The sequence below is a fragment of the Rivularia sp. UHCC 0363 genome, assembly GCF_034931125.1.
In the GTDB taxonomy this organism is placed as follows: Bacteria; Cyanobacteriota; Cyanobacteriia; order Cyanobacteriales; family Nostocaceae; genus Rivularia.
In genome coordinates, this window is sequence record NZ_JAYGHM010000057.1 from 1 (window position 1) to 48,722 (window position 48,722).

The 48,722-nt window shown below is 38.7% G+C and carries 44 protein-coding genes and 1 pseudogene; 14 read left to right on the forward strand and 31 right to left on the reverse strand.

Annotation, left to right across the window (positions count from 1 at the left end; genetic code table 11):
* Positions 1-218 precede the first annotated feature (218 nt).
* From VB797_RS25775 to VB797_RS25795, 5 genes are all read right to left on the reverse strand, one after another.
* A complete protein-coding gene (locus tag VB797_RS25775; RefSeq protein WP_323240610.1) occupies positions 219-605 on the reverse strand; it encodes a type II toxin-antitoxin system VapC family toxin in 387 nt (128 codons plus the stop codon).
* A complete protein-coding gene (locus VB797_RS25780; protein ID WP_323240611.1) occupies positions 602-844 on the reverse strand; it encodes a DUF2281 domain-containing protein in 243 nt (80 codons plus the stop codon). Before VB797_RS25780 ends, VB797_RS25775 begins: the two co-directional genes overlap by 4 nt.
* A 637-nt stretch (positions 845-1,481) precedes the next feature.
* Complete coding sequence (locus VB797_RS25785; protein ID WP_323240612.1) at positions 1,482-2,372, reverse strand: flagellar assembly protein H; 891 nt, start codon at positions 2,370-2,372, stop codon at positions 1,482-1,484.
* A 138-nt stretch (positions 2,373-2,510) separates the two neighbouring features.
* Positions 2,511-2,729 (reverse strand): hypothetical protein, encoded by a 219-nt coding sequence (locus VB797_RS25790; RefSeq protein ID WP_323240613.1) that lies wholly within the window; start codon positions 2,727-2,729, stop codon positions 2,511-2,513.
* A gap of 128 nt (positions 2,730-2,857) precedes the next feature.
* Positions 2,858-3,097: a DUF2281 domain-containing protein gene (locus VB797_RS25795; RefSeq protein WP_323240614.1), complete on the reverse strand. Its 240-nt coding sequence runs from the start codon at positions 3,095-3,097 to the stop codon at positions 2,858-2,860.
* A gap of 290 nt (positions 3,098-3,387) precedes the next feature.
* On the opposite strand from VB797_RS25795, the gene VB797_RS25800 reads away from it, so the two are divergent.
* From VB797_RS25800 to VB797_RS25810, 3 genes are read left to right on the forward strand one after another with little or no spacing between them, the layout of a single operon-like run.
* On the forward strand, positions 3,388-3,645 hold the full coding sequence (locus VB797_RS25800) for a BrnT family toxin (protein WP_323240615.1): 258 nt from the start codon (positions 3,388-3,390) through the stop codon (positions 3,643-3,645).
* A complete protein-coding gene (gene brnA / locus VB797_RS25805) occupies positions 3,635-3,862 on the forward strand; it encodes a type II toxin-antitoxin system BrnA family antitoxin (RefSeq protein ID WP_323240616.1) in 228 nt (75 codons plus the stop codon). Before VB797_RS25800 ends, brnA begins: the two co-directional genes overlap by 11 nt.
* Before the next feature lie 17 nt (positions 3,863-3,879).
* Complete coding sequence (locus VB797_RS25810; RefSeq protein ID WP_323240617.1) at positions 3,880-4,023, forward strand: hypothetical protein; 144 nt, start codon at positions 3,880-3,882, stop codon at positions 4,021-4,023.
* Positions 4,024-4,517: 494 nt separating this feature from the next.
* Here VB797_RS25810 and VB797_RS25815 read toward each other — a convergent pair whose 3' ends face one another.
* The 3 genes from VB797_RS25815 to VB797_RS25825 are packed head-to-tail and all read right to left on the reverse strand — an operon-like array spanning position 4,518 to position 5,990.
* A complete protein-coding gene (locus VB797_RS25815) occupies positions 4,518-5,375 on the reverse strand; it encodes an Rpn family recombination-promoting nuclease/putative transposase (protein ID WP_416350934.1) in 858 nt (285 codons plus the stop codon).
* A gap of 53 nt (positions 5,376-5,428) precedes the next feature.
* On the reverse strand, positions 5,429-5,656 hold the full coding sequence (locus VB797_RS25820) for a hypothetical protein (protein ID WP_323240619.1): 228 nt from the start codon (positions 5,654-5,656) through the stop codon (positions 5,429-5,431).
* Complete coding sequence (locus VB797_RS25825) at positions 5,625-5,990, reverse strand: hypothetical protein (RefSeq protein ID WP_323240620.1); 366 nt, start codon at positions 5,988-5,990, stop codon at positions 5,625-5,627. Before VB797_RS25825 ends, VB797_RS25820 begins: the two co-directional genes overlap by 32 nt.
* 563 nt (positions 5,991-6,553) lie before the next feature.
* Here VB797_RS25825 and VB797_RS25830 point away from each other — a divergent pair.
* Positions 6,554-6,757, forward strand: coding sequence for a type II toxin-antitoxin system HicB family antitoxin (locus VB797_RS25830; protein ID WP_323240621.1), 204 nt, complete (start codon positions 6,554-6,556; stop codon positions 6,755-6,757).
* 298 nt (positions 6,758-7,055) lie between these two features.
* Here VB797_RS25830 and VB797_RS25835 read toward each other — a convergent pair whose 3' ends face one another.
* Both VB797_RS25835 and VB797_RS25840 read right to left on the reverse strand, forming a co-directional pair.
* Entirely contained in the window at positions 7,056-7,838 is a 783-nt protein-coding gene (locus VB797_RS25835; protein WP_323240622.1) for a DUF4058 family protein, read from the reverse strand.
* 103 nt (positions 7,839-7,941) lie between these two features.
* Positions 7,942-9,450 (reverse strand): UbiD family decarboxylase, encoded by a 1,509-nt coding sequence (locus tag VB797_RS25840; protein ID WP_323240623.1) that lies wholly within the window; start codon positions 9,448-9,450, stop codon positions 7,942-7,944.
* 253 nt (positions 9,451-9,703) lie between these two features.
* Here VB797_RS25840 and VB797_RS25845 point away from each other — a divergent pair, with 253 nt between their 5' ends.
* Positions 9,704-10,069, forward strand: coding sequence for a four helix bundle protein (locus VB797_RS25845; RefSeq protein WP_323240624.1), 366 nt, complete (start codon positions 9,704-9,706; stop codon positions 10,067-10,069).
* Positions 10,070-10,080: 11 nt separating this feature from the next.
* On the opposite strand, the gene VB797_RS25850 is transcribed toward VB797_RS25845, so the two are convergent.
* Positions 10,081-10,209 carry a hypothetical protein gene (locus VB797_RS25850; protein ID WP_323240625.1) on the reverse strand — a complete coding sequence of 43 codons (129 nt, stop codon included), beginning with the start codon at positions 10,207-10,209 and terminating at the stop codon, positions 10,081-10,083.
* Between the two features lie 43 nt (positions 10,210-10,252).
* Positions 10,253-12,265 (reverse strand): tetratricopeptide repeat protein, encoded by a 2,013-nt coding sequence (locus VB797_RS25855; protein ID WP_323240626.1) that lies wholly within the window; start codon positions 12,263-12,265, stop codon positions 10,253-10,255.
* 419 nt (positions 12,266-12,684) lie between these two features.
* Here VB797_RS25855 and pruA point away from each other — a divergent pair, with 419 nt between their 5' ends.
* Positions 12,685-15,672 (forward strand): L-glutamate gamma-semialdehyde dehydrogenase, encoded by a 2,988-nt coding sequence (gene pruA / locus VB797_RS25860; RefSeq protein ID WP_323240627.1) that lies wholly within the window; start codon positions 12,685-12,687, stop codon positions 15,670-15,672.
* Positions 15,673-15,797: 125 nt separating this feature from the next.
* Here pruA and VB797_RS25865 read toward each other — a convergent pair whose 3' ends face one another.
* Positions 15,798-16,370: a Uma2 family endonuclease gene (locus VB797_RS25865; RefSeq protein ID WP_323240628.1), complete on the reverse strand. Its 573-nt coding sequence runs from the start codon at positions 16,368-16,370 to the stop codon at positions 15,798-15,800.
* Between the two features lie 110 nt (positions 16,371-16,480).
* On the opposite strand from VB797_RS25865, the gene VB797_RS25870 reads away from it, so the two are divergent.
* Positions 16,481-16,918: a GNAT family N-acetyltransferase gene (locus VB797_RS25870; protein ID WP_323240629.1), complete on the forward strand. Its 438-nt coding sequence runs from the start codon at positions 16,481-16,483 to the stop codon at positions 16,916-16,918.
* A gap of 178 nt (positions 16,919-17,096) precedes the next feature.
* Positions 17,097-19,595, forward strand: a complete 2,499-nt coding sequence (locus tag VB797_RS25875) for a phospholipid carrier-dependent glycosyltransferase (RefSeq protein WP_323240630.1) — start codon at positions 17,097-17,099, stop codon at positions 19,593-19,595.
* 206 nt (positions 19,596-19,801) lie between these two features.
* Here the strand turns inward: VB797_RS25875 and VB797_RS25880 are convergent, their stop codons facing one another.
* From VB797_RS25880 to VB797_RS25890, 3 genes are all read right to left on the reverse strand, one after another.
* Positions 19,802-20,176 (reverse strand): PH domain-containing protein, encoded by a 375-nt coding sequence (locus tag VB797_RS25880; RefSeq protein ID WP_323240631.1) that lies wholly within the window; start codon positions 20,174-20,176, stop codon positions 19,802-19,804.
* A 249-nt stretch (positions 20,177-20,425) separates the two neighbouring features.
* Positions 20,426-21,397 (reverse strand): aldo/keto reductase, encoded by a 972-nt coding sequence (locus VB797_RS25885; RefSeq protein WP_323240632.1) that lies wholly within the window; start codon positions 21,395-21,397, stop codon positions 20,426-20,428.
* Positions 21,398-21,452: 55 nt separating this feature from the next.
* The gene (locus tag VB797_RS25890; protein WP_323240633.1) at positions 21,453-21,677 is read right to left on the reverse strand and encodes a type II toxin-antitoxin system HicB family antitoxin; all 225 of its coding nucleotides are present in this window, start codon (positions 21,675-21,677) and stop codon (positions 21,453-21,455) included.
* Positions 21,678-22,204: 527 nt separating this feature from the next.
* Here VB797_RS25890 and VB797_RS25895 point away from each other — a divergent pair.
* Positions 22,205-23,521 (forward strand): glycoside hydrolase family 10 protein, encoded by a 1,317-nt coding sequence (locus VB797_RS25895; RefSeq protein ID WP_323240634.1) that lies wholly within the window; start codon positions 22,205-22,207, stop codon positions 23,519-23,521.
* Between the two features lie 202 nt (positions 23,522-23,723).
* Here the strand turns inward: VB797_RS25895 and VB797_RS25900 are convergent, their stop codons facing one another.
* The 6 genes from VB797_RS25900 to VB797_RS25925 all read right to left on the reverse strand — a co-directional run bounded on the left by VB797_RS25900 (position 23,724) and on the right by VB797_RS25925 (position 30,884).
* The gene (locus VB797_RS25900; protein ID WP_323240635.1) at positions 23,724-24,023 is read right to left on the reverse strand and encodes a hypothetical protein; all 300 of its coding nucleotides are present in this window, start codon (positions 24,021-24,023) and stop codon (positions 23,724-23,726) included.
* An 89-nt stretch (positions 24,024-24,112) separates the two neighbouring features.
* Complete coding sequence (locus tag VB797_RS25905) at positions 24,113-24,655, reverse strand: DoxX family protein (RefSeq protein ID WP_323240636.1); 543 nt, start codon at positions 24,653-24,655, stop codon at positions 24,113-24,115.
* 945 nt (positions 24,656-25,600) lie between these two features.
* A complete protein-coding gene (locus tag VB797_RS25910) occupies positions 25,601-26,224 on the reverse strand; it encodes a Uma2 family endonuclease (protein WP_323240637.1) in 624 nt (207 codons plus the stop codon).
* Positions 26,225-26,637: 413 nt separating this feature from the next.
* The gene (locus VB797_RS25915; protein WP_323240638.1) at positions 26,638-27,858 is read right to left on the reverse strand and encodes a VCBS repeat-containing protein; all 1,221 of its coding nucleotides are present in this window, start codon (positions 27,856-27,858) and stop codon (positions 26,638-26,640) included.
* A 297-nt stretch (positions 27,859-28,155) separates the two neighbouring features.
* Entirely contained in the window at positions 28,156-29,331 is a 1,176-nt protein-coding gene (locus VB797_RS25920) for a VCBS repeat-containing protein (RefSeq protein ID WP_323240639.1), read from the reverse strand.
* A 338-nt stretch (positions 29,332-29,669) separates the two neighbouring features.
* Positions 29,670-30,884, reverse strand: a complete 1,215-nt coding sequence (locus tag VB797_RS25925; RefSeq protein WP_323240640.1) for an acyltransferase — start codon at positions 30,882-30,884, stop codon at positions 29,670-29,672.
* Between the two features lie 228 nt (positions 30,885-31,112).
* On the opposite strand from VB797_RS25925, the gene VB797_RS25930 reads away from it, so the two are divergent.
* Positions 31,113-32,423, forward strand: coding sequence for an aminopeptidase P N-terminal domain-containing protein (locus VB797_RS25930; RefSeq protein WP_323240641.1), 1,311 nt, complete (start codon positions 31,113-31,115; stop codon positions 32,421-32,423).
* A gap of 264 nt (positions 32,424-32,687) precedes the next feature.
* Here VB797_RS25930 and VB797_RS25935 read toward each other — a convergent pair whose 3' ends face one another.
* From VB797_RS25935 to VB797_RS25945, 3 genes are all read right to left on the reverse strand, one after another.
* The gene (locus VB797_RS25935; RefSeq protein WP_323240642.1) at positions 32,688-33,149 is read right to left on the reverse strand and encodes a cupin domain-containing protein; all 462 of its coding nucleotides are present in this window, start codon (positions 33,147-33,149) and stop codon (positions 32,688-32,690) included.
* Positions 33,150-33,347: 198 nt separating this feature from the next.
* Positions 33,348-33,923 (reverse strand): Uma2 family endonuclease, encoded by a 576-nt coding sequence (locus VB797_RS25940; protein ID WP_323240643.1) that lies wholly within the window; start codon positions 33,921-33,923, stop codon positions 33,348-33,350.
* A 395-nt stretch (positions 33,924-34,318) separates the two neighbouring features.
* Positions 34,319-34,864 carry an NADPH-dependent FMN reductase gene (locus tag VB797_RS25945; protein WP_323240644.1) on the reverse strand — a complete coding sequence of 182 codons (546 nt, stop codon included), beginning with the start codon at positions 34,862-34,864 and terminating at the stop codon, positions 34,319-34,321.
* 371 nt (positions 34,865-35,235) lie between these two features.
* Between VB797_RS25945 and ftsH the strand changes: the two genes are divergently transcribed.
* Positions 35,236-37,131 (forward strand): ATP-dependent zinc metalloprotease FtsH, encoded by a 1,896-nt coding sequence (gene ftsH / locus VB797_RS25950; protein WP_323240645.1) that lies wholly within the window; start codon positions 35,236-35,238, stop codon positions 37,129-37,131.
* Positions 37,132-37,318: 187 nt separating this feature from the next.
* On the opposite strand, the gene VB797_RS25955 is transcribed toward ftsH, so the two are convergent.
* Positions 37,319-37,951, reverse strand: a complete 633-nt coding sequence (locus tag VB797_RS25955) for a M23 family metallopeptidase (RefSeq protein WP_323240646.1) — start codon at positions 37,949-37,951, stop codon at positions 37,319-37,321.
* 184 nt (positions 37,952-38,135) lie between these two features.
* Positions 38,136-38,777, reverse strand: coding sequence for a M23 family metallopeptidase (locus tag VB797_RS25960; RefSeq protein WP_323240647.1), 642 nt, complete (start codon positions 38,775-38,777; stop codon positions 38,136-38,138).
* Positions 38,778-39,355: 578 nt separating this feature from the next.
* Here VB797_RS25960 and VB797_RS25965 point away from each other — a divergent pair.
* Together VB797_RS25965 and VB797_RS25970 are read left to right on the forward strand one after the other, a co-directional pair.
* A complete protein-coding gene (locus VB797_RS25965) occupies positions 39,356-39,739 on the forward strand; it encodes a hypothetical protein (protein WP_323240648.1) in 384 nt (127 codons plus the stop codon).
* A gap of 187 nt (positions 39,740-39,926) precedes the next feature.
* Entirely contained in the window at positions 39,927-40,715 is a 789-nt protein-coding gene (locus tag VB797_RS25970; protein ID WP_323240649.1) for an inositol monophosphatase family protein, read from the forward strand.
* A gap of 610 nt (positions 40,716-41,325) precedes the next feature.
* Here VB797_RS25970 and VB797_RS25975 read toward each other — a convergent pair.
* The 4 genes and pseudogenes from VB797_RS25975 to VB797_RS25990 all read right to left on the reverse strand — a co-directional run bounded on the left by VB797_RS25975 (position 41,326) and on the right by VB797_RS25990 (position 47,722).
* Complete coding sequence (locus VB797_RS25975) at positions 41,326-43,494, reverse strand: hypothetical protein (RefSeq protein ID WP_323240650.1); 2,169 nt, start codon at positions 43,492-43,494, stop codon at positions 41,326-41,328.
* Between the two features lie 614 nt (positions 43,495-44,108).
* Positions 44,109-44,643 (reverse strand): annotated as a pseudogene (locus VB797_RS25980) (transposase); the annotation flags it as partial.
* Between the two features lie 197 nt (positions 44,644-44,840).
* Positions 44,841-45,947, reverse strand: a complete 1,107-nt coding sequence (locus VB797_RS25985; RefSeq protein WP_323240651.1) for a hypothetical protein — start codon at positions 45,945-45,947, stop codon at positions 44,841-44,843.
* A gap of 473 nt (positions 45,948-46,420) precedes the next feature.
* On the reverse strand, positions 46,421-47,722 hold the full coding sequence (locus tag VB797_RS25990) for a lipid-A-disaccharide synthase (protein ID WP_323240652.1): 1,302 nt from the start codon (positions 47,720-47,722) through the stop codon (positions 46,421-46,423).
* 365 nt (positions 47,723-48,087) lie between these two features.
* Here VB797_RS25990 and VB797_RS25995 point away from each other — a divergent pair, with 365 nt between their 5' ends.
* Positions 48,088-48,690 carry a hypothetical protein gene (locus tag VB797_RS25995; RefSeq protein WP_323240654.1) on the forward strand — a complete coding sequence of 201 codons (603 nt, stop codon included), beginning with the start codon at positions 48,088-48,090 and terminating at the stop codon, positions 48,688-48,690.
* The last annotated feature ends 32 nt before the right edge of the window (positions 48,691-48,722 follow it).

Consider the following 48,722-nt stretch of genomic DNA (forward strand, 5'->3'; position numbering starts at 1 on the left):
GATATCAATAAATTTCGGTTCTCCGGGAACTTCAAAATTAGTCTTTACCTCACCCAAAGGACTCAAAAAAGTTTCAAAAAACTGCTTAGCGAATTGGTCAAAAAGAGTTCTGCTCATGGAAATCCACTTACCTGTATAGTCGAAATGTACTATAAAAGGTAATCGGCAGACAAGGGGATAAGCGCGATCGCTTCCCTAACACCTTTGATTTTTAAGAACTACCACAACCTCTGAATGGGATAATTATCAAATACTTCATCGATACTGACAATTGGTATTTGCTCTACAATCGTTTGAGCAATTAAAAGTCTATCAAAAGGGTCTTTATGATGTAGTGGTAAATTATTTAAAGCGTAAATATGACCTAATTCAATAGGTAAAAGTTGTAGATTATTAACACGCTGTTGATTTTGAATCAAAGTAGGGAGTGTTGAATTCAAGTTGAGCTTACCCAATTGAAATTTGATTTGCATTTCCCAAACACTAGCAATACTAAACAACAACGTGTTATTTGTATCGTTAATTAGGTCATAAACCTTTTTAGAGAGCTTTTCCGAACTGCTTGACCACCAAATAAGAACGTGTGAATCCAATAATAGTTTCATTGTTCACCCATCCAAAATTCATCTGGTAAAGGTTCATTAAAGTCTTCACTCATCCAAATTTCCCCTCGGTTCAAGTCTGGTACCCGTTGTTGTACTGCTTGGCTTGGAGTTGCTTGGGGTTGAGAATGTCTTTGTACCAAAAATTCTGCAAAATCTAGCAGCGTCTGTTGTTGCTCTGGTGCTAAGGATTGCAATTTGGCAACCAAAGACTTAGTTATATCCAGTGTTTGAGAAGTCATATTTCCCTCCAAGTTACGCTCTACGATTAATATTACTATTTTATAAAGGTAAAGTTAGTCGGTTTATGGTATTACACAATTATTTTCCAATACTGCTCGGTTAAGAGTCGATCCCCCCAACCCCCCTTGAAAAAGGGGGGCTAAAAAATGCCTTATTTTTCCCCCAATTTATCAGGGGACTAAAAAATGACTTATTTTCCCCCAATTTATCGGGGGACTAAAGGGGATCTCAAATCTTAACTGAGGATTTCGGCTCATTGCGAAAGGGTTCGATTAAACATAGGAGAGTCGCAATTGATGCCAAAATCACTAATGTTTCCGTATTTATACCCGGTTGATTCGATGGAGAAAACCATTTAGGTCAATAAAACGCGGTTTTCCGGGAACTTCAAAATTAGTTTTTACCTCACCCAAAGGACTTAAAAAAGCTGCTCCAAGGGAGAAGACGCACTCCGTGCATCTACAAAAAACTGTTTAGCAAATTGGTCAAAAGTCTTTCTGCTCATGGAAATGCACTTACCTGTATAGTCAAAAGGTAATCAGCAGACAAGGGGACAAGCGCGATCGCATCGGCAAAAGTTTTGGTTCTGGGTTGAAACTGTACTGCGCTCAACCTAGAACCACTATAACTACCAACTTAACTAAACCGTCTCAACAACTCCTGACGTTGCAAAGAAGACAGCTGCAACAACAAAGCAGCATATTCTTGAGGAGGTAACTGCAATATCGGTTCAATAATCTCCACCAACTGCTGATCCAACTCCCCAAACCGCGCTTTGAGTAAATTTTCCACAACTTGCCGCTGTCCTTGCTCAATTCCTCGACGCTGAGTTTCTTGTTCCCATTCCAAATAAGCTTGTGATAATGTCATTATTAACTCCCGATCTTCTTGCTCAACTAAGTTACTTGCTTCTATACTAATCTTCCAAGTTGCCAATAGTTTTAAAATTGTGGAACGCCTTGGGTCATCTACATCAAACCCAATCACTTCATTAATTGCTTGTTTTTGAATCACTCCTTTACCAAATATTCTCAACCATAGAGTTTCTGGTGTCCGAGGTAACTGATTTACAGCTATAATTGCTGTTCTTAAAACTTTTGGTAAAAAATAAATACCCGTTAACCAGTCTTCACTTTGAACAGCACAAGCTTTTGCAAGCAAATCATCGGATGCGGAAGGAGTAATAATCCACAATCTGGGAAGTTCGTCTTCTGAAACAGTTTCCTCTTCACGCTTGGCTTGACGTTGAAAGTCAGCGATTACATGAAACAATTTATATAGACAACTACGAACTTCCGAGGAGTTCGGCTGATTGCGAAAGGGTTCAAACAAACATGGGAGAGTCGCAATTGATGCCAAAACCCCCAACTCTTCCGTATTTACACTCGGTTGATTCGATGGAGAAAACCAAATATCTATAAAACGCGGTTCTCCGGGAACTTCAAAATTAGTCTTTACCTCACCCAAAGGACTCAAAAAAGCTTCAAAAAACTGCTTGGCAAATTGGTCAAAAAGAGTTCTGCTCATAGAAATGCACTTACCTGTATAGTCAAAATGTACTATAAAAGGTAATCGGCAGACAAGGGGATAAAGGCGATCGCTTCCCTAATACCTTTGATTTTTAAGAACTACCACAACCTCTGAATAGGATAATTATCAAATACTTCATCGATACTGACAATTGGTATTTGCTCTACAATCGCTCTTTGCAATTAAAAGTCTATCAAAAGGGTCTTTATGATGTAGTGGTAAATTATTTAAAGCATAAATTTGAGAAGTTTCAATAGATAACAGTTGCAATCCATTAGTTTGACATTGGTCTTCTATTAATTCAGGTAAAGGTACATTTAGGGTTAATTTAACAATTTGCAATTTAATTTGCATTTCCCAGATACTAGGAAGACTGAGAAATAAATTATTACTTTGGTTATCCAGTAATTGATATACCGTTTCTGATAACTTGCCAGGGCTGATTGATCACCAAATTAATACATGAGTGTCTAACAAAACATTCATTCTTCACCTATCCAAAATTCATCAGGTAAAGGATCATTAAAATCTTCGCTTATCCAGCCTTTACCTTCATGCAAACCAAATATACGGCGTTTTGGTTTTTCTTGATTAGATAACTGTTGAATGTATTTCTGTTCTAAGAACTCAATGAAATCTGCTACCTGCTGTTGTTGCTCTAGTGGTAAGTTTTGCAGTTTGGTAACTAATGCTTCTGTTGTATTAACTGTTTGAGAAGTCATGTTTCCTCTATTCACCAGTTTTACTAGATTAATATTACTATTTTATTGGGAATTGGGCATGGAAATGGGGAGACAAGAGGACTTTTGAGACAAAAGAGAGAAAGCGATCGCCATGTTTGTTGGAACATATCGCGCAAAAAAGCCGGATGGTAGAATCCGACGTGAAATATAGTAGCTTGAACCAGCTAACTACTAAACTTTTAAATTCATTGTTGCCAAAAAATAGTTAAAATAGTATATTAAATATACCTTTTTTATATCAAAAACTGAATGCTTAATGCTTTACTTCTATGGAATTCGAGTTCGATGAGCAAAAAAGCGCTTCTAATAAAGTAAAACACGGCATTGATTTCATGGAAGCGCAACTATGGCTCGATGCAGAACGGGTTGAAATAGCTGCTCGTACCGTTCAAGAGCCAAGGTTGCTTGTAATTGGTCAGATCAACCAAAAATATTGGGCTGCTGTCATTACCTATAGAGAAGAGCGGGTGCGAATCATATCAATACGACGAGCAAGAGACGAAGAGAGGAAATTATATGAAGGCTGAAGATTTCGATCAAAAATTCGATTCAGGGGATGAAGATATAACCGCTTATTTAGATATGAATACAATTCGTCGTCCGGGTTATGAGCAACGAAGGGTAAACGTTGATTTTCCTACATGGATAATAGAAGCACTCGATAGAGAAGCTGCACGAATCGGTGTAACTCGACAATCAATTATCAAAGTCTGGATTGCCGAGCGGCTCGAACAGCATAGTTAAATTTGTGGGATGGGGAGATGGGGGGATGGGGAGATGTGGGGATGGGGAGATGGGGAGATGTGGGGATGGGGGGATGGGGGGATGGGGAGATGTGGGGATGGGGAGTCCTCTTAAGAGGACTTTTGCTATCAGACGGGGAATTCCATTCCTCATCGGGCTGAGATAAAAACCCGTCAAAATTAATCATCCCTAATCAAAAAATAATTAACTACGCCATAGCTAAATACTTCTACGGAGAAGCCAGCTACAGCACGACAAATTAAGATTTTGCCGAATTTATAAATAGCCTTTAAGCAGATAAGCTATAAAATAGAATTGGCAAAGGTTTGGGATTACTTAGGAGTAGAAGAACCTAGGCAAATCTCTCCTTGCCAAAGAGATATTAACAGACTGATAAAAATAAAAATGTCTTGTAGTTTATACTTCAGGGAAAAATATTAGTTGTCAGTATCCGGCGGTTTAAACCGCTACTACACAGGCAAAGTCCACCTGCGTGGACTAATTAATTTAGAACCCGCGCAGGTGGGTTTTGTTTGTGTAGCCGCGACTTCTAGTCGCCAGGTAAAGTATTAAATTAGACTGCTTACCAAATTGGCGATGGGGGGATGGGGAGATGGGGAGATGGGGAGATGGGGGGACAAGGCGATCGCCATTTTTATGGTTGCTGCTTTAAAAAAGACGATGATTTTGGTAAAATTTGTCCAAATTCTTCAAGAGAATTAATAGTCACAGCTTGCTTGTGTAATTGTTTTAGCCCAGACATATCCTCAATATCACCTAACTCATTAATTTGAGCGATTAAATCGGCAGGAACTTCACCAAACCTTACTTCCAGAACTTCGATGATATTTTCCCGTTGATTTTCTAGCATTCCAAAGCGTTCAAAAGTGGTAATATATGGCATTGGCTGTTCCTCGTATTGACGAATTTCTTTATTGCAGGCGATTTCCAATTCTTTGGGTAAAGTCATCATCCAATCAAGCAGTTGAATTAACTTGATTATTTTGTCTCTAGTATATCCTTTTTGATAAAGCCTCCTTATTAAACCTAGTTTCCATTGCAGCCTAGCTTCTGGGTTTTGGCTACTGGCTTGGGTGCGTAAATGCGCCATTACAATTACAGCAAATGGATTCTCGCTTGCTTCTAACTGATTCCAATTTGCTTCGTAGTCTAATAACTTGATAACTGGGAATTGCAGAGAAGCGCGACTTCCCCAAAGTTCATAGCTGTATTCTTTTGGTCGCCATGATTCTTGGGTATCTCCTAATACCGCAAAGCTGGCAACTTGCTTACCATAGCGGTCAAAGATACGGTAATTATAGGTATACATCCGCTTGGCAAATTCCTTGTCTACCTGACTCTGTATCTCAATGTGAATTAAAACCCAAGTTTCTTCACCGTTTTGTTTCCAAACTTTGACGAGTTTATCTACAAAGCGCTTTCCGATTTCGGCTTCTCCAACTATTTGCAGTAATTCTTGTTCTAAAAATTCATAACCGCGCCCCCAATCAATTTCCCGGTGTGCTGTGGGAAAGAAGAAGGCTAAAAATGCTTCAAAATATTCTTCTAAAGCTTCCTTCCAAGGGGAATCATAATTGCTTGTTTTTGAATCACTCCTTTACCAAATATTCTCAACCACAGAGTTTCTGGTGTTCTAGGTAACTTATTTATAGCAATGATGGCTGCTTTAAGACCTATTGGTAAAAAATAAATACCCTGCAACCAATCAGAGCGAGGAGAAGCACCAAACCTTGAAAGCAAGTCATCGGATGCAGAATGAGTAATAATCCACAATTGTGGAAGTTCCTATAGCAGGAACAGTTTCTTCTTCCCGCTTAGCTTTGCGTTCAAAATCACTTTGAACATGAAATAGCTTATACAAAGAGCTACGAACTTCTGAGGATTTCGGTTGATTGCGAAAGGGTTCGATTAAACATGGGAGAGTCGCAATTTTATCCAGAATCCCTAAGTTTTGTGCTTCTACGTTTAGTTGATTCGATGGAGAAAACCAAATATCAATAAATTTCGGTTCTCCGGGAATCTCAAAATTTGTCTTTACCTCACCCAATGGAGTTAAAAAAGCTTCAAAAAACTGCTTGGCAAATTGGTCAAAAAGAGTTCTGCTCATAGAAATGCACTTACCTGTATAGTTTTAATGTACTATAAATGGCGGATCGAGAGACAAAGGGACAAGAGGACAACTAAACTTTTAAATTCATTTTTGCCAAAAAGTAGTTGAAATAGTATAAGTACTCAAGCAAAATTAATTGTATATTGTCATTGCTCACGAGAGGCGTTACCGTTACTAAGCTGATGTGCAGCTAAATTGTATAATGTGTTAGCGAAGCGTGTCCGTAAGGACATAAACGCGAAAATATTGTAGTGCGGTAGCGCAGCGTGTCCGTAAGGACATGCATCTTGCTCGCTAGTGTTATACAAATTAAATGCGTAACAACTTATCCCTAACGGGTCAGCAAGCTGAACGCGCAGCGTGTCCCCTTGGGACTCATCAATCTCAAACCCCTGTGATTGCTACCCTTCGGGAACACTTTCAGTGAACGCTGTCGCTCGCAATGACACAAATAATTTTGCACACCCACTTAAAACACGGTATTGATTTTATTAAAATTGATCGCATACTGCTGATATAACAAAATTAAGACAATTCTTAAATAACACAAATAATTAAGCATGAAATTCAAAGCAGTTGTTCACGAAGCGGAAGAAGGCGGATACTGGGCAGAAGTTCCTGCATTGCCTGGTTGTATTACTGAGGGCGATACTTGGGAAGAGTTGATGGCTAATATAGAAGATGCAATTACTGGATGGCTAGAAGTTGCCAATCAAAGTTTTACGAGTGCTGGTAAAACTCAGATAGTTGAAATTTCATTATGAAGTCTATATCTGGAAAAAAACTATGTTCCATAGTCGAAAAACAAGGATGGTTGTTAAAGTGAATCGTATTTGGACTTCGCCCCACGCTGTCTAGGTAATGCAGGTATTTTTGAATTGGCTCGATATATTTATCGTTATTTAAGGTCATCATTATGCTCAGAACTCTGGGCATAACAATGTCAAAAAAGATTCAGAATAATTGTATTTATACGGACGTATAGCCAAAAAAGCGCTGAGGTTGTTTACCCAAACGCTTTATATGAATACGATCGCAAATAGAATATTACTTACTTTGTATTTATCTCAATCCCTTCTCTTTCAAAACCCCATCCACCCAAACCTTATTTTCTTCACTCAAAGCTGGTACTGCTTCTTGACTGTAATCGACTACCAAATCATAATCATATATCTCATATACTTGATTCAATAATTCCTGTAAATTAATAATGGGTTCACTATCACCACTACGTAAAGGTAAAGGGAAAGAAGGAATTACATTTTGTAGATTAAAAGCATATAAATCGGCGAAAGGACGTGTCTCACCGCGATAAACTAAAATCCGATAGTGACTTTGAATATTATTATCAACTATAGGCATTGGTTCGCCTTTTCGCAACAAATCAATTTCTACTAAATTGGTGCGAGTTTCTAACACCTGTTCGCGTTTTTTTAAATACTTCTGTCTTCCTTTTCCCGCACGTTTATTACTAGGTGAAAGAATCTCAATTGTAGTTATTAACGCCTCTGTACCTACTTCTCTAACTTCTAAATAACCTTCTTTAATTGTCCAAGGTATTGGAACTCTAACTCTCACGGGTTCGGTAGTTGGTTCGGCTACTGCTACATTAGTTGTTGTAGAATCATTTGCAGTCTGCCGACTTCTGATAGTTACATCAGGAATGCCAACTTGTAATGAGTTTTCATCCATATCATATGTTCTAACTTCAACTGCAACCCGGTATTTAGGGCGTAGTTGAGGGGATAAAAATCTCGCAATTTCGCTAATTAACAAGTGATGTAATCCTGGAAATAGTTCGGGATGTTCTAAATATGGGTTCATTCCGGGAAATGGAGAAGACATTTTTTTAAGCTCTTTTAATATTTTTATTTGATGTAAGGTTTGTTATGCTACCAAAATCCTGGAAAGACGTAGCACTGCTACGTCTCTACATTATTAATTGGTTCTATTTCATATCGTAACCAAATAAGTTAACGTCAACTTCCCCTAATTCCAATTTATCTAAACCATATTCAGCCCATCTCCTCTCAACCATTGCCGCTACTTCTGCATCCGATTCCAACGGCGCACCCCATTCGTGTTCGGTTTCTGGAGGCATTTTGGTGGTTGCGTCAATTCCCATTCTTCCACCCAACCCTATTTTTTCGCTGGCAAAGTCTAAGGTATCAAAGGGGGTATCTGGCAAAATAAATACGTCTCGCGTTGGATCTACTTTGGAACTTATCGCCCATACAACTTGACGCGGATCGCGAATATTTATATCTTTATCTACGACTATGACAAATTTGGTGTAGGTAAACTGTGGTAACGCGCTCCAAAACGCCAAAGCTGCCCTTCGCGCTTGTCCGGGATATGCTTTATCTATGGATATTATCGCCGCTTTATAACTTAAGGCTTCCATTGGGAGGAAGAAATCGACGATTTCGGAAACCTGCTGTCGTAAAATCGGGGTGTATATGCGGTTTAATGCGATCGCCATCATGGCTTCTTCTTTGGGTGGACGACCGCTAAATGTAGTCAAATACACCGGGTTTTTGCGGTGGGTCATGCATTGAAAGCGGACTAATGGGGAATCTTCAACGCCGCCGTAGTAGCCCATATGGTCGCCAAAGGGCCCATCTGGCAGTACTTCCCCTGGGGTAATTGTTCCTTCTAAAACAAATTCTGAATCTGCGGGGACTTCTAAATCAACTGTTTTACATTTAGCTAAACTTACCCCGGAACCACCGTATAAACCCGCAAACAACCATTCGGATAAGTCTACCGGAATTGGTGTTGCTGCCGCCATAATTATCAACGGGTCAACACCTAACGCAATTGCTACTTCTAGTTTTTTGCCATTCTCAGCAGCTTTGCGTAGATGTCTGGCTCCACCGCGCACCGAGAGCCAGTGTACGGTCATGGTATTGTTAGATTGCAGTTGTAAGCGATACACGCCGACGTTTGGCGTTCCGGTTTCGCAATCTTTAGTAATTACCAAACCTAAAGTAATAATCTTGCCTGCATCACCGGGATAAGGGCGAATTAGCGGTAACTTATTTAAATCTAAATTATCACCTTGCACCACAACTTGTTGACAAGCAGGGAAAAAATCTCTTCCCGGTTTCGCTTTCACAACATCAAACAAAACCTTACCAAAATCGATCGCTTGAGAAATCTTTTTCGGTGGCTTTGGCTGTTGCAACATTGCCAACTTTTTCCCCAAACCTTCCAACTCCTGGGGATGTTCCATATTCATAGCCCAGCATATCCTTTCCACGGTTCCCATTAAGTTCACCGCTACTGGAAAATCAGCACCTTTGACATTTTCAAAAATCAAACCGGGACCACCGAGTTGCAGCATCCGATTAGAAATTTCGGCAATTTCCATGTCTGGGTCAACTTTAGCCGTAATTCGCTTTAATTGTCCCCTTTCTTCCAGAATTTTGATAAATCCCCGTAAGTCTCTTGCCATTGTGTATATAAAGATATTTGAAGCGTTATTTATATTATCAGCTAAGAGTGGGGAATTGGTAATTGGTAATTGGTAATGGGGAATTGGTAATGGGGAATTGGTAATGGGGAATTGGTAATGGGGAATGGGAAATTGGTAATTGGGAATGGGGAATTGGTAATGGGGGTGGTATATGGAAATTATTTGAGGTATTGTAATTTTTTAGTTTATTTTGGGAAGTATATAAATGTTGTTGCAATTGTAAGAAAATAGTTTGACAAGACCTGATTTTGAAGAGTTAAAAGTCTATCAGTTAGCTGAGAAGTTGGCTAATGAAATTTGGGATATTGTTCAAGCATGGAATCAATTTGAAAAAGATACAATGGGTAAACAAATAGTTCGTTCGGCTGATAGTGTCTGCGCGAATATCGCAGAAGGAAGAGGACGCTTTAATTACCAAGATAATCGCCGATTTATTAGAATAGCTAGAGGTTCTTTATATGAAACTATATGTTTTTTAAGGTTAGCTTATATAAGAAAGCTTATAAGCAAAGAACAAGCAACTAAACTAAAACCAATAATTGACGAACTATCACCCAAACTCAATGCGTACCTTAAATCAATAGGCAATAGCAAATAGTTTACTCCCCATTACCCATCCCCCATCCCCCATCCCCCATTACCAATTCCCCATTCCCCATTCCCCATTCCCATTCCCATTCCCATTCCCATTCCCCATCCCCCATTCCCCATTCCCAATTCCCAATTACCAATTACCAATTACCAATTCCCAATTACCAATTCCCAATTACCCATTACCAATTTACGGTGTCAATTCCTTAATTCTTGATAGCGCATCATTATAATTATCCTTTTCACCTGTTTCTAGAAAAATATCTGCTGCTGCTTGAAAATCTTCGATCGCTTCGGGTACTTTTGCTAAATCTGTACGCAGTAAACCTCGATTGTAATAAGCTTGAGCATATTCTGGATTGAGTTCAATTGCTTTGGAATAATCTTCCATTGCTTGCTTTAAGTTACCTAATTCTAAATGAGCGTTACCGCGATTGTTATATGCTGTTGGTTGAGTGGAATCTAGTTTAATTGCTTGATCGTAATTTTCCATTGCTCCTGCTATGTCTTTCATTTTGAAGCGATATAAACCCCGGTGAATGTAAGCTTTAGCATTATCGGTATTCATTTCTATAGCCTTTTCATAGTCTTCATAAGCCTGTTTGGGATATCCTAAATCGTCGTAAACGTCTGCACGGGCAATATAAGCTTCAATGTATTTAGAATCTAGTTCAATTACTTTGGTAAAATCTTTTTTAGCGGCATTTTTTTGGTTGAGTGTGTCGTAAGTTTTGCCACGTTCGTAATAGGCTTCTGCATATTTGGGATTAATTTTTATTGCTTTATCAAAATCCTTAATTGCTTCGAGTTTCTCTGCTGTTTCGCGGTTAATTATTCCTCTTTGAAGGTAAGCTGGCGCAAATTTGGGATTAATGGCGATCGCTTGATTTAAATCGGCGATCGCGTTACGGTTTTCTTTGATTTCGTAACGAGCAAGTCCTCTACCATAATAAGCGTTTGCGAATTCAGGATTGAGTTTAATTGCTTGATTGTAATCTATTATTGCACCGTTAAATTCTCCGGTAAAATAAAGGCTAAATGCTCTATCATAATAAGCGTTAGCATCTTTGGGATTGTTCCTAATTGCAGCACTGGAATCTTGCTGGGATTTTTCGTAGTCTCCTAAACGATAATAAGCGTCTCCCCGCGAGTTATAAGCTGATGAATATTCTGGATTTATACTAATTGCTTGAGAAAATTTTTGGATAGCCGATTTATATTCTGCTTTCTCGTAATATCCGATTCCTTGTTTGTATAGTTGTGCAGCGTAATTTAAGTTTCTTGGTAGGAAGAAAAACAAACCTATTCCACTCAGTAATACAAGGCTACCTATTCCGAGGGTTAATTTAGGATTTTTGGATAATTGCTGTTTTAATTGTTGAGATACTGGATTTAACTGCGCTTGACCAATTACTTTTAAATCATTCAATACTTCTTTCGCTGATTGATAGCGATTTTGGTAATTTAAATGCACCATTTTATCAATAATCTTGACCAAATTTGGGTTGATTTTATAGCGCCGAGGATGCCAAATTATTTTTTCTACGGCGGCATTTTTCTGATTTTTTTGTGCAGTTATTTGACTGGCTGCTAAACCTGTTAACGCTTCGATGGCAATTATTCCCAAAGCGTAAATATCGCTGTTAAATTGGGGATTAGTATATATTTGTTCTATAGGCATATATTCCGAGGAACCAACGACGTTAGAAACGGCTTCTTGTGGCGCACCAAAGTCGGTTAAAACTATTTTTCCGTCCGATCGACGAATAATATTTGCTGGCTTAATATTGCGATGAATTATACCACGACTATGTATTAATAGTAAAATTTCTAATACTTCTAATAATAGATTAATTACTTGTTCAGAATTTAGGGTTTGTCCTGGAAGTATTTCTTTATTTAAAGGATTACCTGTAATATATTTTCTAACTAAATAAAAGTTTTTATTCTCTTCAAAAAAACTGATTAATGTATGAATTCTATCGTCTTGTTTCGATAGATTTTCTAAGGGTTCTACTTCCGTCTCTAATACGTTATAAGATATTTTTAACAGCTTGGGGTCTTTGCTCGGTGGTAGAAATTGCTTGACTACATATCGCTCACCACTAGATTCGCAGGTATCTTCACCTAGATAACTTCTTGTTCCCAAGCTACCGCTAAGTAACTCAATTATTCGATAGCGTTCAACCGTAATATTATTCATGATAGATGACCAAAGTTGTATCAACAGCTTTGCCATATTAAAGTAAGCAACTTAATTAAAGAAAGCAAACTGCACTTCATTCTTAAACATATAATTACAAAGCTACTGTATATAAAAAATAATTATACATAGTAATTTACTGACAATTATATTGATGATTATTGAAAAATATTGCGAACGATTAATCTTAGCTAAACTTGAATAAAAGCGTTAATTGACTTATTTAATGTAAAAGTATTAATACACATTATTTGCAGTTTCCATAGATGATAAAAAAAGCAAATTTTTGTATATTTACTGACTTGGTGATGTAAAATTCCTAAATTTTTTTTTCCTAGATGTGGTGGTAGCAGAATTAAAAAGCCAAAATAGAATATGGGGACTTTGTTAAATGACATCTTACACGGAGCGTGCGATCGGTGGTATTACAGACTGAAAAGGACATCTACGAAGCGAAGACTCAGGAAATTGCCAAGCAGTTGTTGAGCGCAACCGGGGAAAATCGTTCTTTATTCTCGGCTTTGCGCGACCAGATGCGTCCCGATGATAAGTTATTAGCATGGGCGATGAGCAATCCTGGTTTACGGGTACAGTTATTCCGGTTTATCGATACTCTCCCAGCTTTGAGGAGTAATGCGGAAATTGCCGCGCATTTACAAGAATATCTCGGTGATGAGTCGGTAGAGTTACCTGCGGCGTTGAAGGGGATGCTAAACTTTGCAAATCCCGATTCTGTACCGGGGAAAGTTGCTGCTACAACGGTTTCTAAAAGTGTGGAAACTTTAGCTCATCGATATATTGCTGGGGAAAGTATCAAGCAAGCTTTAAAAAGTATTGAAAGACTGCGTAAAGAGAAGATGGCTTTCACCGTGGATTTATTGGGTGAAGCGGTGATTACGGAAGTGGAAGCGGAGTCTTATTTACAAAGATATACGGATTTGATGGCAGAATTAGCGACAGCTTCCAAAAGTTGGAAGAATGTAGCGTTAATCGATCAAGCTGACGGGGAAGCGTTACCAAAGGTTCAAGTTTCGGTAAAGTTGACGGCTTTTTATTCGCAGTTTGATCCGTTAGACGATAAAGGTAGTGAAGCTAAGGTAACTTCTCACATTCGGACTTTGTTGCGTCGTGCTGCTGAGTTGGGTGTTGCTATCCACTTCGACATGGAGCAGTATATTTACAAAGATCTTACCTTGAATATCTTGAAAAAGCTGTTGATGGAAGAAGAGTTTAAACAGCGTACAGATATTGGGATGACGATTCAAGCTTATTTGCGAGATAGTCAAGAAGACGCGAAAAATTTGATTGAATGGGCGAAACAGCGTGGTAATCCCATTACAATTCGGTTAGTAAAAGGTGCTTATTGGGATCAAGAAACCATTACAGCAGAACAAAAACATTGGCAGCAACCAGTTTACAACGATAAAGCCGCGACAGATATTAACTTTGAGAAAATCACTCAATTATTGTTAGAAAATCATCAATATATATATGCTGCCATAGGAAGTCATAATGTACGATCGCAAGCAAGAGCGATCGCCATTGCTCAAAGTTTGAATGTACCTCAGCGCAATTTTGAAATGCAAGTCCTTTACGGTATGGGGGATAAAATTGCTAGAGCTTTGGTTGAGCAAGGTTACAGAGTCCGCGTTTATTGTCCCTACGGCGAGTTATTACCGGGAATGTCCTATTTAATCCGCCGTTTGTTGGAGAATACTGCCAATTCTTCGTTTATTCGGCAGGATATGGAAAATCGTCCCGTTGAAGAATTAATTTCCCCCCCAACTGTTAAAGATAAAGTCGAAAATTCTTCCCCCACTCCCCCACTCCCCCCCTCCTCTTTCCATCCATCTGCTGACAGCGATTATGCGATGGAAGAATTAAGGCTCAAATCTCAAACTGCTTTTGAAAGCGTTAAAACACAGCTTGGGAAAACTTATTTACCTTTAATTAATGGGGAATACGTAGAAACTGAGGAAAAAGTTGATTCGGTTAACCCTTCTAATTTTTCTCAGGTAGTTGGGAAAGTTGGTTTAATTAACGTCGAACAAGCTGAAACCGCGATGCAAGCGGCGAAAACAGCTTTTAAAACTTGGCGTAAAACCTCCGCAAAACAACGCGCTGACATCATCCGTAAAGCCGGAGATATCATGGAACAGCGTCGCGCTGAACTATCAGCTTGGATTGTTTTAGAAGTTGGTAAACCCGTGCGGGAAGCGGATGCAGAGGTGAGTGAAGCGATAGATTTCTGTCACTACTACGCTGCGGAAATGGAACGGTTAGACCAAGGTTACAATTATGACGTAGCTGGGGAAAATAATCGTTATATTTACCAACCACGGGGGATTGCGGTAGTAATTTCACCTTGGAACTTCCCATTTGCGATCGCAACGGGTATGACTGTCGCAGCTTTGGTAACTGGTAACTGCACTTTGCTCAAACCAGCGGAAACTTCTGCGGTAATTGCGGCGAAAATCACGGAAGTTTTGATCGAAGCGGGAATACCAAAGGGTGTGTTTCAATATGTCCCCGGTAAGGGTTCGGTTGTCGGCTCTTATTTAGTAGACCACATCGAAACTCACGTCATCGCTTTTACAGGTTCTCAAGAAGTTGGCTGTAAAATTTACGCAGATGCAGCAGTTCTAAAACCCGGTCAAAAGCATATGAAGCGGGTAATTGCCGAGATGGGAGGCAAGAATGGAATAATCGTTGACGAAAGTGCAGATTTAGACCAAGCGGTTGTCGGTGCCGTACAGTCAGCATTCGGTTACAGCGGACAAAAATGTTCTGCTTGTTCGCGGGTAATAGTTGTAGAAACCGTTTACGATACTTTTATTAACAGGTTTGTAGAAGCCACCAAATCCCTGAATATTGGAGAAACCGAATTACCACAGACTCAAGTAGGGCCTGTAATTGATGAGAAATCTCAATCTAGAATCCGCGAGTATATCGAAAAAGGTAAAGCAGAAGCCGAAGTTGCACTAGAAATGTCTGCACCCGAAAACGGTTATTTTATCGGCCCCGTAATATTTGGTAACGTACCGGCAAATGGGATAATAGCTCAACAGGAAATTTTTGGTCCGGTAGTAGCAGTAATTAAGGTAAAAGATTTTCAGGAAGCCTTAAAAGTTGCCAACGGTACCAACTACGCTTTAACCGGGGGACTTTATTCTCGAACACCTTCCCATATCCAACAAGCTCAAGAAGAATTTGAAGTGGGTAACTTATATATAAATCGTACCATCACCGGCGCGATCGTATCCCGTCAACCCTTCGGTGGATTCAAACTTTCCGGAGTCGGTTCAAAAGCCGGAGGTCCCGATTATCTCCTACAATTTTTAGAACCCCGTACCATAACCGAAAACATTCAGCGTCAAGGTTTTGCTCCGATTGAGGGAGCGGAATAAAAAGTTAGGAGTTAGGAGTTAGGAGTTAAGAATGGGTAATGGGGGATTGGTAATAGGTAATAGGGATAGGGAAAATAGAATTCCTAACTTTTAACTCCTCACTCCTCACTCCTCACTCCTCACTCCTAACTCATAACTCCTAACTCTAAAATAAATCCCGGTAATACCTCTTCTCCAAATAAACTTGGAGGAGAGTTTAATATTTCTACAGCTTGTTCTTGACGATAAATTTCTACCTGACGATTTCGTTTAAGCAGCCAGCCTAATTTTACACCCGCAGCCATATACTCTTGCATTTTTTCTTGAATATCGCTCAAGCTATCGGATGGTGACATCAACTCTAATACAAAATCTGGAGCAATCGGAGGAAACTTTTCTTGCTGTTGTTCGCTAAGTGAATTCCACCGTTCTAACTGTATCCAAGATACATCCGGAGAGCGATCGCAACCGTTGGGAAGTTTAAAGCAGGTAGAAGAATCAAATACTTTACCGAGTTTAGTTTTGCGGTTCCAAATTACAAATTCTGCATTTATTTCTGAATTACAGCTTCCGGTTTCTCCTCCCGTTGGTGACATTACAATTAATTCTCCCCATTGATTGCGTTCTAATTTAATATCGGGATTATCCCGGCATAATTGATAAAATTGGTCGTCTGTAAGGTTCACGACGTTGTTAAAATTGATGGTGATAGCAGTCATCACTGCGGGTACCTCATAAATTAATAGGTTTCTAATTTTTGCAAAGACAAGAAACGATTGCGCTACTACTAAACATGATATAAGACACAAAGAGGTATGAAGATAATTTAATGAGTGAAATAACTATAAAAGTTGTTGATTGGGAAGAGTATCCGGTAATTGAGATTATTAGAAGAAGGGTTTTTCAAGACGAACAGAAAGTAGAGGTAGAATTAGATTTTGACGGTAAAGATAAATTTTGTCCGCAGTTGATTGCTTATTTAGATAATGCTGTAGTTGGTACTGCGAGAATTCGATATTTAGATCATAAAACGGCGAAAATTGAAAGATTAGCGGTTTTATCTTATGCGAGAGGGAATGGTATTGGTAAGAAAATTATGCAAAAAGCTTTGGAAGTAATAGCGAGTGAAAATATATCCGAAGTTACAATCAACGCTCAAGAATATATTAAAGGATTACATCAGCAATTAGGCTTTGAACAAGTTGGAGACGTTTTTCAAGAAGCCGGAATTCCTCATGTAAAAATGGTGAAGAGAGTTAGGAGTTAGGAGTTAGGAGTTAGGAGTTAGGAGTTAGGAGTTATAAGATTTTAATAACGGATGGTTTTATTTTAATAAGGGATGCTTTTTTAGATTGAGAATTGAGAAGAAAAAACTTAGAGAAGTTAAGAATTATCTTCCTCTTATCTTCCCATACCCAACGCCCAATGCCCAATGCCCATTTCCTATGAATTTGCTGATTCTTACAACAATCTGGTTACTCAGTGCAATTTGCGATCGCGTTTGGTTTTTCTTGGATAAATCTGTTCCGTCTTGGGACCAAGCGGATTATCTAACTGGTAGTTTAAATTATTTACAGGCTTTACAAACTCCTGATTTATTCAATGGGGAATGGTGGCAAAGTTTATGGTTGTTGTCTTCAAAAATACCGCCTTTTACTTACATCCTTACGGCTCTTGTTCAAAATGTTTACGGCAAGGGCTATGATGAAACAACGTTAGTAATGCTAGCTTTTAGCGCTGTTTTAATCTTATCAGTATACGGTTTAGGCAAAATATTATTTAATAATACTGTGGGATTGTGGGCAGCAGCGCTGTGTCAAGTAATGCCGGGATTATATATATATCGTCTGGAATTTCTCTTAGATTATCCCCTTGCAGCAGTCGTTACTTTAAGCTTTTTTTGTCTCACCAGATGGTTTTTCGCTGGATACAAACACGCAACCTTTAGAAAACATAAAAGTAATCAAAATACTTCACCCCCTCTTCTCTACGCGATAACTTTCGGTTTATCCTTCGGATTAGCGTTAATGGTAAAGCAAACAGCGCTATTTTTTCTGATCATACCAATAATTTGGGTTGTAATTGCAACAATACGTCAAGGTTTATGGGGAAGATTGTTACAACTAATAGGTGCTTTTTGCTTATCTACATTAGTATTTGGTTGGTGGTATCGTACCAATTGGTTACTGATTTTAACTTCCGGAAAACGAGCTACAATAGATTCTGCCATTGCTGAAGGTGAAGCACCTCTAAATACCTTAAAAGCTTGGACTTTTTACTGGCAACAATTACCTTTTCAAGTATCTTTACCTTTATTACTAATTCCCATCTTTGCATTATTTCTTTATTGGGGTAAAGCAGAAGCAATTAACAGTACTTTAGATAAACGTAATTTAATAATTTCCGCACCCAATTCTTTGAAATGGTTAGCAATCTTCTTAATTGGGGGTTATTTCTTTTCGAGTCTAAACCCTAATAAAGATTCTCGTTATGTGTTGCCGTATTTACCAGTTTTATCGATATTTTTAGCCTACGGTTTAACTCGTTTTCAGGGAATTATCGGTAAAAGAATTCGTTGGGGTACTTTTGGTTTGTCCATATTTTTAATGTTACTTAATCTATTCCCAATCGGTGGAATTCCGGGAAATTGGCTGACAAAAGCTCTCAGTGAACGAGCGCAACATCATCCTTACCTCGGACAGAAATTTCCTCATTCCCAAGTAATTAATCAAATTATTAAAACCGAACCATATTTGTATTCAACATTAGGAGTATTACCTTCAACCTCGGAAATTAACCAGCATAATTTAAACTATTACGGAGCGTTGAAAAATTTCCAAGTATACGGACGACAGGTAGGAACTCGAAAAAGTTTTGTAGAGAAAGATGCACGTTCAATATCTTGGTTTTTAACTAAAACTGAAAATCAAGGTTCTGTACCAGAGACACAAGCTAAAATTACAAATATTGTCGAACAAAGTGGTAATTTCAAGTTAAATAAATCTTGGAATTTACCCGATCGCAGTATTCTTAAACTTTATCATCAACAAAATCCGCCCGTTGTTGTGGAGATAAAGGGAGATGGGGGGACAAAGAGAAATAATATTAGTTTAGAAAAAGTTGAGGTACCGGAAATTGCACCACCGGGAATTCCGGTTCCAGTAACTTATATTTGGAAGGGTGATTGGGAAGAATTAAAGAATGGTTTGCTGTTATTAACTTGGAAAAATTCCCAAAATTCAAAATGGATACACGACCACGGAATTGCTTTAGGAAAATTAGATCCTAATGGTATTAAACCTATTGGTGAATACCAGATTACAGAAAGAATGGCAATGTTACCACCCGCTGATATTCAGAATGGAAATTACACCTTAGAAGCAACCTATCTGAATAAATTAACCGGAGAAACTTATGCGATCAAACTTCCTAAAGTAACCTTACAAATCGATTCTCAAGCAACACCAATCACCGCACCAGAATTAGATTTACCTACACAATTACGTACCTTAGCAGCAAATTTACCCCAAGGAATCAAAGCATTAAATAAAGTCTTTGATGAAATCGGACGCATCAATCAATACGACCCAAAACAAGATTATCTAGTACATATACGCAAAACATTAGAATACCGCTTACAGCAAGAACAAAACCTCAATTACGCTTATAGCATCGCACTGACAAACATATTGCAGCGAAAAACCGAAATGGCGATCGCATCTTTGCAAAAAGTAACTCAATTAGACCCAAACAACCCCTACGCTTGGGCTTACCTAGCGTTCGTACAACTTTACGACTTCCAAGGTGCAGCAGCCGAAAAATCCCTACAGCCAGCCTTAGCAAAGTTACCAGATGTTACAGAAATTCAAGCCTTATCGGCAGTAGCTGCACTACAGCAAGGTAAATTAATTAAAGTCTGGCAAGTTGTGAATAGATTATTGTAGGGTGTGTTACGGCACGAGCAAATACTAAGCTGCTACGCATTTAATTTGTATAGTACTAGCGAGCAAGATGCATGTCCTTACGGACACGCTGCGCTACCGCACTACAACCTTTTCAAATTTTCGCATTATCCAATTTAGCTGCACATCAGCTTACTTGAGGTGATTGATTAAATAATGCCGTAACGCACCATCCGAATATTGCTAAATTATAAAGTATAGTAACTCAAAATCTGATAAACCTCATCTACCGCATTATCTCTACTAAATTGAAATTCCCTCGGTAAATCATCCCCGGAAATCCAAACTTTAATTTCAGCATCTAAATCTATCGTACCAGCACTTTCCTTACTAAAATATTTAATCGACTTATAAGGAATCGTTAAATACTCAGTTTTCTTACCCGTCATTCCTTGTTTATCAATTAAAATAATTCTTTTATTTGTAAAAACTACCAAATCTCTGATTAATTTGAAGGCTTTATGTACTTTTTCTCCTTCAATCATCATTAAAGCAAGTTCCCTTTCTAATTTATCAGGATTTATCTCCGATGCATTACCCATCATTCCGCTAAAAATTCCCATATTGTTACCTGTATTAGACAATAAATTTGATTGATTCTAACTTATAAAATAGTAAACCCGGCGATTGGAAATCGCGGCTACACAAGCAAAACCTGCCTCCGCAGGTTTCAAAAATATTAATTTAATTAGTCCACGCAGGTGGTGAGTCTAGTTGGGGGTATCGGTTTCCGTCCCCCAAACTAGCAAACCCGGAGGGACTTCGCCTGTATAGCAACGGTGACAAAGCGCCAGATTTTTATACATAACAATTCACTTCGTCTGAAAAATATTCTGTACCATCTTTTTATCCGTATTTGCTGCGGCTTTATCCAATTCTGCAATCTCTCCAGCATCCAATTCCCAACCCAAAGCCCCAATATTCTGCCGTGCTTGTTCCGCATTCTTAGCGCCAGGAATCGGAATTGTACCTTTACAAATACACCAATTAATAGCAACCTGGGACATAGTTTTATTCCTAAATTCCGCTACTTCTCGTAAGCATTCCAATAGCGATTTTGTCCCAGGAATTAATTGTTTAAATAGAAAATTTCTAATACCCTTGGGATAATTACTTTTATCTGTATATTTGCCCGTCAAAATTCCCAAACATAAAGGACTATAAGCAATTAACTTGATTCCTAATTCATCGCAAACTTCTTTAACTCCCAACTCAGTAACGGGATAAGTTGATAATAATGAATACTGTACCTGTAAAGTTGCGATCGCTATACCTCTTTCTGCAAACTTTTTATGTACCTTCCTCAATCTTTTAGAGCCATAATTCGATAAACCCACCCCCTTCACCAAACCTTGCTCGTATAAATCTCCCAGCCCATCTAATAAAGCCCATTCTTGCCAAGGAAAATAGTTAGCCGTTGACCAGTGCATCTGTACTAAATCAATATTTCTACCCAAACGTTTTGCAGAAGCTTTACCAGCAGACACCATCGCACCCCGAGTTAATCTCCAAGGATAAGCAGCAAGTTTAGTTGCAATGCAGATATCGTCTTTATTTACACCGTCATATTCCTGAGTAAAACGTCCTAAAAGCTTCTCACTTTGTCCATTTAACTTTCCCGTACCGTAGGAATCCCCAGTATCAAATAAAGTTACACCGTTGTTTACACAAAGGTTAAATACCTGCTGCAAATCATCATCCATGCTGCGATCGTATCCCCAAAGTAGCTTATTACCCCATGCCCAAGTTCCGCAACCCATTTGAGGAAAGATTTGGTTATGCATCTTTTAATTAATTGTAGATGTCCTAACCTTATTATTGATTAAAAGAGTAACTTACTCATACTATTACAACTTCAATTTTATCCTCTGGAACAAATTCACCTCTATCTTGTAAAACTTCAATATAAAGCGATATTGCTTCTTCAATATTCGTTAAAGCTTCTTCACGAGTTTTACCTTGACTAATACAGCCAGGTAAACTCGGAACTTCAACAACAAAATAACCATCTTCACCACGATAAAGTAATACTTTACGTTTTGATTTTATTTGAGATTTTGTCATATTGATTCTTTTATATTTTGCATCACAGAATTATAACTCAAATAAAATTGCTATTTAGTAATTTTAAGTTACTATAACTATTAATAAAACGAATCAAATATCTGTCTATCAGCAACTTCACTATTTGGTAAAATTACCTGTTGCAAAGTATTGCCAGCCAAATCCTTAGTCCGGCTTCCCTCTCCTTAATAAGGCCACTGCGTTGCGCGGGTTTCCCGCGTTGTAGCAAGTGGCGTGGTGAGGTCTTATCTTATATTTAATTACGCCTATCTACTTAAATAAAATTTCATTAATACTTTATATTTCTCTTCAAACTCCTTTTATCATTATTTTGCCAAATAAAATCAAGCTGATTGATTAAATTAACCAATCAAAAACATTTAATTGTCATGATTAATACATACAGGACTTATACTAAACACGGCACTATAAACGATTAAATACGTCAATCATCCTAACGTGATATTTTGCTTCATCTAATGGAGTAAATTAACTCTTGTAGAGTAAGCAGACATACCTGTAGACTAATGAAAAATCAATTTGAAACTCAAAGTTTACAAGTCCGCGCCAGACTAGTTAACTTATTCAGAAAGCTAAATTCGCTAAATCTCGCAACTTATCGGCTACTCAAGCGTTGTCTTCCACTTGTATTTGTAATATCATTTTCCACGGTGTTGCTGCTTGATAATTTACAATCGGCGATCGCGCAATTTCCCCCAGCAGCGACAATAATTCAACCCGATATAGTTGAACCGGAAATATTGCAGCCCCGACAGCTACCCCGTCAAGAAATTCGCGGGGTATGGATGAGTACCAATGATTTTAATGTTCTCAAAACTCACTCTGGAACAAAAGATGCTGTTACTCAACTGCGACGTTTGAATTTCAACACTATTTATCCTGTTGTATGGAATTCTGGATATACTAAGTTTCCTAGTATTACAGCAAAACGTGCTGGTATTCCCTTTTTCTTCAAAGGTGCAGACGGACAGGATATGCTTGCAGACTTGACTAGTCAAGCTCACCGTCAGGGTTTGTTAGTAATTCCCTGGTTTGAATTCGGGTTTATGGTTCCCGAAACTTCGGAATTAGCTTTAAATTACCCCCAATGGTTGACCCAGAAACTTGACGGAAGTCAAACTTCTAATAGTGCTGCTGGTGAAGTTGCATGGTTAAATCCTTTTCATCCTCAAGTACAGCAATTTATTCAAAATTTGGTTTTAGAAGTCGTCAGTCAATATGATGTTGATGGCATTCAGTTCGACGACCACATGAGTTTACCACGGGAATTCGGTTTCGACCCGTACACCATTAGTTTGTATACTCAAGAAACCCAAAAGCCAGCCCCAAACAATCCCGCAGACCAAGCATGGATAAAATGGCGTGCGGATAAAATTACCGCGTTTATGGTACAACTTAATCAAGCGGTAAAAGCCAGAAAACCCTATGCAATTTTTTCCGTATCTCCCAATTATTACGACCACGCTTATAAATTTCATCTCCAAGATTGGCTCAACTGGGTGCGTTTAAGTATTGTAGACGAATTAGTGATGCAAGTTTATGATACCAATTTAGCAAATTTTACTAACAAAATTAACCGCCCAGAAATTCTTGAAACCAAACAATATATACCTACAGCTATTGGTATCATGGCAGGTTTGCGAAACCGTCCGGTTTCAATACAGCAAATTAAATCTCAAGTGCGATCGGCACAGCAAAACGATTTAGGTGTAACTTTCTTCTATTACGAAAGTCTATGGAATAATGCTCAAGAAAACGTCGAATTGCGACAAGCTGGCTTCCAAACTTTATTTCCCCGTTTTGCCCGTCGTTCCCGAATCTAACCAATATTAATAATGTAGTCTTTATTTTTATTGATTATTGATTACTAAGTAAGTGGGTCAAATTAAATATAAAACCTTACCCTTAGTCCGGCTTCCCTCTCCTTAATAAGGAGAGGGATTGAGAAGCCACTGCGTTGCGCGGGTTTCCCGCGTTGTAGCAAGTGGCGTGGTGAGGTCTTATCTTATATTTAATTACGTCTATCTACTTAATCATTGATTTATTTTCTTCCCTAAACAGTTCTACCAAACCAATAGTGCCAACAAAAAAAGTATAAACACCATATTTATACCAAATCCTATCTTTAGAACCGGCTGTAAAAGCTGCAACGATCGCTTCAATTAAATGTACAGCAACAGCAACACGTTCAACCCAAAAAATGGGGCTAATAATATTAGGAATTTGCAATTGATTTTTTAAAGCATAAATATGACCTAATTCTAATCCTATAGCTCCGATCATCAGAACTGTAGATATAATTTTAATTGCAAATAATTTCTTCATCAGCTTCCATCAATTGAGTACCGAACTATTTATAATAAAACCTCGGAGTTCCCCCCAAGGCTTTAGCTAATCAAAAATACTAATATCTACTACTTAACCATAGCATTCACTTCTTTCTCTATACTGGTAGCTTGATAAGCTTTCTCCAATCGCATAATTTGCTTGGCTTGGGCTGAAAATGCGTTTTTATCCAGCCAGTTAGCAATCAATGCATCGGTTGAAAATAAACCCGCACCATTAATAGCGAAAAACACAAAACAAGCTGCGTAAATTGCTGATAATTCTAGGTAAGGAATATTCAAGCCAGCAACTAATACGTGATGATACATAGCAACGCACATCGTTGAAAATAAACCTACAGCCGCAGGACGAGTCAATAAACCAAGTATCAACAACGACGAACCGATTAACTCTGTAAAAGCTGCTACATAGCTAAAAAATATCGGGAAAGGTAAACCAATCACCTGAACGTAAGCTTCGGCAAAGCTTTCGATATTTCCCAGCTTATCTAAACCATTGTGAATCATCATGACTCCAACAACAGCCCGCAACACAGCCCATCCTGTCTGCGATAAAAAATTAGGACTAACGTTAGGTGTAAAAACCCCTGTTACTAACGCTTTATTATTCATATGTCAATTCTTGAGAGAAACAAATTTACTATGTTTATATTAACAATCTTAACAAATCAGTTAAGTTATGTAAATATATCTCATTCTCAAGGATTGCTAGATAGAAACAAGCAGCATTTAAACCTATATCTACAGGCTTAGACGAGTTGACCCGATTAGGCACAAAATGAGAAAAAATGAAGTGAGTTTAAGTAAAAATTCATATCTTGCTGTGATTGTTGTTTATATAGAGTAAGAGAGTTTGATTTGCGATCGCGAACTCTGCATTATATTTTCTTGATTTGACTTCATCTCAATTTGAAGTAATATTACTGAAATAAATTACTTTTTTATTGTATAAAATAAAGCGGCGCTTGTTAAAATTAATTTTCAAAATAGATCGGCAAGGATGTAATACCACAAAGAAATCTTAAATATAAATACTTGTGGAATATATGGTTAGCAAATTATTGAAACTGTGTACTAAAAGCTTTTACGCGAAAAAAAATCTATTATTAATCTTTTTACTATCGCTAATTGCTACATTGCTCTTAAGTAATTTAACTCCCATAAACGCGCAATTACCCCGTCAGGAAATTCGCGGGGTTTGGATGACTACTAATGATTTTGATATTCTTAAGATCTTTCCCAACCCCTTGGGATTGCTTCGTTTCGCTATGTCGCTCCGGGACACGCTACGAAGAACGCTGCCCTATTCTCATCAACCATTATTATCGGCTTCGTTAATACTGAATAATTATTAAAGCTATATTATCAGAAACAAGCCTGTATCGTTAATAAAACAAGTTGTGAAAATGATTCGCTATTATTTTTAGCTGCTTTAAATTACTTGAAATTCAAATAGGATGAGCTATAAACCCATCCTAAATAGTTGGTAGGTTGGGTAGAGCGATCGCCAAACCCAACATCATGCTGGTTTTGTTGAGTTTCGTTCCTCAACACAACCTACACACCAAGCACCTCTTTCGCAGTTAGCTTCAATTCTGGGAATAATTTTGATTCAATTATTTCATCCCCCCTGTAAGCTTTTTTGATATATTCCGACTCATCATCTAACAAACAAACAGTTACGGTAGGCTGCTTGGGATTGCCAGTAAACTCCTTCCCCCCTAATCCTAAATAATCAAGTATCCAATATTCAGGTATCCCAATACCCGAATATTCGCCGTATTTTTTATAATAATCATCTCTCCAGTTTGTACTGACTACTTCTATAACTAAAGGTATGGATTTTGCGAGAGTAACTGTTGAATAATCATCCCAATAGGGTTCGTTGTCTAAATTATCTAAATTTAGCAGTAGTACATCTGGCAAATAAGCAGCTTCGCTAAACGCGGATTTTACTAAAGCTTTTGATGGAATGCCGTAAGGTAAATTAAGTCTTTTAAATTCTATTGTCAGGTTGCCACTAACTAGCGAAACAACGATTTCATGCTTTCCCCTCGGCTGTGCCATTTCTACTAACACCCCATCATGTAATTCCCATAGTCCTTCCGAGGGCTTTTGTTTGATAAACTCTTCAAATGTTAAATATCCAGCGATTGACTGAATGATTTTTGTTTGAGCCATTCAACTTTAAATTTTAGATTTTAGATTAGGACTTACGCCTTTCCTTACAATACATGAAATTCAAAATTGTAGGGTGCTGTGACGGTTACGAAAATTTATCAAGGTAACAAACAAATTTGAAATTACCGTCACGCACCTTCTTAGTTGGTAATGGTGCGTGACGGCATTATGTAAATTTCCTGTTGTACTCGATAATTTATTTTAGCCGTCACAGCACCCTACAAGAAGGGTTTGCTGAAAAAGTTTTTTTTTTGCAAAAGACTCATCTTAAAGGTAACAAACAAATTTGAAATTACCGTCACGCACCTTCTTAGTTGGTAATGGTGCGTGACGGCATTATGTAAATTTCCTGTTGTACTCGATAATTTATTTTAGCCGTGACAGCACCCTACAAGAAGGGTTTGCGGATAATGTTAAAACGCATACCAACCTGGCTCAAAGGATGTTAAATAACTACCTTCAGCAATAGTACCGTCCATCTTCCAAAGAGCATTTCCTCCAGTTGTATTATTGCGCCAGAAAATATCAGTTTTACCATCACCCGTATAATCTCCTAGGATAGGTTCCCAAGCTAAATCATTGGAAGGTAAAAATGCTTTAGTTGATATTTCTCCGCCATTCATTAACCAAGCTGTATTTTCACCAGTTTGATTGTTATGCCAGAAAATATCAGTTTTACCATCACCGTTGAAATCACCAATATTAGCTTTCCAAGCAGGAGTTAATTGGTCTAAAGCTGCTTCACTGAAAATAATATCGTTAAACAAAGTACCATTCATTTGCCAAACAGAATTTTCACCGCTATCTTGATTGCTCCAAAGAATATCGGTTCGAGAATCACCATTGAAATCACCAAAAGTAGGATTCCAAGAAGTCTCTAATGCCTGCATAGCATAACCGTTAGCCTTAGTACCATCCATCAACCAAGCAGCGTTTTCACCCGTTATTCGATTCCGCCAAAAGATATCGCTTTTACCATCATTATTAAAATCGGTAACGCTGTAGTCCCAAGTTAACTCGGTTGTAGGTAGAAAAGCCGCACTAGTAACATTTTTGCCATCCATTATCCAAGTGGCATTTTCACCAGTTTGGGTATTGCGCCAAAAAATATCACTTTTATTATCGCCGTTAAAATCGGCAATACTAAAAGCCCAACTGGAATCAATTTTTTGTACTGACTCTTCAGAAGATATATTGGCACCATCCATTTGCCAAATGACACTTTCTCCGGTACTTTTATTTCTCCAGAAAATATCAGTTTTGCTATCGTTATTAAAATCGGCGTAAGCAAAATCCCAAGATGTATCAACATCTTTGAGAAAAGTTGAATTTTCATTCACGCCATCCATTAACCAAATAGCCGTTTCACCAGTTTCAGGATTGCGCCAAAATTTATCTGTTTTACCGTCACCGTTAAAATCGACAACAACTGCTGGATCGCTAAATATAGAATTAGGATTGGGGTTTCTGGCAGCAGTTATATTGTCTGAATCGTTTTGCAGCGACTGCGAGGAACTCCCAGAATTCAAATTGAGACCGGAAGAGATACCGTCATCAAAAGTATTGTTTGAAATTAGAGTATGTTCTGTCGTTACGCTTGCGGATACACCGTCTAGATTTTTATTTGAAAACATAGTGTTTATTTATCACTAATATTTATCAGTTTTAACTGATTTTGATATTTTTTTATGTTAAGGACTAACATATAATTTTTTCCAAACTGTTGTTTATGATGGACATTTTTATTATCCTTTTATAAACAGTTATTTAAGATAAAAACAACTATCTATTAATCTAAATCTATCTAAATCTATCTAAATTATTTTATCTATATTTCCTTAGATAGAGGTGAGAATAGATTATTTAATTAAATAAAAAAGGAGCCGAACGGCTCCGATTACAAACTTAAAGTTTTACCTAAATTTCAACTTCTAGCTAACAACCCATTCACCAGGTAGTGTAGGTAAAGGTTCTTGAGTTACATCTGCACCGTTTACCCGCAAAATAGTGTTTTCACCAGTTTGGGTATTGCGTCCGAAAACGTCTGTATCGCCATCACCGTCATAATCGCCGATACTCAAATCCCACTCAGTGCCAAGTGATGGTAAGTTAATACCAGTAGCTTGAGCGCCATTCATGATCCAAGCGGCGTTTTGTCCGGTTGACTTATTGCGCCATAAAATGTCCATTTTCCCGTCAGCGTTGAAATCGCCGATATTTGATTCCCAACCAGAACCCAAAGTCGGTAAATCGGACTCTGTAGCATTCGAGCCATTCATCAACCAAATCTTAGTTTCACCAGTACTCTTGTTTTGCCACAGAATATCAGTGGTAAAGTTACCGTCGAAATCGGCTCTGGTATAATCCCAACCCGCGCCAAATGTCTGTAATGCAGCGGGTTCTGCACTCAAACCATTCATAAACCAAATGGCATTTTCACCTGTTTGCTCGTTGTGCCAGAACACATCGGTACTCAAATTGGGGTTGAACTCACCAACCTTAGAAGTCCAAGATGAATCTAGCTGCGGCAGAAAATCTGCACTAGTAACGTTGATACCATCCATTAACCAACCAGCATTTTCACCAGTACTTTTATTCCGCCATAATAAATCGGTTTTATTATCGCCATTGAAATCACCAATGCTGTAATCCCATCCAGTACCGAGGGTAGTTAAGGAAGATTCAGATACAACTTGAGCGCCATCCATCAACCACATGAGGTTTTCGCCGGAACTTTGATTGCGCCACATTAAATCGGTTTTACCATCACCATTGAAATCAGCGATTTTGTAATCCCATTCTGTACCCAAAGTTTGGACAGCAGCACCAGTAGGATTAGAACCATCCATCAACCAAATAGCATTTTCGCCTGTTTGGGTGTTACGCCAAAATTTGTCTTGTTTACCATCCCCATTAAAGTCGGCAATAACTGCTGGACTGCTAATATAAGGACTGGGGTTAGGGTTTTGTTGAGCATCAACCGATGATTGTGAAGAACCCGTCAAATTTAAGGTATTTAAATCAGTCTCTGGGGCAAAACTATTATTTTGGATTGTCGCAGATTGTAATGTACTTTTATCTTGTAAGGGATTTGTAGATTCCAGCATTGTTTTTATTTATTACCAGCTTTCATCTATCTTTTATCTTTGTTTTTACAAAGATTCTGTTAATTTAGAACATCTCCTATTTTTTTTAAATGTTGAATAAATGTTTTTTTCTGATAATTAGAAGTGCTAATTATTTTTTATAAAATTACAAGTGCTATTAGTAATGTTTAAAAAAGTTTTTCATAAACAATATTTCTTGCCCCTTTTCTCGTTTTTCTCGTTACAAGGCTCTGCCTTGTAATGCATTTGAAGAGGCTCTGCCTCTCGTCTGCTTTGAAGGCGGAGCCTTCTGTTAGGGGTTCCCAGCCGGAGGCTAGGAACCAGTAGTTATCAACCAGTTATGTTTTACTACTTTGATAAATTTTCCATTTTGAGAAAGGTATTTCAACTAAGTAGTAAGTAACCGTTGCTAATACAGTTGATAAAATCACGGTTGCTGTTAATCTGATATAAAACGCTTCTATGGGGATTTCTGAGGTGAAAATATCGTAAGTTCTGGCAATAATTGGCATATGCCAAATATAAATACCGTATGATAAATTACCAATTACTTCTAAGATTCTGATCGGATTGTTTAAAATAGTGCTGAATGATAACTTTTCATGATTGGTGAAATCATCATAAATATCCTTTTCAAACACAAATATAAAAAATGAAGTGATAACTGCTGTTAATGGTTGTAAAATTACAATTGTTGTTAATGTTCTCCAGCCACCGCTACGATTTGGTAAATTCCATAATTCTTGATGATACAAATGATATGCAGTAAAAAAATACAGTAGAAATAGCAGTATTACCGCAAAATATTTAGTTATTAGTGATTTTGTTCTCTGCAAATATGATTGGCGATCGCTTAAATGTTCATTTACTAAAAATCCGCAAATAAATAAATCGAGATTCCCAATCAAAGGGGTATACCAATATTTAAATGCATAGCCCATTTGTTGATTAATTTCTGTTTTGAAAGTTATCCAAATTAAGCTTCTCCAAATTAAGTTAGCGCAAATTATTACTAAGCCGATAATAAATACTTTTTTGCGTTTATTTAAAATATTTTGCATCAAACTATAAATAAACGGTACGAATAAATAAAACTGTACCTCCGTTGATAAAGACCAAAAAACATCGTTGAACTTTACAGCTTGTGAGCTAATATATGGATGATAAGTAAACGTACATATTCTTAATAGATAACCCCAATTAGAAAACTTGAGGACTTCTGGATAAACGAATATAGATAAAATTAGTACGGCAAAATAATAAAGCGGAAAAATCCTCAAGATCCGATTGCGCCAAAATCTGATAATTCCTGCTATATCGACTGTGTAGCGTTTCGTGTAAAAAGCTTTCCCCATCAAATAACCAGATAAAACAAAGAAAATCCACACCGCGATCGCACCGTGACTAAACATCAACCAGCTTAAATCAAACCCTTTGTAAATAATTGATTCTCTGGGGGGAGCGCAATGAATCGTGACTACCATTAAACAGGCAAAACCCCGTAAAGCCAGCAGTGCATCTAAACGATTAGAACTTTTGATATTTCGCTGCATTTATATTGTATAATTACTATTTAAATCATCATTTTCTATCTCTTGCTCGCAATGGTAGATATCAATCGCCCTTTACCCTTTTTGACTCGGATATTTCACCCAGATGAAATACCAAATATTTAAGTTCATTTCATAGTAAAACTGTTGCCATATTGGCAATAATATAGAAACGGGATATTTTGCAATGTCTCCATATCCCAATAATTTTTATTGAGAATTAAGTTAAGTATGCAAGCAGAATATCGGCAGCGACGGGAAGCATTAATGTCAAAGATTGGTAGCGCTACGGCAATTTTTCGCAGTGCGCCTATGGCTGTGATGCACAATGATGTAGAATATGCTTACCGTCAGGATAGCGATTTTTTCTATCTAACTGGGCTTGACGAAGCTGAAGCTGTAGCGGTTTTAGCTCCTCACCACGAAGAACACAAGTTTATCTTGTTCGTGCAGCCCAAGGATATTACTAAGGAAGTTTGGAGTGGTTATGTAACTGGGGTGGATGCAGCAAAAGAAATGTACGGGGCTGACGAAGCTTACCCCATCAATGAATTAAATGAAAAATTACCCCAATATTTACTAAACGCTGACAAAATTTATTATCGTTTAGGACAGGATAAATCTTTTAACGAAACCGTCCTTACCCATTATCAAAGTTTATTACGAACTTATCCTAAACGCGGTACAGGCCCCACAGCAATTCAAGATACCTGTACGATTTTACATGGAATGCGCTTAGTTAAAAGCGAGTCCGAATTGGAATTAATGCGAAAAGCTGCCGATATTGCCGTCGAAGCGCATAACTTAGCGTTAGAAATGGCTAAACCGGGAGTTTACGAATACGAAATCCAAGCAGAGATGGAGCGGATTTTTAGAAAACGTGGTGGGTTGGGGCCAGCATATCCTTCGATTGTGGCATCTGGTGCTAATTCCTGTATACTCCACTACATCGAAAATAACCGTCAAATGCAAGACGGAGATTTACTTTTAATTGACGCAGGCTGTTCCTATAATTATTACAACTCCGATATTACCCGCACGTTTCCCGTGGGTGGTAAATTTACCGCAGAGCAAAAAATATTATATGAATTAGTTTTGTCAGCACAAAAACAGGCGATCGCACAAATAAAGCCAGGAAATGCCTACAATTTAATTCACGATACCGCTTTACGAGTACTTGTAGAAGGAATGGTGGAATTAGGTATTCTCAAGGGTGAAGTTGATAAGTTAATCGAAGAAGAGAAATACAAACCTTATTATATGCATCGCACCGGACATTGGTTAGGCTTGGATGTTCACGATGTCGGAGTTTACCAGCATGGTAAAGATAATCCGTTAATTCTACAACCGGGACAAGTTTTGACTGTGGAACCCGGAATTTACATTGTACCTGGAGCTAAACCCGCAGAAGATCAACCGCAAGTCGATCAAAAATGGATGGGAATTGGCATTCGTATCGAAGATGATGTTTTAGTCACAGCTACAGGATGTGAGGTGTTAACGAAGGGAGTCAATAAGGAAATTGAGGATATGGAAAGATAATTAGAACAGTTAGTAACTTAGAATCCCGTTGGCTTTCAACCACGGGAGTACTCAAACACTGACCAACCGCTTTAAAATTTGTGCAACTGTATACAACCGACTTTATACTTTTGTATAAAGACAAGAAATATACAAGTAATACTGAACCGTTCCGGTGCAGCGGACTTGTTAGGCAACGCTTTAGTAGCGTACCTAGCGCAAGCATTGTCGGACGTTTCTATACAATCGCAAGCTACGTGTACAAAAAGCATCTTGCAATCATTCTTAGTAGGGACTCGCGGCAGGTTCTCCCGCACGGTTTGTCCAGATGTCATCTGGCAGCGATCGATCGCGGTGACAAACCCGATCAATGTCAGGATACGTAATTGTATCTACTGCCGCTCGGGTGCCGACTACCAAGCATCGTGTTGCGTTGGCGCTACGATTCTCTAGAAAGTGGCCTACCGGCACTCCTGCTTGAAACGTTGCGGCATCGCCAGGACGTAGTAAAGTTTCCCCATCTCCTTCGATGAGCGTGATCTCGCCTTCGAGGACATAGACCATTTCATCCTCAGCGCTATGCCAATGCTTGATGGACGAACGAGAACCGGGTTGCAAGACTTCGATGAACGCACCGAACTGGGTCAGCCCTCCTGCTTCGCTGATCCAGAGTGTAAGATTGGGTTCGTGCATGGCGCGAGAAGGGCTTTCCTCCACGACGAACCGATCAGGAGTGATAATAGTCATGTTGGCACCTCCAGGAATTTTGGGTTGATAGCTTTTCCATTTTGTATGGAACACGAATCGACGCAAGACTACTTATCTATGGTCATCCCCCTAGATCCAGAAGAGCCAAGACGATTGAAAATCTCACAACTTATCAAGCAAAAAATAACGGGGATATTCTTTTATTTTAGGGAATGGTTAGGAGTGAAGAGTTAAAAATTACCAAATTTCTGCCATATCCAAAGTAAACCCAAGTAAAACATCTTCCCCCGAAACGGTTTGAGGAGATTCAAGAATTTCAACTTCTTGATCGGGACGATAAATCTCCACCTGCTTCTGTTTGCGGTTAATTAACCACCCCAAACAAGCACCATTTTCCATATATTCCTTCATTTTGGCTCTGGTTTTTTCCAAGGTGTCGCTGGGGGACATTAACTCAACTACAAAATCGGGACATAGAGGAGCAAATCTTTCCTTTTCTTCCTCCGTTAAAGCATCCCATCGTTCCATTTTCACCCAAGAAGCATCCGGAGAACGTTCTGCACCATTAGGAAGTTTGAAACCACCAGAAGAATCGAAGGTTTTCCCCAGTTTATTCTTGCGACTCCAACCTCTTAACTGATAATTCAAATCGGAATTGCGATCGCTAGTAATACTTCCTGTTGGTGACATAATAATCAATTCTCCCGAAGCCGTGCGCTCAAATCTTAAATCTGGGTTGTTCTGACAAAGTTGGAAAAATTGTTCGTCAGTCAAGTTGATGTTATCAAGGTCTAATTCAAAGGCAGTATTCATATTATCAAATTAGGGATAGCGGATTCTTTTATTTTAAAGAATTGGGAATTGGGAATTGGGAATTGGGAATTGGGAATTGGGAATTGGTAATCGGTAATGGGTAAGTAGGTCGGCAGAAATAAACAAAACTATGTAACAGAATGTAAATTAGGTCTAAACTCTTACCCCTACTGCCTTGTCCTAATTACAATTTTCAAGGCGAACCTACTTAATTGGTAATCGGTAATTGGGGATTGGGAATTGGAGATTGGTAATACTTAAGAATTAGGAATGAGCAATGATAAGTAAAAAGTAGTGAGTTAAGAATTATTAATTCTTCTCCCCATCACCCATTACCCATCACCAATTACCCATCACCCATCACCCATCACCCATTACCAATTACCAATTACCCATTACCAATTACTTCGCAACTTACGAGTATTTTCAACTAAACTTACCGCAAATTTATCTAGACGCACGGATAGTTCTTCGTCTAAAAGTTTACCTTCCTTATCAAATACTTTCCAAGCTTGCCCGATCGCAATTTGTTCGGGAATTACCCAAGCGTGTACCCAACGCATGATGACGCGCAACTGGTTGAGGGAGTTATTATTGGACTGTCCTCCTAATATGCTTATGGCTCCGGTAACTTTATCGGACAATTCTTCAAAGCTCATCAGATCTAAGGCGTTTTTCAATACCCCACTTATTCCACCGTGGTATTCTGGTGTTGCTAAAATCAACCCGTCGGCTTGCTTGACGGTTTCTTGCAATCGCTTTACGTCTGGATATTCTGGATATTCGTCTCCTCCATCACAAAATGGTAAGTTCATCTTTCTCAAATCTAGTATTTCTACTTCTGCTCCCAAGGCTTCTACTCTTTGTACTGCTAAAGCTAAAGCTTGATGAGTATAGGACTCTGCCCTCAAGCTACCCGCAATTCCAACTATCTTGACCATAATTATTCTCTACCCTGTTAATACTGCTTGAATATAATTTTTGCTATAATTAACTTGAAGTCATAATGACTACGATTATTGTAGCGATTAATGACTTATTGTGTCAAATATTCCCCCGATTCAACGTAGTGAGATGTGAGGCAGTGGCTATATTAAAAAAATATGTAAAAATAGTGACTATTAATGGTGTTAATTGCCAAAGTTTGAAGTATGCATCCTGAAAAGTTAATAATGAGATGAAAAAAGGAGGAATGTATTTTTTGTAGAAGCTACACTTTTATTATTGAGAATAAAATTATTTGCATTCTTGAAAACTATAGCTATTGAAATTATTTGAGCCGTATGGGACAACAGATAAAGGGTAACTATGTATGATTAATTTTGAGAAAAAAGCGTTAACAAAATCAACCATCAAGTCAAAAGCCTTTGGTGGGTTGTTAGGAGCCAGTTTGATGTTGTCAGGTACTTTAGGAGGAATACCTGTTTTAGCTCAGCAAAAAGAAAAAGTTGAGCCTTTTAGCTATGGCAATTTGATTGAGAAAATTGACCAGGGTGAAGTGAAGCGAGTAGAGCTTGATGAAACCGAGCAGGTAGCTAGGGTATATTTGGCGGAGAAAGATGGTGATAAGCCAATAGAAGTCAAGCTACTAAAGGATAACCCGGAGTTAATTAAGAAACTTAAAGATAATAAAGTTGCTTTTGAGGAAGTTTCTTCGGAAAACAGCAGAGTGGCTGTAGGGTTATTGATGAACTTGATCTGGATTGTACCTTTAGTTGCTTTGATGCTGCTGTTTTTGCGTCGTACAACCAATGCTTCTTCTCAAGCGATGAATTTTGGTAAGTCTAAAGCTCGTTTTCAGGTAGAAGCAAAAACTGGAATTAAATTCGACGATGTAGCGGGGATTGAGGAAGCCAAAGAAGAACTTGGTGAAGTTGTAACTTTCCTCAAGCTACCAGAAAAATTTACGGCGATCGGTGCGCGTATTCCCAAAGGTGTATTATTGGTGGGACCTCCGGGTACGGGTAAAACCTTACTAGCAAAAGCAATTGCTGGGGAAGCGGGAGTTCCTTTCTTTAGTATTTCCGGTTCCGAGTTTGTGGAAATGTTTGTGGGTGTGGGTGCTTCTCGCGTCCGCGATTTATTCAAGAAAGCCAAAGAAAACGCTCCTTGTTTGATATTTATCGATGAAATCGATGCTGTAGGAAGACAACGTGGTGCGGGTATTGGTGGTGGTAATGACGAACGAGAGCAAACCTTGAACCAGCTACTTACGGAGATGGATGGTTTTGAAGGTAACAACGGCATCATTATTATTGCGGCAACAAACCGACCAGATGTACTGGATGCAGCGCTTTTACGTCCCGGACGATTTGACAGACAGGTGATTGTTGATGCACCAGACCGTAAAGGTCGTTTGGCGATTTTAACAGTTCACGCTCGCAATAAGAAAATAGATCCCTCAGTTTCTTTAGAAGTTGTAGCTCGTCGGACTCCTGGTTTTACGGGAGCAGATTTAGCGAACTTACTCAACGAAGCGGCAATTTTGACTGCTAGAAGACGTAAAGAAGCGATTACCCAGATAGAAGTTGATGATGCGATCGACAGGTTAACTATTGGCTTAACTCTTAATCCGCTGTTGGATAGTAAGAAGAAGCGGTTAATTGCTTATCACGAAGTCGGACACGCTTTACTTGCGACAGTTTTGAAATATGCAGACCCCTTGAATAAAGTGACGATTATTCCTCGTTCTGGTGGAGTTGGGGGATTTTCCCAGCAAACACCGAATGAAGAGATCATTGATAGCGGTCTTTATAGTAAAGCTTGGATGAAAGATAATATTACGATGACTTTGGGAGGAAGAGCATCGGAAGCCGAGGTCTTTGGAGAAAAAGAAATTACAGGTGGTGCTAGTAACGATTTGAAGATGGTAACGAGTTTAGCTCGCAAAATGGTCACGATGTACGGGATGTCCGATTTGGGATTAGTCGCGTTAGAAAGTCAGAATCGAGACGTATTTTTGGGTGGAGATTGGGGGAATCGTAACGAGTATTCCGAAGATATGGCGATCGCGATTGATAAGAAGGTACGAGAAATTGCTCTTTCCTGTTATCAAGAAGCGCGTAAAATCATGAGAGAAAACCGAGCGTTATTAGATCGATTGGTTGATATATTAATCGAACAAGAAACAATCGAAGGGGAACAGTTTCGTAAAATTGTGGCTGAATATACCCAGTTACCCGAAAGTCAAATGGCGTTAACTACATAGTACACAACTCAAATTAAACCTTAGTATCGGGTGCGTTATGGCTTTAGTCTAACGCACCTTTATTTATAGGAATTGGCTAAATTCGATCACTTGTGTGTACACCGTAGCCTTATCAAGGAGAGGGAAGCCGGAGGCAAGGTGAGGTTTTACATTTAATTTGATCCACTTACTTACTACCAAATAATTATTAAGTTCTAGGAATATTATCACTTTGGGCTGCGTACATTTGACGTAATACTAAACCAGGGTCTACGTATTCTCCTTTGTATCGAAGCACCCAATGTAAATGAGGTCCTGTAGTTCTTCCGGTCATTCCGATTCTACCGATTCTGCTTCCGGATGGTATTTGTTGACCTTTAGCAATTTTGATTCCACCCTCACGGTCAATCATGTAAAAATCGCCGTCGAGCTTAGCAACACTTCCCTGCATATGACAATAACTGTGTTGCCAATCACCAGATTCAATAATCATATACGTACCGCAGGCACCGCGATCGCCAATTTGAATTACTGTACCCGTAAACCAGTTGCGGATGTAACTACCTTTGGGAGCAGCAATATCCAAACCGTTATGAAATTGAACGCTCCGAGGATTATTAGGAGAACGACGATAACCAAAACCAGATGTATAAGCTTGAAAATTCTCTACGGGAAAAGAAGTTTCAGTCCAGGTATTAACACTAGTTGCACTTGTATTTCGATTAACACTTTGAGCTTTAACAATATCGATTCCGGGAAATAAGGCAATCAAGCAGACAACAAGCAATCCAGTCAAAAAAAGGACTGCTGGGAAAGTTATTCTTATTTGACGATTACTCATATTAATTAATGCAATTTTGCTCTACGGATGTACCCGTACTCATTCGTTGCAATTAACGGAATCTCTTACTTCTAGCAGTTGTTTTTACATGATATTTACGCTATATAAATCTCTTCAATCTTAAAAGCGAGTTAACAGTATAAACTTTGAGAAAATAGAAAAAGAGTTAATGATAACTGTTTCCTTATTGCTCATTGATAATTGATTGTTCGATTTGAGATTGCTGAGAACTCCAGTTAGTTGATGTATTGGTGAGTGGTTGTTGGGAAAACATTGCTTTGAGAACTTGTGCTGGGTCAACATAATTGTCACCATATCTAAGTACCCAATGGAGATGAGGACCCGTAGTGCGTCCCGTCATTCCGATACGTCCAATTCTGGCTCCTGCGGGTATTTGCTGACCTTGAACGATTTGAATCCCACCCGCACGGTCAATCATGTAAAGACGACCGTTTGATTGTTCAATTTTCCCTTGCATATGACAATAACTGTGTTTCCAGCTACCAGATTGAACAACAATATGTGTACCGCAAGCACCGCGATCGCCAACTTTAATCACCGTCCCTTCCCACCAATTACGAATGTAGCTTCCTTGGGGTGCGGCAATATCTAAACCATTGTGAAATTCCCAGCCACTACTATTTGAAGAACGACGATATCCAAAGGGTGATGTATAAGCTTGGAAACGTTCTACGGGGAAAGAAGCTGAAGACCAAACGTTATTTGCAGTTGAAGCTTTAACTATATTTGGAGCGGGTAATATAGTGATTAAATTTACAATTATAAATCCGAATAATAAAAATAAAATTTTTTTGCGTTGGTTCATTTTATGATACTTTGTAAAATTATTTAGATTGTAGTCTTGTCTAAAATTTAAAGCGACGATAAGTTAGTTTATAAACTGTATAATCTTGATAATTCCCAGTTGATTTGCATTATTCCACTTCCGTATATGCTGGTGTCAAGCATCTTTTTTTCTCTTTATTTGAATACTTTTTAGATAAAATCGACCTCAGTAAAAATCCTCATATTTTAGTTGAAAATCATTGGTGAGAAAAAAGATTATATCGAGATCGTACTTACACAAAAGCGGGTTAATAATTGTTTTGCTCGGTAATTGAGGATTTGTGCGTGTTTACATCCAAAAATGCGTACAATATATAAAAATACACAATGTCTCCGAATGTTATCTACACTTCCGTACAAACATAAGTATGAAATATTAGTAGTAATGTTCCCTAATAGTGCAGAAACGCACTTTTAACCCATTCCCACGAGTGCTGGAACGTAAGTTGTTGTGTTGCGATCGCTGCAAATGCTGTAAAATCTAAACTAAAAATTGATAGATAGTTCAGATAATATAAGTTTGAGGGTTAATTTAATCAAAAAACCGTATCGCCAACCATGTTAAATGACATTTTGCCTTTCAGGTTCGATTTCGATACAGTAGCTATTGCTGGAGCAACTTTATGGTCGCTAGCACTTTATCTGGGTTTTTCCCCATTTGGTGAGTGGATCACCAAACAGCTAAACCGCTGGTTCAATTTTGCCGAACAGTTTATGTATACCAGTAAATCGGAATTTGAAAAAACCCGTCAAGCAAGAGAATCGCAAAATGCTTTCTATGCATCTGTTTTTAGTATCATCCCGTTTTTAATAATTGGTACTTTATGCAATTGGGGTATAGAAGTCAGTTTGGGAGAAAGTTGGGGTATCAGTACCGGAATTCTTGCCTGTATGAGTTGCGGAGTTTATGAATTAGGCAGAAGAGATGGGGAAAACAGTTAACAGTTAGGAGTTAGAAGTTAGGAGTTGGGAGTGAAATAATTTTAGATTTTGAATACTTCGGCAAGTCTTACAGTGAGCTACGTCGAACTGCTCAGCACAAGTTTTGAATTTTGAATTGAAAGTGAAAAATTAGTAGTTGATAATTCATCGTGATAAATTATTAACCTTTAACCTTTGACCTATAATTATGTCATCTCCCCAAATTATTTTAGAAACTTTACTTCCACATTTAAAAGCAGCAGCAGGTTACGCTCGTTTTCTACAGCCAAAAATTGCTGCACTTCCGGATAAAGATGGAGGAGAAAGCTTTTTTTATGCTGCTTTGACTGAAGCCGATTTGGCAATTCAGAATTTTGTAGAAGTTGCATTATTAGGGAATTTCCCAAACATTCGTTTTTATGGAGAAGAATATAAAAGTTCTCCTAATACAAAGTATTTTCATGCTATTGATTTTGGCGGAAAAGATGATTATTTAATTACTCTTGACCCAATCGATGGCACAAAGTTCTATATGGATGGACATTCTAACTATCAAATTATTCTCAGTATTTTGAATACAGATGATTATGAAGCGGTAATCGCTATTTCTCCAAGTGGAAATGCTTATTTCTACGCTCTGAAGGGTCAAGGTACTTTTAAAGGTACTCTCGAAATGAGTTTGTCGGAATGCACTCCATTGAAAGTAGATTCTACAGCGAAGCCTACTATATTATTAGGTACGGCAATGACTTCCTTAACTGCTGCATTAAAAGATAAATATAAAGTTATTAATGCGGTAAATGATTACTCTAGTTCCGTTCAAATGCCTAATCTCAACGCTATTTTGAGCGGTGAATTAAGTGGGGCTGTAAAAAGATTTGGTCAGTTTATTGATGGTGGAGCTTTAGCTTTTCTCGCAAAAGAAGCTGGCTGCATTGTTACAAGTTTAGATGGTTCGGCTTTACCTCCACTCAATAGCCAGGGCAAACGCATCTAAAATTAATAAAACTAAATGGACAAAAAAGGTAACTTATGTGTGCGACGCAAAAATAAGATTTATCGCCAATCTTATTTTTTTATCAGTACATGAAAGGTAAAAAATACTATCTTAGCGATTCTCAACAAATTGAGTTTAATGCAATATTTTGGGGTTTTATTGAGAATTAGGCATTTTTATTGACAAGATGCGTTCGCCCTGCCCCTGGGTACAGATGTAAAACATCACTTCTCTACAATATTCTATCTGTCGTCTTATTTTCCAAATTAGTATCATAATAGAATACTCGTATATTAAATTAAACAATTTATTCATCATGTATTGGAAGATAAACCAACAGTATGCCGTGAGACGATCTATTCTAATTTAATTATAAATATTTCCTACTTTAATCAAGTGATGATGTATCAAAAGTTTATATAGCAATCCGGAATTATTCGTGAAATTGCTAGTAGAGGTAGAGAACAGAGAACGGGAAACGCGGATTTATCCACATAATAAAACCTAGTAATGCGTTTAATTAATTCCGACCAGTTGTAGAGACGTAGCACTGCTACGTCTCCCAACAGTATAGGAAAAACAAACCCGTCAAAACTCATGCAGTAGACCACTAGCTACAGGGCGGACAAGGAGGACATTTTTCAATTGCGATCGCAATCTGTTTCTGCTTGTAATGAATGCCCCCGAAACCGTTCCTGACCAACGGCCATGCATACAGCGTCAGCGAAAACCCGCAGGTACCCGTCAAGCCGGTGGTCATAGGCGCAGCTGGTATGGATAAGTTCACGGGTAACGGTGCGATACCAGAATTGTTAGTTGCTGCACCCAGGGTACCAGAGCCGCCGGAAATGCCTTTGACATAATAGAGTCCCCACTGCTGTAGGCGACCGTGTGCCTGGTTCGCGTTGATATCGACAGTAAGTCCCGGTACTGCACTGAACGGAACCACCCCGCAGATGTCACTTGCACCCGGTACTGAAAGTGCCAGATCGGGACGCTTGTTGTCGATCAGAATTACCATGTCGCAGCGGTTAGGCATCGCAGGAAGCGGTCCAGGAGGTGCATCGGTTCCATCTCGATAATCGACATCGGTAGATGTCAGTTTTACGCCGAGTTCGTTAAAGACTTCTAGTCTTAGGGTGTAGATACCTGTGTCTGGTTCCACTGTATCGTTATCCGTATACCACCAGCCAATTTTGTCCATGTTGTACCAGTAGTAGTCATCCGTGTTGCGGATTTCATAAAGATTGGGTACTCCGTTCACTGGCGATTGCGGACCAATTTGGATGATTTGCGAATCGAAGGTCACTTTGTCAACCCGCGTATCGGAGAACGCAGACGTTATTGGAATAAAACCAGTGTTATCGTTGGGATCTGAGTTGGTTAATCCTTTTTTGTAGGAGAGCCTATAGTAGCGTTTGGGGGTACCTTTGCTTAGCACTTCGCCGAACAAAGCGCAAATCAGCAAGTTGTTTCCATAAGCCCAGTTATCGAGGGAACCTCCGTAAACAACGTTACTGAATTTTCCACTCACCTGGTCAATTTTGTAAACGTCATCGAGGCCTACTAGTGTAAAGAATGTTGCCGTTCCCGATGGGGTTGGCGTACAGCCGCTTCCGCACTGCACCTCTTCGTTGTCCAAGTACAGGTCGATATGAGCATTGGTAACGTTCCAGCGAGTGCTGGTATATGGGTCCATATAAATTACAGTGGATACCCCATTAATCACCTGAGTTACCTTAATAATGATATCTGGACGTGAGTCGAATCGTAGTCTTCCGCGCCGGAAATGGAAGGGCCACCAGTTGAAGCAGCAGTTAAAGTAGCCGTTACAATCGGTGGTAGTTTCGCAGACTTCGACCTTACTATAGAAGCATAGAGGGAAGATTTGCCACGGGGCGATTTTAGAAGTCAAAGTTAGCCGATCAAAACGTGTGGCGATCGCACTATCCATCCGACCTGTCTCACCTACGCGCATGAATGTAGATGGCAATGCGCTAAAGCCTGGTGGTTCGGGTTGAGGATTAATCGCGATATTCTCGATTGGATTGGCGAACATCCTAGATGAGGCAGGTGGTTCGGGTTGAGGACTAATACCAATTTGTTCTAGTTCTAATGTACCTATCCCTGGACGCAGTTGGGCAAACTGACTCAGCTTCAAGTCTGGAGCCGGGTCCGGTCCGGGAAAAGGCTTAGGTGGAAAGGGGGGTTCCCTGAGCAATTCGGGAATACGAATAACGGGACGATCTAGAAGCAGTTCCCACCACTTGCGTAGCCACGGCCACCAGCAAGCTTCACGGTCTACATCAAAAATTTCAACCTTTACATAGGGAACTGGACAGATTTCGGTAATGCCATCTTGTTGGCTGACCTTGCGTACATGACCGTTAATACAAATACGCACGGGAAACCAAGGTCTCCATATGGTTAGCGGTAGCACAGTGTCATAACGCAGCCTGAACTGTCTACCCTCCTCTCGCCATTCTTGGGCGGAGAACTTCTTGCTGTAAGCATTAGAGCGACGAATCTGTTGTGCATCACCCACCGGACCAATTATCAGTTCCACATCGGTAGGTCGAGTCAGCCGAACCGAGACGCTGTAATTCCCCTTGTTGTCCATGTCCGCACTACCCAGCAAAATCCCTGCCCTGTCAAATACGTAAACTGCTAGTTTCAGTTCCCCTGGTTGACATTCGGGTTGTTCCCGTTGAATCTGACCTTCGATGCGGAAGTCGTTAGCTCTTTCGGAATCGGTAGATTCATTATTGTAAGTTGCCATTTCAGATATCCTTTTTGTAAAAGTTAAATGTAGTTTTAATCTGATTTCTCTTCTTCAGGGTTGAGAGCATCAGTGATGCTTGTGTTGCTTAATACTTCAATGACTGTAGCTGTTTCTTCTCATCTGTTTTGGTAAGTACGTCCTCAAACTAAAAGAAAAATGTGAGGAACTTGTGAGGGAATAAAAACAATGTCAAAATTAAAGCAGTCTATTACTTAAAAATACTTTCAGTAATAAATTCATATAAAAAATATTTATAAATAAGATATTGCTTTGTAAACCCTGTAAAAGCCTTATAATCCCGTTTTAAGAAGAAATTAGAAATTATTTGCTCAAAAAATATTACATCTGTAAAACTATATTTAAATTAACTTGTTAAAGTTTAGTTATTTAAAATACATTTATCTTCTAAGTTTTCAGTCTGTATCTGGGCAAAAGCTTTTGCTTATAATTTAAAGATTCTTATCAATTTGATTATATTAAATATACATTTTTTATACTTAAAGTAGATGATAATTTCTTCATCTCCCATGACTCACTTGGAGGATGGGTTATGACAAAATTTAGCATTTCGGGAAACATTGTAGACGTTCTCCATCAATACCTTTGCCAATTTAGGAGGGTTCAACGGCTGTAGAAACCTTGTGAATACGACCTTTCATAGGTAAGCTTGGCAAAAATCTGTGCGAATATTATAGGGTCAGGCTTGTGGGGAAGTATTTTTAACATTTCACGAACATATCGAAAACCCCGGCAGTAAGCCTTCAGGTCAACAATGCCAGAACCGGGATTTTCTCGGCGAAAGTGAGCCAGAAGATAATGGGATAAATTAACCATAAAAAAAGAAAGATTCACGGCATTAGTCACCGCAGTTTGACCTAAGTTCATAAAATCTTCTAACCCCCAGAATTGCTTTGCATCCCGAAAATTAAATTCAATTTGAAAGCGTAATTTATAGTAGTCGATTATCTTCTCATACGATAAATCCAAGTCACTAGAAAATAAAATAACGTGACTACGAGCATTAGTTTTAAGATTGGTTTTAAGCAAAATAATTACATTCAGAGGTTGAGCAAATTCCTTATGAAGTAGAGTCGCTTGATAAATATCAGTTTGGATATCTTCATCAAGAATACTTTGAAATGTATATGTAATAATATGTGTGTTTAAAACCGGAGTATTTGTATATATACTCCTATTCGTTTAATGCTTTGACTGGAATACCGTCGTAGTGAAAACACTTAAATTACCCCTTTCATAGTAATCCAGAACTGAATTTATGCATTCGATATACTCTCTTTAACTTTTTAGCTAAGTTAAAGAGAGTAATAAGCGATCAACACTTACTATGCAGCTGTCGAGCGCACATAGATTTGTTTCAAGAACCAATTCATGTTCATGGTGCTTACGATGCTGACATCGTTGCTCCTGAAATAGTTCCAATCTTCAGTTCCTACCTCTAATAGCAGCCAGGTACCAGCATTGTAGGAAGAGGTGGAGAAGAGGTTTGCCCAGCGTTCGTTGCCAGGTGCTGTAATCTGATTTGCCCAATTAGCGCTTGTGCCGGTTCGGACATAATTGAGGATCGTACCATAGCGAATTGCTCCGGGTCCGGGTGTGATGACCCGCAAGTAGGCACTACACATTTGTTCGCACCTAGCGTCAGACCAGCCCCATTCGTCATTGAACGAGCCGGAGTAAGCTGTATCAATAGCCTGCAAGCGCATAAACACTTCGGTTAATCCTGTATCTGGGATTCGATACCAGAATCGCATCGCAGTCTGGTAACGCACGTAAGCATAATCGCTATCGTCTGCTCCGCTAACTCTGTTGCGGGTATAGCTTCCGAGTTGACCAGAACTCCGGTTTAGATAACGCCAGAAAACGGGGTTATCTGGTTCGTCAGAGCGATTCGACGAGTAAGCGAAGGAATCTGCTGGATAGGCAGGGTCAAGAATAACCCAAGGAGTTGCTTTGAGTTCCTCCATTGACATCACTTCTGGCAAAATCAAATAGTTGGGTTCTTCTAGTTTGCCCCGAGCTTGCGATACAACCTCATCGAGCCGAGCGTTATAGCCCTCGCGCAACTTCGATGCGCGAACCATATCAAAACCTATTTCATTCAAGAACTGCTGCGACTTGCCAACAGCTTGGCTTTGCGCCTCCTCGATTTCAGCCTGTCCCTTTACCGTAGGAGTTGCCTTAACTTCAAGGTCGTTAATCTTTTCTCGGAGAGGAGCGCGGAATTCATAATAACGTTCTAGATTTCTGTCTCCAATAATTAAACGAAGTTCTTTCTGATAATCTGCATTCAGACTTGTTATTTTCTTAGAAAGAGATTGAGCTTCTCTTAATTCCTCCTGCTCTATATCAAGTGATATCTTTGCAGCCTGTTCTTGTGCTTCTGAAGGCACTTCTCTGATTGCTTCTGAGTCAAATCCAGCATTAAACATCTTGAAACTCCTTTTACTTTTTTTGTCACTGTATTTTGCAGTTATCTTATCGCTATCGGTATTTCACCCTTCTGATGAATAAGTCCGATTTGATACTTTTACTGTATAAATGAAATGTGAGGAAATTATGAGTTTATTGTCAAAATTTTTACTTTGTTTTTCTTATTGAAAAAGAATAATAGTAAAAAATATCACTTAAGCTCTTTGGGGGAGCCAAATAGAGGATATTTTTTATATTTAGCAAAAAACTAATATTAAATAATAATTAAGAACAAAAAAGATAAATAATTTATTTCACCCAACAACAAACTTAAAAACGTGGAGATAAAATTAGGTTTGACTGTACCGTATAATCGAACTTAAAAAGACAGAACTTATGTAGCGACAACGGAAAATATAGTTTTCCATACGTTGAGACTCTCTCTACTCGCCGCTAGTTTGTTGGGTTTTTGATTCATTTTGGGAAGCGATAACTAAACTTGCTTTTGCAATTCTTCAAATACCAACTGAGTTAACTTAGCAGCAGCACCAGTATCACCTCTGACACGTCTCAACTTTGCACTCATATCAGCTAATTTTTCGGGATTCTGTAAATAATCTACAACAATATCTCCAACTTCTTGAGGTTGTAACTTCCCAACTAATTCCGGAACAATCTCTTGTTGCGCCCATATATTAGGCCATGCTAACAAACCTTTGCGTCGAAGAAAATACCAATTGATCAACTTAGCAAAACTCGAACCAACTAAAGGTAGATTAGCGAATATACCAGGAATACCATCCCAAGAACGCATTGCATCCAATTGTTGGGTAGGAAGTAAAACAATCATGGGAATTGCTAAAGAACCGAGTTCAGCAGTATTAGCACCGACAGTAGTTAAGCAGATACTGCATTTAGATAACATCTCATAAGCAGGATGTTCTAAAAATAGTTCTACTTGTAAACCTGTGGATGTTTGTAAATATGGTTGTTCCGCGTCAATTAACTTTGCCGATACTCCTCCAAAGTATTGTGACATCGGATTTTTTTGTGCATCTGCGAAACTAGCTAAAGTTGCTAAATTTAAAGTTGGTGCTACAGGGATGAAAAATTTTGTTTCTGGTAGTTTATCGTGAATGTGTTGTGCGATCGCCAAACTTAAAGGTACACCCTGAGCTAACTTAGCCGCTTTAGAACCAGGTAAAATTCCAACCAGTTCAATTTTAGATTTTAGATTATGTCCTTCGGACACACTTCGTGAATGGATTTTGGATTCTGAAGTTAAATCTTCCCCTTGTCCTCTTATCCCTTCCACCCCAACTTCAGCCATCAAATCACCGACAACGGTAAATTTGTCAATATACTTAGGGCTGACTTTCGCCATAACTTGCGGTTTCATTACCCCAAAACGGTTAATCAAAGAATGCCATCGTGCTTCCCATTCAGCGTAAACAACGGTACGATAACCCAACCTTTTACCAATTACCACAGGAAAAAATTGGTCTCCACCTAAAAATACTACAACACCTTTTTCTCGCCAATCCCAATTATCGGCAGTTTTCCCAGTTAGTAAAAATGGAAAGAAATCTGAAGATGGTTGTACTCTATCTACTTCGGGATAGGAAAGAGCAATATCAGCTTCCTTACCGCTAGCATTAGCACAAGGAGATAAAACAATCGAAATGCGGACTTGATGGCGATCGTTACCCAGCTTTTCCCGTAAAGATTTTACTACAGGACGCACCCAAGTTGTGATTTCACCAGGACCATTAGAAAGAATAAGAATATCAAACATTTATCAATTATCAATTAAATTTTATTCTTGTAGGGTGTGTGACTAGGCTGTTGACTCTGTGGTTTTTTTGGGCTAAAAGTTCATACAGTTTTTGTGTTGGCTTTTGACGGTCGGCAGAGCCGACTTTCATGGGTTCCCAGGCTGAGCCTGGGAACCAGTTAAAACCAGTTAAATGCATGAGCCAAAAACGAGTAAATTCTATCAAAGTCAACAGCCTAGTGTGTGACGCTTCGAGATATCTTGAACGTAGTTATAAGATAAGGTAGCGTCACGCACCAACTATACGATAGTAATAATGATGTAATTTTCTTAAATAATTTATCCTTAAGATACAAGATACGTCTTAACTAAAACTAAATCCAATAATGCCCTATAGCAGTTTTTCACTTTCGAGAGTAAAACGCGAATTTCAGTTAATTACCGTTGAAAACGAGCCTTTTCTACCAGAAATTACACCAATAGAACCGAGTTTTTATCTTAAAGAAGCCTTAAGCGAAGGATTACCATTAGCGATCGCAACGGGTTCGGAAAAAGCTCGTTCGGAATTAATTATTAGCCCAATTCTTGTAGAAGTACGCAAAATTTTAGAACGTAAAGTCAGCTTGTTTTCTGGTGAAGATTTTACCGTTGCTCCGGAATTAGATTTAACTGGAGTATGTGATTTTGTAATCAGTCGTTCCCCCGAACAAGTATTTATTGAAGCACCCGCAGTAATAATTATAGAAGCAAAAAAAGGCGATTTAAAGCCGGGATTGGGACAATGTGCGGCGGAAATGGTAGCAGCACAGATATTTAACCAGCAAAATAATATACCAATTAATATAATTTATGGAAGCGTTACGAGCGGTACTGCTTGGAGATTTCTTAAATTAGAAGGACAAATGTTGAGTATTGATTTGCAGGATTATGCGGTTCCCCCGGTGGAAATGCTTTTGGGAATGTTGGTTTGGATGGTGAGGGAAGGGTAGATCGTGCTTGAGAAATCTAAGTTTATATTAAA

Excerpts from the sequence above, each read along its gene's own strand:
- VB797_RS25825 (WP_323240620.1), bottom strand. The coding sequence starts at position 5,990 with ATGAGCAGAACTCTTTTTGACCAATTTGCCAAGCAGTTTTTTGAAGCT.
- VB797_RS25830 (WP_323240621.1), top strand. The coding sequence starts at position 6,554 with ATGAAATTCAAAGCAGTTGTTCACGAAGCGGAAGAAGGCGGATACTGG.
- VB797_RS25965 (WP_323240648.1), top strand. The coding sequence starts at position 39,356 with ATGTTAAATGACATTTTGCCTTTCAGGTTCGATTTCGATACAGTAGCT.
- VB797_RS25885 (WP_323240632.1), bottom strand. The coding sequence starts at position 21,397 with ATGCATAACCAAATCTTTCCTCAAATGGGTTGCGGAACTTGGGCATGG.
- brnA (WP_323240616.1), top strand. The coding sequence starts at position 3,635 with ATGAAGGCTGAAGATTTCGATCAAAAATTCGATTCAGGGGATGAAGAT.
- VB797_RS25795 (WP_323240614.1), bottom strand. The coding sequence starts at position 3,097 with ATGACTTCTCAAACAGTTAATACAACAGAAGCATTAGTTACCAAACTG.
- VB797_RS25985 (WP_323240651.1), bottom strand. The coding sequence starts at position 45,947 with ATGTTTAATGCTGGATTTGACTCAGAAGCAATCAGAGAAGTGCCTTCA.
- VB797_RS25780 (WP_323240611.1), bottom strand. The coding sequence starts at position 844 with ATGACTTCTCAAACACTGGATATAACTAAGTCTTTGGTTGCCAAATTG.
- VB797_RS25955 (WP_323240646.1), bottom strand. The coding sequence starts at position 37,951 with ATGAGTAATCGTCAAATAAGAATAACTTTCCCAGCAGTCCTTTTTTTG.
- ftsH (WP_323240645.1), top strand. The coding sequence starts at position 35,236 with ATGATTAATTTTGAGAAAAAAGCGTTAACAAAATCAACCATCAAGTCA.
- VB797_RS25960 (WP_323240647.1), bottom strand. The coding sequence starts at position 38,777 with ATGAACCAACGCAAAAAAATTTTATTTTTATTATTCGGATTTATAATT.
- VB797_RS25920 (WP_323240639.1), bottom strand. The coding sequence starts at position 29,331 with ATGCTGGAATCTACAAATCCCTTACAAGATAAAAGTACATTACAATCT.
- VB797_RS25940 (WP_323240643.1), bottom strand. The coding sequence starts at position 33,923 with ATGAATACTGCCTTTGAATTAGACCTTGATAACATCAACTTGACTGAC.
- VB797_RS25925 (WP_323240640.1), bottom strand. The coding sequence starts at position 30,884 with ATGCAGCGAAATATCAAAAGTTCTAATCGTTTAGATGCACTGCTGGCT.
- VB797_RS25935 (WP_323240642.1), bottom strand. The coding sequence starts at position 33,149 with ATGACTATTATCACTCCTGATCGGTTCGTCGTGGAGGAAAGCCCTTCT.
- VB797_RS25880 (WP_323240631.1), bottom strand. The coding sequence starts at position 20,176 with ATGGGAATTTTTAGCGGAATGATGGGTAATGCATCGGAGATAAATCCT.
- VB797_RS25785 (WP_323240612.1), bottom strand. The coding sequence starts at position 2,372 with ATGAGCAGAACTCTTTTTGACCAATTTGCCAAGCAGTTTTTTGAAGCT.
- VB797_RS25895 (WP_323240634.1), top strand. The coding sequence starts at position 22,205 with ATGAAAAATCAATTTGAAACTCAAAGTTTACAAGTCCGCGCCAGACTA.
- VB797_RS25900 (WP_323240635.1), bottom strand. The coding sequence starts at position 24,023 with ATGAAGAAATTATTTGCAATTAAAATTATATCTACAGTTCTGATGATC.
- VB797_RS25975 (WP_323240650.1), bottom strand. The coding sequence starts at position 43,494 with ATGGCAACTTACAATAATGAATCTACCGATTCCGAAAGAGCTAACGAC.
- VB797_RS25915 (WP_323240638.1), bottom strand. The coding sequence starts at position 27,858 with ATGTTTTCAAATAAAAATCTAGACGGTGTATCCGCAAGCGTAACGACA.
- VB797_RS25870 (WP_323240629.1), top strand. The coding sequence starts at position 16,481 with ATGAGTGAAATAACTATAAAAGTTGTTGATTGGGAAGAGTATCCGGTA.
- VB797_RS25910 (WP_323240637.1), bottom strand. The coding sequence starts at position 26,224 with ATGGCTCAAACAAAAATCATTCAGTCAATCGCTGGATATTTAACATTT.
- VB797_RS25945 (WP_323240644.1), bottom strand. The coding sequence starts at position 34,864 with ATGGTCAAGATAGTTGGAATTGCGGGTAGCTTGAGGGCAGAGTCCTAT.
- VB797_RS25790 (WP_323240613.1), bottom strand. The coding sequence starts at position 2,729 with ATGCAAATTAAATTGCAAATTGTTAAATTAACCCTAAATGTACCTTTA.
- VB797_RS25840 (WP_323240623.1), bottom strand. The coding sequence starts at position 9,450 with ATGGCAAGAGACTTACGGGGATTTATCAAAATTCTGGAAGAAAGGGGA.
- VB797_RS25875 (WP_323240630.1), top strand. The coding sequence starts at position 17,097 with ATGAATTTGCTGATTCTTACAACAATCTGGTTACTCAGTGCAATTTGC.
- VB797_RS25995 (WP_323240654.1), top strand. The coding sequence starts at position 48,088 with ATGCCCTATAGCAGTTTTTCACTTTCGAGAGTAAAACGCGAATTTCAG.
- VB797_RS25970 (WP_323240649.1), top strand. The coding sequence starts at position 39,927 with ATGTCATCTCCCCAAATTATTTTAGAAACTTTACTTCCACATTTAAAA.
- VB797_RS25865 (WP_323240628.1), bottom strand. The coding sequence starts at position 16,370 with ATGACTGCTATCACCATCAATTTTAACAACGTCGTGAACCTTACAGAC.
- VB797_RS25890 (WP_323240633.1), bottom strand. The coding sequence starts at position 21,677 with ATGACAAAATCTCAAATAAAATCAAAACGTAAAGTATTACTTTATCGT.
- VB797_RS25800 (WP_323240615.1), top strand. The coding sequence starts at position 3,388 with ATGGAATTCGAGTTCGATGAGCAAAAAAGCGCTTCTAATAAAGTAAAA.
- VB797_RS25835 (WP_323240622.1), bottom strand. The coding sequence starts at position 7,838 with ATGTCTTCTCCATTTCCCGGAATGAACCCATATTTAGAACATCCCGAA.
- VB797_RS25855 (WP_323240626.1), bottom strand. The coding sequence starts at position 12,265 with ATGAATAATATTACGGTTGAACGCTATCGAATAATTGAGTTACTTAGC.
- VB797_RS25930 (WP_323240641.1), top strand. The coding sequence starts at position 31,113 with ATGCAAGCAGAATATCGGCAGCGACGGGAAGCATTAATGTCAAAGATT.
- VB797_RS25775 (WP_323240610.1), bottom strand. The coding sequence starts at position 605 with ATGAAACTATTATTGGATTCACACGTTCTTATTTGGTGGTCAAGCAGT.
- VB797_RS25810 (WP_323240617.1), top strand. The coding sequence starts at position 3,880 with ATGGGGGGATGGGGAGATGTGGGGATGGGGAGATGGGGAGATGTGGGG.
- VB797_RS25905 (WP_323240636.1), bottom strand. The coding sequence starts at position 24,655 with ATGAATAATAAAGCGTTAGTAACAGGGGTTTTTACACCTAACGTTAGT.
- VB797_RS25990 (WP_323240652.1), bottom strand. The coding sequence starts at position 47,722 with ATGTTTGATATTCTTATTCTTTCTAATGGTCCTGGTGAAATCACAACT.